Here is a 42269-nt window from a genome sequence, read left to right as displayed (position 1 = left end):
CGCCATCAAAAATCGACCTTTTTTCTACCACATTGATAGAAAAGGCAGCAGCGCCGCTTACGACAGATGGGGTAATTGCAAATAGTCTTCGCTTTGCATCTCCTGCAGCCGGGACAGGCAGCGGCGGTACTCGAACACCAGACGAGTGCCCTGATAAAGCTCAGACATCGGCACCTGCGCCGATATAACCAGCTTCACCCGGCGTTCGTAAAATTCATCGACCAGCGCGAGGAAACGCCGCGCGACATCCTCCTCCGCTTCGCCCATGACCGTGACGTGATGTAGCAACACGCAGTGATAGCGCTGGGACAAGGCGATGTAATCGTTCTGGCTACGCGCATCGGCGCACAGCGTGGCGAAACTGACCGCCAGTACGCCATTGCGGCTGCCGAGCACTGGCATCGCGCGATGGTTTATCTCCAGCGTTTCGGCGTCGGGCGCATGTCCAGACAGATCAATGAACATTTGTCGCATCGCATCATCGGCATGCGCATCCAACGGAGAAAAATACAGATGAGCCTGCCGGAGCGTTCGCTGTCGATAATCAATGCCCGCATCCACATTCACCACGGCACAGTGCTGTTTAATCAGCTCGATAGCCGGTAAAAAACGCGAGCGCTGCAGGCCATTACGATACAGCTCGTCCGGCGGAATATTGGACGTGGCCACCAGCGTTATTCCTCGCGCAAACAACGCGCCGAGCAGCTCGGCCAGCAGCATGGCGTCGGTAATATCGGAGACGAAAAATTCATCGAAGCACAGCACATCGGTCTGCGCTTTAAATTCATCCGCCACCTGCTCCAGAGGGTTTTCCTGTCCCTGCAGGCGATTGAGAGCGTCATGCACTCGCAGCATAAAACGGTGGAAATGCAGACGCAGTTTGCGGTCACCCGGCAGGCTCTGGAAAAACATATCCATCAGCCAGGTTTTACCCCGCCCCACGCCGCCCCACAGATAGAGTCCTTCGACCGGCGCCTGCGCTGGCGGCTTTTTCCTGCCGAGACGCTGAAGCCAGCTTCGCGGCTCGTGGGCCGTCGACGCCTGCTGACGCGCCGTCAACGCACGGTGAATATCCTCAAGCCGCAGCACCGTTTCGTGTTGCACCTCATCCGGCTGGTAATCCTGCGTCGCTAAAGCCTGCTGGTAAAGCGTTATCGGCGTCATATTCTGCATTGCGGCCAGATCCCTTATAAAAGGAGATAATCGGTCTTTTGTCGTTGAAGAACCTCAGTTTAGCGTCTAAATCATAGCAGTTAACGCTTCAACGACCGCTCACCTTCGCCAACTGCTTTATTACATCCTGTTTCAGGACTCCACTCTGGCAAGCTTAGCGGTTATAGTGACTATTATTGAGTGAAAAATACGACGGAACAACGAAGTCAAATAGGAGTCATTATGACCTGGGAGTACGCGCTGATTGGACTTGTTATCGGTGTCATCATCGGTGCGGTAGCGATGCGCTTCGGCAATCGCAAACTGCGCCAGCAGCAGGTACTGCAACATGAGCTGGAGAAAAGCAAAGCCGATCTGGAGCAATATCGTCAGGAGCTTGTGAGCCATTTCGCCCGTAGCGCTGAGCTGCTGGATAATATGGCGGACGACTACCGCAAGCTGTATCAGCATATGGCTAAAAGCTCGAACGACCTGCTGCCAGAAGGGCAGTCACGCGAAAATCCGTTCAACTATCGTCTGACGGAAGCCGAATCAGACAACGATCAGGTGCCGGTGAAGATGCCGCCGCGTGATTACTCGGAAAGCGCCTCCGGGCTGCTGCGCGGCGAAACGCCGCTGCGTAAATAAGTCCACTCATTCCCTACGCGCGGGGCACGCCTTGCCCCGCCCTTCTCTTCCGCAGCGCTGGCTGCTCCTTACATTTCGCGCATAAAACAGCAGTGAACTTTACACGGGAATAGTCGGTCTGACTCTTCACCATAAGATTGAGTTTATATATCATCATTTTACTACTACGCAGGTCGAGAGAGAGTTAACAATCAATGAAAAAGACATCGATGTTATTCAGCGCACTAGCCATTAGTATCGGACTGTCCCTATCTTCGCTGCCTGTCGCCCAAGCCGCTCTGCCTGCGGCAGTCGCCGGTCAATCGCTGCCGAGCCTGGCCCCCATGCTGGAAAAAGTGCTGCCCGCCGTGGTCAGCGTCCATGTGGAAGGCACTCAGGTTCAGAATCAGCGCATCCCGGAAGAATTTAAGTTCTTTTTTGGTCCCAACGCGCCGGCTGAAAAACAGAGCCGTCCGTTTGAGGGCCTTGGCTCCGGCGTCATCATTGATGCCGCCAAGGGTTACGTGCTGACCAATAACCACGTCATCAACAACGCCGACAAAATTCGCGTGCAGCTGAACGACGGTCGTGAATACGATGCCAAACTGATAGGTCGCGACGTGCAGACGGACATCGCCCTGCTGCAGTTGAACGACGCGAAAAACCTGACCGCCGTGAAAATGGCGGATTCCGATCAGCTTCGCGTCGGCGACTTCGCCGTTGCCGTCGGCAACCCCTTCGGTCTAGGCCAAACCGCGACGTCCGGCATCATCTCCGCGCTGGGTCGCAGCGGGCTGAATCTGGAAGGGCTGGAAAACTTCATTCAAACCGATGCCTCCATTAACCGCGGCAACTCCGGCGGCGCGCTGGTCAACCTGAACGGCGAGCTGATCGGGATTAACACCGCGATTCTGGCCCCCGGCGGCGGCAATATCGGCATCGGTTTCGCTATTCCCAGCAACATGGCGCAGAACCTGACGCAGCAGCTGCTGGAATTCGGAGAAGTCAAACGTGGACTGTTAGGCATTAAAGGCAGCGAAATGACCTCTGAAATGGCTAAAGCCTTCAAGGTCGACGCACAGCGCGGCGCTTTCGTCAGCGAAGTTTTGCCGAAATCGGCGGCGGCTAAAGCCGGTATCAAGGCAGGCGATGTTCTGGTCTCTCTGGACGGCAAAACAATCAACAGCTTTGCCGAGCTGCGTGCCAAAGTGGGCACTACAGCACCGGGGAAAACCGTGAAAATCGGCCTGATTCGCGATGGTAAACAGCAAGAAGTTGCGGTTGTTCTGGATAACAGCGCTAACGCATCCACCAACGCGGAAACGCTGTCTCCTGGCCTGCAGGGCGCCACGCTGTCCGACGGTCAGTTGAAGAACGGCACCAAAGGCGTAGCTATCGACAACATCGCCAAAGACAGTGCTGCCGGTAAAATTGGTCTGCAGAAAGGCGACATCATCATCGGCGTTAACCGTGAGCGCGTGGAAAATATCGCCCAGCTCCGCAAGATACTCGAAGCCAAGCCGACCGTGCTGGCGCTGAATATCATCCGCGGAGACGAATCGATTTATCTGCTGTTACGCTAATCCCGCTAAAAACTGGACGCCGCGCCGTGCGGCGTCCTACCATCTTTGTTATTCTGCGATTTATTCTTCTTCAAGTCCCAAACGCTCATGTTAACCAAACTGATACGCTCAGCACTGATTGGTGTCGTCGTGGCCGCGATCCTGTTATTGGCCCTTCCCGCACTGCGCTCCAGCAGCATGCTGCTGAAAGAGGAGGTGTCGACGCAGGATCAAGCCCCCGTCAGCTATTACCAAGGGGTTCGCCGCGCCGCGCCCGCGGTCGTCAACGTCTATAATCGGGCTGGCGGCAAAGATGAGCTCAACGTCCGCACGCTGGGCTCGGGCGTTATCATGAATAACAAGGGCTATATTCTTACCAACAAACACGTCATCACCGACGCCGAACAAATCGTCGTCACCCTGCAGGACGGCCGTCTGTATGAGGCGCTGCTGGTCGGCTCGGATACGCTGACCGACCTGGCCGTGCTTAAAATCGAAGCCACCGGCCTGCCGGCAATCGCTATCAACGATCACCGCACCGCGCACGTCGGCGACGTCGTGATGGCGATTGGCAACCCCTACAACCTGGGGCAGACCATCACGCAGGGCATCATCAGCGCCACAGGGCGAGTCGGACTCAGCTCATCAGGCCGTCAGAATTTCCTCCAGACCGACGCCTCCATTAACCGGGGTAACTCCGGCGGCGCGCTGGTCAATACGCTGGGAGAACTGGTCGGCATCAATACCCTGTCTTTCGATAAGAGCAACGATGGCGGTACCCCGGAAGGGATCGGCTTTGCGATTCCCGTCGCGCTGGCGACCAAAGTGATGGGGAAGCTCATTCGCGACGGTCGGGTCATCCGTGGTTATATAGGTATCAACGGCGCTCAGATTGAACGGGTCGGCAACAAGAATGCCGGGCTGGAACGCTTGCAAGGCATCATCGTCAGCAAGGTCGAACAGGATGGACCGGCGGATAAAGCGGGTATCAAGGAAGACGATCTGCTGTTGAAGGTCAACAACAAGCCAGCGCGGTCGGTTATAGAAACGATGGATCAGGTGGCGGAATTGCGGCCCGGCACGGTAATTCCCGTTGTCATTTTCCGCGACAACAAAGAGCTGACGCTCGATGTGACCATTCAGGAATTCCCGGCGAACTAACGCGTAATATTAATTTTTGCCGGTCGCAGAACGAGAAACGGGACGACAGCCTTAGGCCATCGTCCCGTTTTTTATGGCGGGGGAAACTTACTCCGCGCCAGCGATACGTTCGATATTCGCGCCAAGACCACGCAGTTTATCTTCGATGCGCTCATAGCCGCGATCGATGTGATAAATGCGGTCCACCAGCGTTGCGCCTTCCGCAATGCAGCCCGCCAGCACCAGACTGGCTGACGCCCGCAGATCGGTTGCCATGACCTGTGCGCCTGACAGATTTTCCACGCCGTGGCAGATGACGGTATTGCTCTCAATCTCCGCCTGCGCGCCCATGCGGATCAGCTCAGGAATATGCATGAAGCGGTTTTCGAAGATGGTTTCCGTGATCACGCCCGTGCCTTCCGCCACCAGATTCAGCAGGCTGAACTGCGCCTGCATATCGGTGGGGAATCCCGGATGCGGTGCGGTGCGGAACGTTACGGCTTTAGGACGCTCGCCATGCATATCCAGACTGATCCAGTCTTCGCCGATTTCGATATCGGCACCGGCTTCGCGCAGCTTGGCCAGTACCGCATCCAGCGTATCCGGACGCGTGCTGTGGCATACGACCTTACCGCGGGAAATCGCCCCGGCGACCAGGAAGGTGCCGGTTTCGATGCGGTCAGGCAGCACGCGATAAACGCCGCCGCCCAAGCGAGCGACGCCGTCGATCACGATACGGTCACTGCCCGCGCCGCTGATTTTGGCGCCCAGCGTATTCAAAAAGTGGGCCGTATCGACAATTTCCGGCTCACGGGCCGCATTTTCAATAATCGTCTGACCTTCCGCCAGCGTAGCCGCACTCATGATCGTCACCGTCGCACCCACGCTGACTTTATCCATGACGATATGCGCACCCTGCAAACGCCCGTCAACGTGGGCCTTTACGTACCCTTCTTCCAGGGTAATCTTCGCGCCCAGCTGTTCCAGACCGTTGATATGCAGGTCGACCGGACGCGCGCCGATGGCGCATCCGCCCGGCAGGGAAACCTGTCCCTGACCAAAGCGAGCGACCAACGGTCCTAACGCCCAGATGGACGCACGCATCGTTTTCACCAGCTCGTAAGGCGCGCAAAACACGTTGACTCCGCTAGCGTCGACATGGACGGAACCGTTACGTTCCACACGAGCGCCGAGTTGGCTTAGCAGCTTCATCGTGGTGTCGATGTCCCGCAGTTTCGGGACATTCTGTATTTCTACCGGTTCTTCAGCCAGCAGCGCGGCAAACAGGATAGGCAAGGCCGCATTTTTAGCCCCGGAGATAGTGACTTCACCAGAGAGCCGGGTCGGCCCCTGCACACGAAATTTATCCATAGTGACGATTTCTCAATAATTCAGTTCAATGGCGCCGCGCTATTTAAAAGCCGCTGAGCTTGCGATCGCGCTGCCACTCTTCAGGGGTATAAGCCTTGATTGACAGGGCGTGAATACGGTTGTCCGCGATATATTCCATCAGCGGCGCATAGACCGTCTGCTGCTGCTTAACGCGGCTCATGCCGGCAAAGAGATCGCCGACAACAATCACCTGAAAATGGCTTCCATCGCCGGATGCATGAACTTCCTGAAGTGCCAATGCGCTCATCAGCACGGATTCGATTTCTTTATTTTCCATCGCTCTCGATTCTACGTCTGGGGGGATGATAAACAGGGGGTATCTTAGAGGAATCCGCCGCTATCTTAAACAAAAGAAATCCCCCGTGGCGCAAAAGACAACGGGGGACGAAGGGCCAGAAACGCCGTGCATTAGCGGGTCAATTGCACCGGAATGACGTCGTTCAGGTTATACAGATCGATCAACGTTCTTAGCCGATCGCTCACGCCGATAATCCGCAGGTCGCGGCCCTTTTGCGTCTGCTCATGGTAAAAATGCACCAGCAGGGCCAGACCGGCGGAATCCACACGCTGCAGCTGGCTAACATCCAATCCAACGGACTCCGCCAGTAACGTTTCACGCTGTTGCCAGAGCAGCAGCAACGTTTCACGGTCCAGGTCGCCTTTCAACGTTAGCGTGCCTTCCTGAGATTGCCAGCTTAGCGGCTCAGCCATTTTTCTGGTCCAGCGTAATCGGCTGCTGCGCCGACATTTGCAGCTGACGGGTCAGCCCGTCGACGCCCTGCTGACGCAGTATCGACGCCCATTCGTTCTGCTTGGTCGTAATCATGCTCACCCCTTCGGCGATCATGTCAAACGCCTGCCAATTGCCGGTCTGGCTGTTCTTGCGCCACTGGAAGTCGAGCCGCACCGGCGGACGGCCGCCGTTATCGATGATAGTCACGCGGATAGGCACGATGTTGGCATCGCCCAGCGGCTGCTGTGGCGCGATCTGGTAAGTCTGACCGTGATACAACGCCAGCGCCTGGCCGTAGGCCTGTTCCAGATAAGCGGAAAAGGCCTTGAAGTAGGCGTCGCGCTGAGCTGGCGTCGCGCCCTTGTAATATTGTCCCAGCACCAGCGCGCCCGCGTATTTCACCTGCACATAGGGCAACAGCTCTTCACGCACGATGCTGCGCAGATAATTGGGGTTCTGGCGGATACTCGGCTGTTCATTCTTCAGGCGATCGAAGGTCTTCTGCGCGGCGTCAGCCATCAGGCTGTATGGATTCGTCTGGTCGGCCGCCAGAGCGGCAGGGGCCATGACGATCAGCGCTGCCGCCATGAGTAAACGTTTCAACATGCAGGTATCCTCTTAAGAGTGTGGAGTCACGGGGGAATTCTGGGATTCCGGAGCGGCCGCTGGCGCGCTGCCGTTCTGCTCAGCATGGTCGTTGCTGCCGCCGCTCTTGTACAGGAACTGTCCAATCAGGTCTTCCAGCACCATCGCCGATTTGGTGTCTTGGATCGTGCCGCCGTCCTTCAGGATAGACGTTCCCATCTCGGGATCTTCGAAGCCCATATTCAGCGCCAGATACTGTTCACCCAGCAGGCCTGATGTGCGAATAGCCAGCGAACTGGTGTCCGGAATGCGGTCGTAACGCTTATCGATCTCCATCGTAACCCGCGGCAGATACGTTTTCTGATCCAGGTCGATGCTGTCCACCCGACCAATCACGACACCGCCAATTTTCACCGGCGAACGCGCTTTCAGACCGCCGATATTATCGAATGTCGCCGTCAAACGGTACGTCTGCTGGTGCCCCAGCGTGCTCAAATCGGCCACTTTCAGACAGATAAAGATAATGGCGCCCAGCGCAATCAGCATAAACACGCCGACCCAGATTTCATGTTTCTTCGTTTGCATCACTTAGTTCCCAAACATCAGTGCCGTCAGCAAAAAATCCAATCCCAAAACCGCCAGCGATGAATGCACGACGGTACGCGTCGTTGCACGGCTAATCCCCTCTGACGTCGGGATCGCGTCATAACCGTTAAACAAAGCGATCCAGGTTACGGTAATCGCAAAGGCCACGCTTTTGAGCAGGCAGTTTACGATATCCAGCCGCCACTCGACGGCGCCTTGCAAGGCCGACCAGAAAAAGCCGCTATCGATGCCTTTCCAGTCCACGCCCACCAGCGAGCCGCCCCACACGCCCACGGCGACAAAAATCACCGTCAGCAGCGGCATGCTGATCACCCCGGCCCAGAAACGCGGCGCGACGACGCGACGCAACGGGTCGACCGCCATCATTTCCATGCTGGACAACTGCTCGGTGGCCTTCATCAGGCCGATTTCCGCAGTCAGCGCCGATCCGGCGCGACCCGCGAACAACAAAGCGGTCACCACCGGTCCCAGCTCACGCAGCAACGATAGCGCGACAATCATGCCGAGGCTGGCTTCCGCGCTGTAGGTCGTTAGCACCAGATACCCTTGCAGACCCAGCACCATACCGATAAAGAGACCGGACACCATGATAATCAACAGCGATTGTACGCCCACGCTGTACAGCTGGCGGCGCAGCAGCGGCCATTGTCTGGCGAGCTCCGGTTTTCCCACCAGCGCATTGAACAGCATGAGTCCCGCGCGTCCGAACGACGTGCAAACGTTAATGCCGACGCGTCCAAAAGATGCTAATGCCTGAAATAGCATGAATAAATTAACTCCCTGCTTCCAACAGCTCGCGTGTGTAATCTCCCGCCGGATAGCGGAAAGGCACCGGCCCGTCGGCAATACCGTCCAGGAACTGGCGGACACGCGGGTCGGCGTTCTGCTGCAGATCGTTCGGTGTGCCTTCGGCAATCACGCGCTGATCGGCAATGATGTAGGCATAGTCCGCGATGCTCAACACTTCGGGCACATCGTGCGAGACCACAATACAAGTGACACCGAGCGCGTGATTCAGTTCATCGATCAGTTTGACCAGCACGCCCATCGTAATCGGGTCCTGCCCCACAAACGGTTCGTCAAACATAATCAGCTGCGGGTCGAGCGCGATGGCTCGCGCCAGCGCCGCACGTCGCGCCATCCCGCCGGACAACTCGGACGGCATCAGAGAGGCCGCACCACGCAACCCTACCGCTTCGAGTTTCATCATCACAATGGTGTGCAACAATTCCGGCGGCAGTTGGCTGTGCTCGCGCAGCGGCCAGGCGACGTTATCGAACACGTTCAGGTCGGTAAACAGCGCGCCGGACTGGAACAACATGCTCATCTTTTTACGGGCTTCGTACAGGCCCGAACGGGAAAGCGCAGGAATGTTTTCGCCATCGAACCAGATTTCACCTTGGTCCGGCGGCAGCTGTCCGCCGATGAGGCGCAACAGCGTGGTTTTGCCTATACCGGACGGCCCCATGATGGCCGTCACTTTGCGTTTGGGAACGTTCAGAGAAATATCGGTGAAAATCTGCCGATTTCCCCGGCGAAAACTGAGCCCGCGAACTTCAACCAGGTTAGAGATTTCGGGATTCATCATGTGTTTCCTTTCCGACTGCGCGAGCGGCGCAGTCATCAGCATTAAGACCGTATGTTGAACCGTCCTTCCACGCCGGATGACGCATCGGGCATTCACTGTGACAAACGGCCATCACTAATTCGTGACCAAAGTTGCCATTGGTTTTACTTTTTCACAGTACACAGTCAAAATTAGCGCCAAAGATGAAAAATGACTTTCTTGTTCACTATTCGTCCAAAAAATACTGGTTTGTGCGCCAATAAACCGGTGATTATACCTGAATAAAGGACGCTGCATGCTTTTTGCGACAGTACTCTTGATTGTTGGTTTGATTCTGCTGGTTTATGGTGCCGACCGACTGGTTTACGGTGCCGCCGTGTTGGCCCGCTCCTTCGGCATTCCACCGATGGTGATCGGCATTACGATTGTCGGGCTTGGTACCTCGTTGCCGGAACTGATGGTTTCGGTCACCGCAGCGCTGAATCATCAGATAGATATGGCGGTGGGCAACGTACTCGGCTCCAACATCGCCAACATTCTGCTGATCCTCGGCAGCGCCACATTAATTCGCCCACTGACCTTCCATTCGGTTCTGGTGCGTCGGGAACTGCCGCTGATGTTGATCGTCACGGCGCTGTGCGGCGTCTTGCTGCACGATCATGACCTCAGCCGACTGGATGGTGTGATATTGCTGCTGGCGGCCGCGGTCTCGATCATACTGATACTGCGCATGGCCCGTACCGCCCAACATGCAGGCGTGGATAGCCTGACGCGCGAGCAGATGGATGAGCTGCCGCGCGATAATAACTCGACCGTCGCCTTACTGTGGCTGGTGCTGGGCGTCATTATTCTGCCCATGGCGACTCGCATCGTCGTGGACAACGCCACGGTGATCGCCCGCAGCTTCAATATTAGCGAATTAACCATCGGTCTGACGGTGCTGGCTATCGGCACCAGCCTGCCCGAACTCGCCACCGCGATCGTCGGCACGCTGAAGAAAGAAGACGACATCGCGCTGGGCAATCTGATCGGTTCCAATATTTTTAATATCGGCATTGTGCTGGGCGTGCCGGCGCTGCTTTCCCCCGGTTCGGTGAACCCACTGGCGTTCAGCCGCGACTACTGGGTGATGCTGGGAGCCAGCGTACTGCTGGCGGCACTGTGCCTACGCCAGAAACGGTGCATCGGTCAGGGCGCGGGCGCGCTATTGCTGTGCGCGTTTATCGCTTACCTCGCCGTGCTGTTCTTTTTTTCATAGCCGGGCCTTATCGGCAACGCAGGACGTTTTGAATGTCACACTTTGAGCTACCCTCCAATTTCGATTTCCAGAGCGCAGGGAAACAGGTTTTATCCATCGAGCGCGAAACGCTGGCTCAGTTGGATCAGTATATTGACGACAACTTCACCCGCGTCTGCGAGATGATTTTCCGCTGTGCGGGCAAAGTCGTCGTAATGGGCATGGGGAAATCCGGTCACATCGGCTGCAAGATCGCCGCGACCTTCGCCAGTACCGGCACGCCGTCCTTCTTCGTGCATCCCGGCGAGGCCAGCCACGGCGATCTGGGGATGATTACCGCGCAGGATATCGTAATCGCCATCTCCAACTCCGGCGAATCCCATGAGATTCTGGCCCTGATCCCCGTGCTCAAACGTCTGCACGTCCCGTTGATCTGCATGACCGGCAACCCGGAAAGCACCATGGGAAAGGCCGCCGACCACCATCTCTGCATTCATGTTTCGCAGGAAGCCTGCCCGCTGGGTCTGGCGCCCACCTCCAGCACAACTGCTACGCTGGTAATGGGCGACGCGATTGCGGTGGCGCTGCTGCAGGCTCGCGGATTTACCGCGGAAGATTTCGCCCTGTCTCATCCGGGCGGAGCACTTGGCCGCAAACTGTTATTGCGGGTGAACGATATCATGCACACCGGTGATGAAATCCCCAGCGTGCCCCGCGATGCCTCACTGCGCGATGCGCTGTTGGAGATCACCCGTAAGAACCTGGGAATGACCGCCATCTGCGCGCCCGACGGCACCATCGAAGGGATTTTCACCGATGGCGACCTGCGTCGCATTTTCGATCTGAATATCGATCTGAACAGCGCGCGCATCGTCGACGTCATGACGGGCGGCGGTATTCGCGTGACCTCGCAAATGCTGGCCGTAGACGCGCTGAACCTGATGCAGTCGCGACATGTAACGGCGCTGATGGTCGCCAAAGACGATCGTCTGGTCGGCGTTGTGCATATGCACGACATGCTGCGGGCAGGTGTGGTTTAATCCAGCCACCGCGTCACCTGGCGTTGACCCAACGACTTCAACCCGGCTGTAAACCAAGGACAAGCGTGAAATGAGTAAAACCCCGCCGAACACCGAGACCTGCTACGGCCCCGTCGCCGACGCAGTGATGGGCAAGGCCCGAGATATCCGTCTGCTCATCTGCGATGTGGACGGCGTGCTGTCCGATGGTCTGATCTACATGGGCAATCAGGGCGAAGAGCTGAAAACATTTAACGTCCGGGACGGCTACGGCATCCGCTGCCTGCTGACGTCCGACATCGACGTCGCCATTATTACCGGTCGTTCTGCCAAGCTGCTGGAAGACCGTTGCAGGACCCTGGGGATTTCTCACCTTTATCAGGGACAGTCTGATAAGCTTTTGGCCTTCCGCGAGCTGTTAGATAAACTGGCGCTTGAGGCCCATCAGGTCGCCTATATCGGCGACGATTTGATTGACTGGCCGGTCATGGCGGAAGTCGGACTGAGCGTCGCCGTGGCGGATGCCCATCCGCTGCTGTTGCCCCGCTCGGATTATGTGACGCGCACCGCTGGCGGGCGCGGCGCCGTACGCGAGATTTGCGACCTGATTCTGCAGGCGCAGGACAAGCTGGAGTTGGCTAAAGGGTTGTCGATATGAATAAAACAAAGCGCTGGCTGACCGCCCTGCTGGCACTGATCGCGCTGGTGCTGATCGGCTTGAATCTGACGTCTACCCACGATGACGCGGCACCGGCGGTGTCGGAGAACAACGCGCCGACCTACACCACTCAGCAAAACCTCACCGTGGTGTATGACCCTACGGGGAAACTGGCCTACAAGCTGGTGACTGAAAAAGCCGAATATTACGAAAATGATCAGCTGACCTGGTTCACCCAGCCGGTCGCCACCATGTACAACGAATTAGGCGTCGCGACCTGGTCAGTCCGCTCCGATCGAGCCAAACTGACTAAGGACCGCATGCTGTATCTGTACGGCCATGTCGAGATGAACAGCCTGACGACAGATTCCCAGCTGGAACGGGTCAAAACAGATAATGCCCAGGTAAACCTGATCACCCAGGATGTCTCATCCGATGATGAAGTGACGCTATACGGTGCCAGCTTTACCTCTAATGGTTTAAAAATGCGTGGAAATCTGCGCAACAAGACAGCAGAGTTGATCGAAAAGGTAAAAACCTCCTATGAAATTCCAAAAAATCAATAAAGCACTGCGCCACGCGCTGATCGCCAGCTCGCTGTTTTCCGCCAGCATGCCGGTATTGGCGCTGACCGGCGATACCGATCAGCCGATTCACATCGACTCCGACCAGCAGTCTTTAGACATGCAGGGCAACGTCGTCACGTTTACCGGCAATGTCATCGTCACGCAGGGATCGATCAAGGTCCAGGCGGACAAAGTCGTCGTCACCCGTCCTCAGGGCCAGCAAGGTCGTGAAGTCATCGAAGGGTTCGGGAATCCGGCGACGTTCTACCAGATGCAGGACAACGGCAAACCGGTCAAAGGCCACTCACAGAAAATGCGCTATGAGCTGGATAAAGACAACGTCATCCTGACCGGCAACGCCTATCTGGAACAGCTGGACAGCAACGTCAAAGGCGATCGCATCACCTATCTGGTCAAGCAGCAGCAGATGGAAGCATTCAGCGATAAAGGCAAGCGTGTGACAACGGTTCTGGTTCCGTCCCAGTTGCAGGACAAGAACGGCCAGCGCACCGCACCGGCCAAGTCCCCCAAACCGCAACAGCGAGCGACGCAATAACTCATGGCTACATTAATCGCAGAAAATCTGGCTAAGGCGTATAAAGGCCGCAAGGTCGTGGAAAACGTCAGCCTTAAGGTTAACTCCGGCGAAATCGTCGGCCTGCTGGGTCCGAACGGCGCGGGCAAGACCACCACGTTCTATATGGTCGTCGGCATCGTGCAGCGCGATGAAGGCCGTATCATCATCGACAACGACGATATCAGTCTGCTGCCGCTGCACGATCGCGCACGCCGCGGCATCGGCTACCTGCCGCAGGAAGCATCGATTTTCCGGCGGTTGAGCGTCTACGATAACCTGATGGCCGTGCTGCAAATCCGTAAGGATCTGACGCAGGAACAGCAGGCGGACCGCGCCAATGAGCTGATGGAAGAGTTTCATATTGCTCATTTACGCGATAGTCTGGGACAATCTCTCTCCGGTGGTGAGCGTCGCCGAGTGGAAATCGCCCGAGCGCTTGCAGCCAATCCCAAGTTCATTCTGCTGGATGAACCTTTCGCCGGGGTGGACCCAATTTCGGTGATAGATATCAAGAAAATTATCGAACACCTCCGCGACAGCGGTCTGGGTGTCCTAATCACCGACCATAACGTCCGCGAAACGCTGGACGTCTGTGAACGTGCCTATATCGTCAGCCAGGGCCATCTCATCGCCCACGGATCACCGGCGGATATATTGGCCAATGAACAGGTCAAACGTGTCTATCTGGGCGAAGGCTTCCGACTCTGACGTCATATTTTTGTTCGTATTATCCAAGGGAAGTTAGCGCTATTTATGAAGCAAGGTTTGCAACTCAGGCTTAGCCAGCAACTGGCAATGACGCCACAGTTACAGCAGGCAATCCGCCTGTTGCAGCTGTCCACGCTTGAACTCCAGCAAGAAATTCAACAGGCGCTGGAAAGCAACCCCTTGCTGGAACAAACCGATCCCCACGAGGAGGTCGAGACGCAAGAAAGCAGCAGCAGCGAAGCACTGGATACCCGGGAAGCGCTGGAGCAGAAAGATATGCCCGACGAGCTGCCGCTGGACGCCGCCTGGGATGAGATCTACACGGCGGGCACGCCCTCCGGCACCAGCACCGACTACCGCGATGATGAGCTGCCGGTCTATCAGGGCGAAACGACACAATCGCTGCAAGATTATCTAATGTGGCAGGTGGAGCTGACGCCGTTCTCCGACACCGATGCCGCCATCGCGACCTCCATCGTCGACGCGGTCGACCCCACCGGTTACCTGACCGTTTCACTGGAAGAAATCCGCGACAGCGTCGGTAACGAAGAGCTGACGATGGAAGAAGTGGAAGCGGTCCTGAAACGGGTGCAACGCTTCGATCCGGTGGGCGTGGCTTCGCGCGATCTGCGCGAATGTCTGCTGGTTCAGCTGTCGCAGTTCGACAATAAAATGCCGCGCTGGGAAGAAGCCACGCTGATCGTCAGCGAGTATCTCGACCTGCTGGCGAATCACGATTTCCGCACGCTCATCCGCGCCAGCCGTCTCAAAGAAGACGTGCTGAAAGAAGCTCTGGCGCTGATTCAGTCGCTCGATCCGCGTCCGGGACAGTCCATCAACACCGGGGAATCGGAATACGTGATCCCCGACGTCCTGGTGCGTAAAGTGCAGGATCGCTGGTCCGTCGAACTCAATACTGACAGCGTACCGCGGCTGCAGATCAACCAGCAGTATGCTGCGCTCGGCAACAGCACGCGCAGCGACAGCGACGGCCAGTTTATCCGGAGTCATCTTCAGGAAGCCCGCTGGCTCATCAAAAGTCTGGAGAGCCGCAACGACACGCTGCTGAAGGTCACCCGCTGTATCGTCGAACAGCAGCAGGCTTTCTTCGATCACGGCGAAGAGTACATGAAGCCCATGGTGCTGGCGGATATCGCTCAGGCGGTGGAGATGCATGAGTCCACCATTTCCCGCGTCACGACGCAGAAGTTTCTGCACAGCCCGCGCGGCATCTTCGAACTGAAATATTTTTTCTCCAGCCACGTCAATACCGACAGCGGCGGAGAAGCGTCGTCCACCGCCATCCGGGCGTTGGTCAAAAAATTAATCGCTGCGGAAAATCCCGCCAAACCGCTGAGCGACAGCAAGCTGACCACCCTGCTTTCCGATCAGGGGATCATCGTCGCTAGACGCACCGTTGCCAAATATCGCGAGTCTTTATCCATCCCACCGTCCAACCAGCGTAAACAACTGGTTTGACCTTGAACTGAGAAGGAAGACGCTATGCAGCTGAACATTACCGGACACCATGTCGACATTACCGATGCCCTGCGCGAATTTTTAAACACCAAATTCGCGAAGCTGGAACAGTATTTCGATCGCATTAATCAGGTGTACGTGGTGCTGAAAGTGGAAAAAATTCAGCAAATTGCTGAAGCCACGATCCACGTTAACGGCGGTGAGCTGCATGCCACATCAGAAGCGGGCGAGATGTATGCCGCCATCGATCTTCTCATCGACAAGCTGGCGCGACAGTTAAACAAACATAAGGATAAACTGAAGCAGCACTGATTATTGCCCCGCCTCCAGGCGCAGGGACCGGAACGGCCCGCTCGGTAAGAGCCGCCGTTTCGGTAGCTGGAGGCCCTAGTGTTGTCAGGTGAATATAAAATGAATAACGATTCCATTATGCAACTCAGCGCCGTACTTCGACAGGAGTGCACCCGCAACGCTGTGAACTGCCAGAGTAAAAAGCGCGCTCTGGAAATCATCAGTGAACTGGCGGCGGCACAGCTCAATCTGCCCTCACAGATTATCTTTGAAGCCATTCTGGCGCGGGAACGTATGGGCAGCACCGGTATCGGCAACGGTATTGCCATTCCTCATGGCAAGCTGGAGAACGATGACTCGCTAAGCGCCGTAGGCGTCTTCATCCATCTGGATCACCCCGTCGCCTTCGATGCCATAGATAACCAGCCTGTGGACCTGCTGTTTGCCTTGCTGGTTCCCGCCGAACAATGTAAAACCCATTTGAATACGCTGGCGCTGGTCGCCAGACAGCTGTCGGATAAGGCGCTGTGCCGCCGTTTACGGAGTGCGCAGAGCGACGAAGAGCTGTATCAGATCATGACCGAATCGGATAGCGCCGATCAGCCCTGAACCTAGGGGCGAATCGCATCCAAACAAAGAATATGACAGTACCGGATACCATGCAGACAGCGTCTGCGTCCGGTAAAAATTCCGGCGAAAGCCGGATGACTAACATAAGCTAACGGTGGCAGCGAGACCTACACCATTCCGCTGCCTGGGGGAGTCGTCAGATGGTGCTGATGATTGTCAGTGGTCGTTCAGGCTCGGGCAAATCCGTGGCCCTGCGCGCGCTGGAAGACATGGGTTTCTACTGCGTGGATAACCTGCCTGTAATTCTGTTGCCGGATCTGGCTAATGCCCTGGCGGCGCGGAATATATCGGCGGCGGTCAGCATTGACGTGCGCAACATGCCGGAAACGCCGGAAGTGCTGGAACAGGCGCTGACCCGACTGCCGAGCAGTTTCTCGCCGCAGCTGCTGTTCCTGGACGCCGACCGCAATACGCTGATCCGCCGCTACAGCGATACCCGTCGCCTGCACCCGCTATCCAGCCAGAACCTGTCGCTGGAAAACGCCATCGACGAAGAGAATAATCTGCTGGAGCCGCTGCGCTCCCGCGCCGATTTGATCATCGACACCTCCGAGATGTCAGTGCATGAACTGGCCGAAATGTTGCGCGCCCGCCTGTTGGGCAAGCGCGAACGCGAGCTGACGATGGTGTTTGAATCGTTCGGCTACAAGCACGGTATCCCGATTGACGCCGACTATGTGTTTGACGTTCGCTTCCTGCCGAACCCGCACTGGGATCCGAAGCTGCGACCCATGACCGGGCTGGACAAACCTGTCGCGGCGTTTTTGGATCGCCATACCGAAGTGCATAACTTCATCTATCAAACGCGCAGCTATCTTGAGCTGTGGCTGCCGATGTTGGAAACCAACAATCGCAGCTACCTGACCGTAGCGATTGGCTGCACCGGCGGTAAACATCGTTCGGTGTACGTCGCCGAGCAGTTGGCCGATTACTTCCGCTCCAGAGGCAAAAACGTGCAACTGCGCCACCGTACGCTGGAAAAACGTAAATCATGACCGTAAGACATACCGTAGAAGTCAAAAATCGCCTGGGTATGCACGCCCGTCCGGCGATGAAACTGTTTGAACTGGTACAAAACTTCGATGCCGAAGTCATTCTGCGCAATGAAAGCGGTACTCAGGCGGAAGCCAGCAGCGTCATCGCCATGCTGATGCTGGACTCCGCCAAGGGTCGGCATATTGAGATCGAAGCGACCGGTCCGGACGAAAACGAAGCGCTCGCCGCCGTCGTTGAGCTGTTCAATGCGGGCTTTGACGAAGAGTAGCGCGAGTACCGCTCGTTTTTCCTCTTCATACTTCTCTTTTTCTTCCCCCCTCTTAGGGCGCTGTATTTCCTCGCGCATAAACTATTTCCGCGCTATCCCTTTGCCCTGCAGGAAATAACATCACTGTTCCTATAATGGTCCTATATTTTTTGTTACTTTCGAAAAAGTAATCGTTCACAACTAAGACGGGTAAATAACATTAAGTTATTTTCTTATCTTCATTTTCATAAAGAAGCCTCAAATTTCCCTTAGGCCCAAAAACTGGAAATGGCCTTAAACAATATACGATCATGTTTATTCGCCAGATTAACAAGGTGTTTATCCTATTTCTTTTTAACCAATGCTGCCATTTTTTCTTTTAACTTCATAAAGATATAAATAACTGCAAAAAAAACTCAAAAACCGGATCTGATTTGAAATGAAAGTCATTATTAATAAAATACAAAACACGACCTAGCCCAATTACTCGCTAGCGAGCCGGAATAATCTTATTTCATTCGGGCTGCGTCGAATGACCAACGGATAAGTTTAAGTGATGGAAATACAATAATGAGGATATTAATATGTCTAAAAGCATAGCCAATAAAGGCCAAACGCCTGGTTCTCGTCGTGGCGCATTGAGGGAACTGCTGAATAACAAAAAAGCCATTCGCGTAATGGAAGCTCACAGCCCATTATCCGCCATGCTGATTGAAGAAGCGGAATATACAAAAGGTGACGAGCATTACAATTTTGATGCTTTTTGGTCAAGTTCTCTGACCGATTCTACTTTACGGGGTCAGCCCGATACAGAATTAGTCAATTACAGCCGCCGGTTTAATTCCATCGCGGATATTTTTAATGTCACAAATAGCCCACTCATTTTTGACGGTGATACCGGCGGCCAGATTGAACATCTGGTGTACCACATCCGCGAGGCCGAGAACCTGGGTATCTCCGCCATCATCATCGAGGATAAAACCGGCCTGAAAAAAAATTCGCTATTCGGTAATGAAGTCAAACAAACTCAGGCGGCGGTGGAGGACTTCTGCGCCAAAATCAAAGCGGCCAAACAGGCTCAGTTGACGCCGGAATTCATGCTGATTGCGCGCATTGAAAGCCTGATTTTAGAAACTGGTATGGACGACGCTATCCACCGCGCGCTGCGTTATGTCGAAGCGGGAGCGGACGGCATTATGATCCACAGCCGCCTTAAAACTCCCGATGAGATTCTCGAGTTTGCAAAACTATTTCGTCATCACTACCCGCAGATCCCCTTGATTTGCGTGCCGACCAGTTTCAATGACATTACCTTCGAACACCTGGTCGAGAGTGGTTTTAACATCGTGATTTATGCCAACCATATGTTGCGAGCTTCTTATCCAGCCATGCGCGAAATTCTGCCTCAAATTCTCAAACATGGCCGCACACAAGAAATAGAAGACAAATGTATTTCTATAAAGGAGATCCTCAACTTAATTCCCGGCACAAAGTAATTACTAAAAGCCTAATAATTTAGCAACCTCACCAATCATCAAAGAAGAAGGAACTTATTATGATTAGCCCTGATGAATTTTTGGGTTTTTTACACCATAAAGGTATTAAATTTTATAGTGGCGTCCCTGATTCTTTATTAAAAGAATTGTGTCTGGCTATTGACGGAACAAAAGAAGACATTCATCACCAGTTAGCCTGCAATGAAGGAGCAGCGGCGGGAATGGCCATTGGCTACCATTTGGCTACCGATTCAGTTCCCGTTGTTTATTTACAAAACTCCGGCCTGGGAAATATCGTTAATCCGGTTTGTTCGCTGGCGACGACGGATGTTTACAGTATCCCGGCGCTATTTATTATCGGCTGGCGTGGCGAAACAAAACCAGACGGAACTCAACTGCATGACGAACCACAGCACGTGATGCAGGGTCGGGTCACACTCCCGCAGTTAGATGTACTGAATATTCCTTACCGTATATTGGAAGGCGATCCTCACAGTGATTTCCCGCAGGTAGACCAGCTACTGCAACAGGCAAAAAACGAAAAACGTCCTGTCGCTCTGGTCGTGCGTAAAAATACGTTCTCTCCCTGCAAACAACCTAAGCAACCATCCGCGACGTCAGCCACGCTGCTGCGCGAGGAGATTGTCGCGGAAGTCCTGTCGGCACTCCCGGCCGACGTCCCCATCGTCAGCACCACCGGTATGCTATCGCGCGAGCTGTTCGAGCTACGAGAACAACGAGGCGAAGAACACGATCGCGATTTTCTGACCGTGGGCGGCATGGGGCTCGCCAGCCAGATAGCGCTGGGCATCAGCGAAGGTCTACAGGGCAAGAAAGTCGTCTGCCTGGACGGCGACGGCGCAACGCTCATGCATATGGGCGGGCTGACCAACAGTGCCCTTTCGCCCACGCTTATCCATATTGTCATCAATAACGGCGCTCATGAATCCGTCGGCGGTCAGCCGACGGCCGCGTCGCACCTCCCCTTGGCCCCCATCGCTACCGCCTGCGGCTATCGCCGAGTCACGGCGGTAGGAAGCCGAGAGGCTCTGCAAGCCGCTCTTCGCAAGGCGCTGGCGAGTCAGGGAAGTCAGTTCATCGAAGTGAAATGCCGTATTGGACACCGCGGCAATCTGGGACGGCCCACCACATCGCCCTCTCAGAACCGATCCTGCTTTATGCGGTTTCTGTCACAGTCGGCTCATTCGAACTGATAACACCCCAGCCACCCTTCCCCGAAGCGGTGACGTTGAAAGGATGCTCAATATGACAAAACACATTTCCCTGGTTGGCGTCGGCGTACTAGGAAAGGCGATCGCACTCAGGCTACGCCAGTGCCAATACACCCTCAGCCTTTACAATCGTACGGCAAGTAAAGCTGAAGCACTCACCGGCGGCGGCGCACACGCGGTGAGCTCACTCAGCCAGTTATTGACGCGTAAAGCACAGATCATCCTGATTTGCCTGACCGATGCTCAGGCCACTAAAACGCTTTTTTGCACCCCTGAAATAAAAAATAAACTCGAAGAAAGTCAGCCTCTTATTGTCAATATCAGCACTATCGGTCCCCAAGATAGCCAGCACATGGAGGCATTTTTCCAACGACACGGCGCTCACTACGTAGAAGCCCCCGTTTCCGGGGGGCCCGAAGGCGCGCGCACCGGCAAACTGGCTTGCTGGGTAGGCCCCATCCCGCCGGCCTTTGCCGACGTTTTGCCCCAGTTGCTCTCCTTCCTGAGCAACGACTATGCCGTCATGGACAGCAACCAGGCCGCGCAGGCCATGAAAGTGATCAACAACTACTGCGAAGCCGTCCACCTGCTGGTCGCCGCAGAGTCCATTCTGCTGGCGGAGAAGTCCGGCATCAGCCAGTCCGCTTTGCAGAAAGCGCTACCGCTAGGGCGAGGTCGCTCCACCTATATGGAGGTGATGCTGAATCGCTATCTTCACCCCACTGACCTGGTTTCCGTCCCGTTAGCTATCCGCATCAAGGACCTGGATCTGGCACACGCCCTGTTTCAGGAACGAGCGATCCATAGCGCCTTTTTTGACCGTGTTCAGCGCATCTATCTGAATACCGCCGAAGCCCTCAGGCCGCCCCAGGATCAAACCGCGTGTTTTGCCTATTTGTCGAAGCAGTCACAACAGCAAGAGCCGGAGGCGTAAATGGTGGCGAAGAAAGAGCAACGAGCTTATTGGATGTCCGTGCTGTCACGCAGCCGTGCCGAAGCACTGCTGTCATTTTGGCAACCCCTCAATATTGCCGCGGACTATCAATTACTCAGACCGACGGAAATCGGCCTGATCCAGCTACAAGGGCGCATGGAATCCACAGGGCAGCGTTTTATGGTGGGCGATATGACCGTCACCCGCTCGGCTCTGCAGATTACGGACGGCATTTGCGGCTACGGCTATATCCTCGGCAGAGACAAGACCCATGCCGAGCGCTGTGCCTTGATTGATGCTTTATTACAAACCCAGTCCGCCTTTAACCAGCTGTGGAAAAACGTGGTCTCTCCTCTTGCCAAGCAACAGCAAGCTGAACATGACCGTCAGCGACGAGAAGTCGCCGCCAGTCGAGTCAACTTCTTTACGTTGGTCAGAGGAGAGTAATCATGGACATTTTGAATGGATTCGCTAATCCGGTATTCGGCACTCAGGCCTGCTTCAGGAAAATCGTCAAAGCCATGAGCGAACCCGGGGTCACTGTGACCGTTCCCGGGATTGAGGGACTGGACAATATTTCTTCATCGACCATCGCCGTGCTGTTGACGCTGAGCAGCCACAAAACGCCGCTGTTCATCGACCGAAATATCAGTAATCCACTCCTGCTGAGAACGCTGTGTTTGCACACCAATGTCCCGATTACCTCCAATGCGGCAGAAGCGTATTTCGTCCTGTTGAACGGGAAAACCAACACGTTCGACAGTCGTCCGATCCAACACGATCTGATGTGCTTCCCCTGCGGCAACGAAATCGAGCCGGAAAAGTCGGCCACCATCATTCTGGAGGTTGATGGACTCAACAACGGCAGGTGCCTGAAGCTTAGCGGCCCTGGCGTGAATAACGTCAAAATCATCTCTCCGCATCTTCCCAGCGCGATACGGCGCTATCTCTGCGAGCGGCCACATCCCTTCCCTATGGGACTCGATTTTCTTTTCACCTCTGGCAAGAAGCTGCTCGCTATACCCCGAACCACTCGAGTGGAGGAGTGCTGATGTATGTTGCAGTGAAAGGCGGTGAAAAAGCCATTGAAGCCGCACACCAACTTCAAGCCTGCCGTCGGCGCGGTCAGCCGCATATCCAGGAGCTGAGCTGTGAACAAATTGAACAGCAGCTCGGCCTGGCGGTCGACCGCGTCATGACCGAAGGCAATATCTACGATCGCGAACTGGCTGCGCTGGCGATCAAACAGGCCAGCGGCGATCTCGTCGAAGCGATTTTTCTGCTGCGCGCCTATCGTTCCACCCTGCCACGCTGGGGGGTGAGCGAACCGCTAGATACTGCATCCATGCGCCTGGAAAGGCGTATTTCCGCCATCTTTAAAGATCTCCCGGGCGGGCAACTACTTGGATCGACTTACGACTATACCCACCGGCTGCTGGACTTCAGGCTTCTGGCCGAAGGCGCACAGCCGACAGCTCCGACAGCGCCGGAAACGCAGGAAGAAAGCGAGGACGAAGAGACGATGGCTCATGCGTTCCATTTTCTGACGCAGCAGGGGCTGGTGCCGCCGGTGGAAGACCTCGACGAAGAGCCGGCGGATATCACCCTGCAGCCGCCGAGCTATCCGTGTCCGCGTTCCGCACGTTTGCAGCAGTTGGTCCGCGGCGATGAGGGTTTTTTACTGTCGCTGGGTTACTCCACCCAGCGCGGCTACGGCCGCAATCACCCTTTTGTCGGCGAGATCCGCACCGGTCTGGCCAAGGTGGAGCTGTTCATCCAGGAAGTAGATATGACGGTGGAAATCGGCGACATCCTGTTAACCGAGTGCGAAACCGTCAATGGCTTTATCAAACCCATGGAACAAGCCCCGCACTTTACCCGCGGCTATGGACTGGCCTTTGGCCGCGCCGAACGCAAAGCGATCACCGTGGCACTCGCGGATCGTGCGCTACAGGCCGCCGACTACCACGAAGAAGTCCAGGGTCCGGCTCAGGATGAAGAGTTTGTTCTGTCTCATGTCGACAATGTCGAAGCGGCCGGTTTTGTCTCTCACCTGAAACTCCCACATTACGTCGATTTTCAATCAGAACTGGAACTCCTCAAGCGTCTGCGACAGGAGTATTCATCCACGCAGGAAGACCAACATCATGACGACTAACGCTTCTGAAGATGTAGAACAAACCGCCTATAACTTTGCCTATCTGGATGAAGGCACCAAAGGCATGATCCGTCGCGCCATCCTTAAAGCTATCGCCATTCCCGGCCATCAGGTGCCCTTCGGCAGCCGGGAGATGCCGATGCCTTACGGGTGGGGGACCGGCGGTATTCAGATTACCGCCAGCATCATCGGGCCGGACGACGTTCTCAAAGTCATCGACCAGGGGGCCGATGATACGACCAACGCCGTCTCTATCCGCCATTTCTTCCGCAACGTTGCCAACGTTGAAACAACGGAAAAGACGGCGGAGGCGACCATCGTTCAGACCCGCCACAGAATACCGGAGACGCCGCTGAAGGAAGATCAGATCATCGTCTACCAGGTGCCTATTCCGGAGCCGCTCCGATTTATCGAGCCGAGGGAGACGGAGACCAAGAAAATGCACGCGCTGGAAGAGTACGGTGTCATGCAGGTCAAGTTGTATGAGGACATCGCGCGCTACGGGCACATCGCCACCACGTACGCCTATCCGGTCAAGGTCAATCAGCGCTACGTGATGGACCCTTCTCCTATCCCCAAATTCGATAATCCCAAAATGCATATGATGCCGGCCCTGCAACTGTTCGGCGCCGGACGCGAAAAACGCATTTATGCGGTTCCCCCTTATACCCCCGTCGAAAGCCTTGACTTCGACGATCATCCCTTCACCGTGCAGCAGTGGGACGAGCCCTGCGCTATCTGCGGCTCTCATGACAGCTTTTTGGACGAAGTCGTCATCGATGATGCGGGCAGCCGCATGTTTGTCTGCTCGGACACCGACTATTGCCAGCAGCAACAGGACCATCAGGAGAAAGAGCATGAAAACACGCAATAACCACGGTAAGGACGGCGGTCCGCTGTTGTCCGTCGATACGCTCACCCATCTGTATGCGCCGGGAAAAGGGTTCCAGGATGTCTCGTTCCAGCTATGGCCGGGTGAAGTTTTGGGGATCGTCGGGGAATCCGGGTCGGGTAAAACCACCTTGCTCAACGCGATTTCCGCCCGCCTGACGCCACAGCAAGGCACCGTCACCTACCGGGATAATCAGCAGCAAACGCTGTCGATTTATGACATCAGCGAGCGTCAGCGTCGGGCGCTGATCCGCACCGAATGGGGCATTGTCTGGCAGCATCCTCTGCAGGGACTGCGCCCGGCGGTGTCCGCGGGCGGCAACATCGGCGAACGCCTGATGGCTATCGGCGACCGCCATTACGGCCATATCCGCGAGACGGCGGAGCGCTGGATGAGCAACGTCGAATTGCCCACCGAACGGATGGACGATCTGCCGACCACGTTCTCCGGCGGGATGCAGCAGCGTCTGCAAATCGCCCGCAATTTGGTGACCTCGCCGCGCCTCATTTTTATGGATGAGCCGACTGGCGGACTGGATGTATCGGTCCAGGCCCGCCTGCTTGACCTGCTGCGTACGCTGGTGACGGACATGCAGCTGGCGGTCGTCATCGTCACCCACGATCTGGGCGTAGCGCGCCTGTTATCCCATCGTCTGCTGGTCATGCAGCAAGGGCGAGTCGTCGAACAGGGGCTGACCGACCGCGTGCTGGACGACCCTCATCATCCTTATACCCAACTGCTGGTGTCATCCATCCTCTAGCAGACCAACCCCCCAGGAGGCGCCTTTAATGGATATTCGCCTACGCATTGAACATGTGAGTAAAACTTTCGTACTGCATAACCAGCAGGGCGCTCGTCTGCCGGTTTTCAGAGACATCAATCTCGAGGTGAGAAGCGGTGAGTGCATCGCCCTCCACGGCCATTCCGGCAGCGGAAAATCCACGCTGCTGCGTTCACTCTACGGCAACTATCAGCCGGATCGCGGCCACATTTACGCACGCCACCAGGACGACTGGGTAGACATGGTGTCGGCCGACGCGCGCTACATCCTCGATGTGCGCAGACATACGATCGGCTGGGTCAGCCAGTTCTTACGGGTCATTCCGCGCATCAGCACCCTAAGCGCCGTCATCCAACCGCTGCTGGAGCGGGGTATTTCGCGTCAGGAAAGCGAAATCCGCGCCGGTGAATTGCTGACTCGGCTGAATGTGCCGGAGCGACTGTGGTCGCTGGCGCCAGCCACGTTCTCCGGCGGCGAACAGCAGCGAGTGAATATCGCCCGCGGACTTATCGGCGACTACCCCATTCTGCTGCTGGATGAGCCGACCGCCTCGCTGGATGCGGTCAATCGCGATGCCGTCACGCAGTCCATCATTCAGGCCAAAGCGAGAGGTGCGGCCATCGTCGGTATTTTCCATGACGAAGAGGTTCGCGCACGCGTGTCTGACCGCATCTATGCCATGCCCGTCACCGCGCCTCATGAGGAGGGATCCTATGATCATCAATAATGTACGAATGGTGTTATCGGACGAGGTCATCAACGGATCGTTATCGATTCATCAGGGTGTGATTCAGCACGTCAGCGATGCGCCGAGCCATTTACCCGAAGCGCTGGACGGCGGCGGCGCGTGGCTAATCCCCGGACTGATTGAGCTACATACCGACAACCTCGACAAATTTTTCACCCCGCGTCCCGGCGTCAGCTGGCCGCCGACGTCCGCCATGCGCGCGCACGACGCCGCGATTATCTCCAGCGGGATCACCACCGTGTTGGACGCAATCGCCGTCGGCGATGTCCGGGACGGCGGCCACCGGCTCGACAACCTGCGCAAGATGACCGATACGGTGGTCGAGACGCAGAAAGCGGGCCTGAACCGCGCGGAACATTTACTGCATCTGCGCTGCGAACTGCCGCATAAGGATACGCTGCCGCTATTTGAACAACTGTGCGACCTGCCGCCAGTCACGCTGGCGTCGTTGATGGATCACTCGCCGGGCCAGCGCCAGTTCGCCTCGCGGGAGAAGTACCACGAGTATTACAAAGGCAAATACCACCTCAACGATGAGCAAATGGCGCAGTTTGAAGCGGACCAAATTGAAGGCTCGCAGCGCTGGTCCCTGTCCAACCGTGAAGACATCGTCAGTCTTTGCCGGGCCAAAGGGATCACGATGGCCAGCCACGATGATGCGGCGGAAGAACACGTGATGGACGCCTATCGTCACGGCGTGGCGATCGCCGAATTTCCCACGACGGAGATCGCCGCCCGCGCGGCCCATCAGGTAGGGATGCATGTGCTGATGGGCGCGCCCAATGTGATCTGCGGCGGCTCACACTCGGGCAACGTCGCCGCGCATCAGCTGGCGGAAGCCGGTTTGCTGGATATCCTCTCTTCGGACTACTACCCCGCCAGTCTGCTGGAAGCCGCGTTTCTGATAGCAGAAGACGAGCGCAACGACTACAGCCTGCCTCAGGCTATTGCGCTGGTCAGCCGTAACCCGGCTCAGGCGCTGCGTCTGAATGACCGGGGGCTAATCGCCGAAGGGAAGCGCGCCGATCTGGTTCTGGTCCGTCGTCATGGCCCGCAAATGACGCTGCAACGGGTATGGCGGCAAGGCGAGCAGGTATTCTGATATGAGCAGACTGATCTATTTGATAGGGCCTTCGGGCGCGGGAAAGGACAGTCTGCTGGATGCGATACGCGCCAGCTCGCCGCAACGCCTGCTGGTTGCACACCGCTACATCACCCGGCCTGCCGGTCTGCCCGGAGAAAACCACGTTCCGCTCACGGCCAACGAGTTTGGCCAACGTTGTCGTCACGGCCTGTTCGCTCTGCACTGGCAGGCGCATCATTACCACTACGCCATCGGCATCGAGATCGATCTGTGGCTGGAACGGGATCTGGATGTGGTCGTCAACGGCTCGCGGGCTTACCTGAAACAGGCGCAACAGCGTTACGGCGCGCGGCTGTTTCCGCTTTGTCTGGCGGTATCGCCCCCGATCCTGCGTCAACGGCTGCTGACGCGCGGACGGGAAAATGAGACTCAGATCGAAGCGCGACTATTGCGGGCGCAGGAACAGCAGCGCAATTTGCCGTCAGACTGCGCCTTACTGCATAACGACGGTCCGCTGCCCCAGACGCTGGCGCGATTCTGGCAGTTGCTGTCTTAAACGGAGAGAAAAGAGAATGTCTGATGAGACGCGTCACACGTCGATATTTCATTTTCTGGGCACCGGCGGCGCGCAGCAGGTTCCGGCTTTCGGCTGTGACTGCGTGGTGTGTCAGAGCGCACGCTCGTCTCTGCAACGTCGGCGGCGCGCCTGCTGCTGCGCGCTGATCGACCAGGGGGAAATGACGCTGATCGACGCAGGCTTGCCCGATCTGGACAACCGTTTCAGCGCCGGGGAGATTCATCGCTTTCTGCTCACCCATTACCACATGGACCACGTTCAGGGACTATTCCCGCTGCGCTGGGGCTGCGGCGAAGCGATACCGGTGTTCGGGCCGCCCGATCCCGATGGCTGCGACGATCTGTACAAGCACCCCGGCATGCTGCAATTCCAGCCTCCGCTGACGCCCTTCGACACGGTGCTGTTCGGCCGTGTGGCGACCACGCCGCTGCCGCTGCGCCACTCCAGAATGACCTATGGTTATCTGTTCCAGACGCCGTCCACTTCGCTGGCCTACCTCACGGATACCGTGGGGCTGCCGGAGGACACCGAGCGTTTTCTGGCCGGACGGCCGTTGGATTATCTGGTGCTCGACTGCAGCGAGCCACCGCAGCCCACGCCTCCCAGAAATCACAACGATTTGAACCTCGCGCTGGCGATCTTCGAACGGTTAAAACCGGGAAAAATGTACCTGACGCATATCGGTCATTCACTGGATTGCTGGATGCGGGAGCACCCGTTGCCAAAGCATGTGCATGCGGCGTACGACGGGCTGAGGCTGAAACTGTAGGGGAACACGCGACGCAATCAGCGCCGCGTGTGTCGGGGATTACGCCCCGGCGATCTTCATGGCCGGCAGCAGGACCGAACCGCACTGGATATTACTGCGGGTTTCAATATCGTCGCCTACGGTGACGATATTACGCAGCATGTCTTTCAGGTTGCCCGCGATAGTGATTTCGCTGACGGGGTACTGGATCTGACCGTTCTCCACCCAGAAACCGGCCGCGCCGCGCGAATAGTCGCCCGTCACGCCGCTAACGCCCTGTCCCATCAGTTCGGTCACCAGCAGCCCGGTTCCCATTTCGCGCAGCATGCCGTCGAAGTCCAGACCGCGCCCGGCGATGCGCCAGTTGTGAATGCCGCCCGCGTGACCGGTGCTCTGCATTCCCAGTTTGCGTGCCGCATAGGAGGTCATCAGCCAGGTTTGCAGCACGCCGTCTTTCACAATATCGCGCGCCTGCGTGCGAACCCCTTCGCTGTCGAACGGCGTGGACGCCAGCCCTTTGCGCAAATGCGGCAACTCGCTAATCGTCAGCCACTCGGGCAGGATCTGCTGGCCCAGCTGATCCAGCAGGAAGGTGGATTTGCGATAAACGCTGCTGCCGCTGATGGCACCCACCAGATGACCGAACAGGCCGGTCGCGACCTCCGCGCCGAACATCACCGGCGCCTGCATGGTAGACAGCTTACGCGGCGCCAGTCGGGACAGCGTGCGGCGTGCGCACTCCTGACCGACCCACTCCGGCGTTTTCAGATCGTCCAGCGCGCGTCCGATGGTGTAGGCGTAATCGCGCTGCATGTTGCCGCCTTCGCCGGCGATCACGCAGCTGGACATGGAGTGGCGGCTGGAGCAGTAGCTTTGCAACATTCCGTGGCTATTGCCGAAGACCTTCACGCCGTAGTAGCTGTTGAAGCTGCCGCCTTCCGTATTGGTGATGCGGTCATCCGCCTGCAACGCGCTCTGCTCCGCGCGGGCCGCCAGCTCAATGCCGCGCTCCGCATCCAACTCGGCAGGATGAAACAGATCCAGATCCGGCGCATCAAACGCCAGCAGGGCTTCATCCGCCGGACCGGCGAAGGGATCAACCGAGGTGTATCGCGCGATATCCAGCGCGGCCTGCACGGTACGGGCAATCGCCTCCGGACTGAGGTCCGTCGAGGACGCACTGCCTTTGCGCTGCTGATGGTAGACGGTAATGCCTAACGCGCCGTCGCTATTGAATTCAACGTTTTCCACCTCGCCATAGCGGGTGCTGACGCCGATCCCCGTGGTCTTGGTCACCGCGACTTCCGCGGCATCCGAACCGGCGCGGGCCAACTCCAGCGCCTGCGCCACTGCCTGTTCCAGCGTTTTTCGCTGCTCTGCAACCTGAGTGATAATTGTCATTGATTCGCCATCATGAGTAAGAAAACATCCTGATAATGTAGGCGGTCACGAGGCGCGTCTGCACGCGATTCGTGCCATACCTCTGCGTAATAAAGAGGTAGCGTGATATCCTTGAGTCTAACAGGATCTGCCGACAATTTCGCAGCAAGCCATAACCTGATAGGATCGGCCTCTTTTTGAGGAAACCACGCATGAATAAACACCCCGAAGACTGGCAGGACGACGTCCCGCCTACCAGCCAGGAAGAAGACGACGACGAAATTATCTGGGTCAGCAAAAGCGAAATCAAACGCGATGCTGAAGCCCTGAAAGATCTTGGGGCGGAACTGGTCGCCCTGGGGAAAAATGCCCTCGAACGTATCCCGCTGGATGAAGAGCTGCTGGCCGCCGTCGAGCTGGCTCAGCGCATCAAGAAAGAAGGTCGCCGACGTCAGCTGCAGCTGATCGGCAAAATGCTGCGCGCGCGCGATCCGGAACCGATTCAGCTGGCGCTGGATAAACTGAAGAACCGCCATAACCAACAGGTTGCGTTATTCCATAAGCTGGAGCAACTGCGTGACCGTCTGCTGGCGGAAGGCGACGACGCCATGAGCGACGTGCTGACGCTTTATCCTCAGGCCGATCGCCAACAGCTGCGCTCATTACTGCGTAACGCTCAGAAAGAGAAAGCAGCCAACAAGCCCCCGAAATCATCTCGCCAGCTGTATCAATATCTGCGAGAGCTGGCCGAAGCCCAAGCGTGAAAGTCCTGACCGGCAGCTGGCGTACTCCTCGCCGCCGGTCCGCCCTATCGCTACTTGGCTGATGCCGCCAGCGCCGTACCCGCAAAAATAAACAGTGAACCGGACGCGCGGTTGAACAACCGCAGACGTTTCGGGTGCGCAAACAGGGAAGACACGCGTTTTCCCATGCAGGCGTAACAGAACATGATGCTGCAATCCAACACCGTCCAGGTCAGCGCCAGCAGTGCAAACTGACTTGCCTGCGGCATGCTGGTATCAATGAAGTTGGGAAACAACGCCGCGAAGAACAGCAGATCTTTCGGATTGCTGATGCCCACCGTGAAACCGCGTCTGAACAGCGTGAATGCGCCGGGTTCATCGACCGGCAGCGCGACGCTTTCGGTTTCCGTCACCGGGCCGGTTTTTGCTCGCCACGCCGAAATCCCCAGCCAGATAAGATAAGCCGCGCCCACCACCTTCAGCAGCATAAACGCTGTCGTCGACGCCGCGAGGATCGCCCCCAGTCCGAGCGCAGAGCCGGTCATCAGCAGCAACGCGGCACACGCCCCGCCTGCGATAGTGGCAATCGCACGTCGTTGTCCATAGCGCAGACCATGCGTCATGCTGATGAGCGCAGACGGGCCGGGAATGGCGATCAGCGCCACGATCACGCCGGTGTAAACTAACCAAAGGTGCAAAGTCATAATACGTCGTTACCTGTACGTCAGCTGCGCGTGTCGCCACGCACGTTACGGTGAATGAAGTCAAAAAAAGGGGTGGAGAAATACTACACCGTCCGCCCAAACAGAGATAGCGGGACGATGTGAAGAGGCTTCGGCGGCGTCATTAGCCGATAAACGCATTCTGATTTCGCCGCAGTAAGGCAATCAAGCGGCTGACCGAGGCGATCGTTTTCTCCGCGACCCGATGGTCCAGCAAAGCCTGCTGATACGCATCCATCTCCTCCAGCAGCTGCGTGAAGTAGCGGCTGCGCACCGTATCCTGCTTCGCCTTAATTACCCGTCCCGCCGTCGCCCGCAGCTTCCGGTGGTGAGCTGCCAGCGTTTCGCTGACGGGAATATCCAGTTGCCGCAGCCCCTGATGCGCGATGATCAGCGACAGGGCCAGCCGGTATTTGGCGATATCGCCCGGAAAGCGATTCAGCAGTAGAAACAGGTATTGATAAAGCGCGGGCAGATAGTTGTCCTGCCGTCGATCCTGACGCGTGTTCAACGCCGATACCGCACCGAAAACGAAGCGATTCATCAGCGTCCGCCCCGTCCAGGCCAGGGAGTTATCCCGAATCAGCAGAATAACGAGATAGGCCAGGAAGCAGCCGATGATTTGCCCGATGGCGCTATCCAGAAACTGCGCGAGATCGAAGGTCATCGGATTATCCAGCACCAGAATATTGATGGTGGTGGCTAACGACGCCAGCGATCCCAGCCGTCGCTTCTGCACTTCGATACCAATAAAAAAGGCCATGAGGCCGAGGCTCAGACACAGCAGCAGTTGACTCTGCTGAGTGGCGGGCAGCACCAGCATAAACATGAACGATCCCAGCGGCAGCGCGAACAGCGTTCCGACCAGAAAATCCTTTGCCATCATTTTCGGATTGGGCAAACGCATCGCCAGCGCGGTCACCACGGCGAGCATCACCATACAAACGCTGCCGGAGTTCCATCCCGTCGCCAGCCAGAACAGGCACCCTAACGTCGTGGCCGCCCACGTGCGCACGCCGTTGATCATCGCGTGATGGGTCTCTGCGGACGTGGCTTTCACCGCCACATCCGCCGTCAGCGCCTCCGCCTCAATACGGTTGATGCGTCCGTTGCTCTGTACGCCTCGCATCAGGAGATGGTAACGCGTCGCCGTCGCGACCCAGCCGACAAGCGACGGCGGCAGGCTGGCGCCGTTGACGGCCACCAGATAACGCAGCTGGCGTAAGCGCTGACGACCTTCCTCTGGCGTCTTGACGGGCTGCTCCAGAAGCACAGACAACGCGCCGTCGATCGGCGCTTTGCTGTCTTGCAGAATCAGGTAGGTTTCGCAGGCTTGGGTGATCATCAGCCAGGACTGGGTCACCATACTTTTAAGGCGCAGGTTGCTGGGCTGCCAGCGGGACGACTCGACGCTCAGCTGGCTGCGCATGCCGTTCAGCGACTGGGTGTTGCGCACCAGCGCGTGCCAGTGAGCATCCAGTTCCTCTTTCGAAGCCCCGAATACGCAGCGTTGCAACAGCTGGAACTGATCCAACAGCAGCGCTTTCATTGCACGATCGATGTCTTGTTTGATGGATCGCGGAGAGAACAGCAGATCGGCCAAGATCGCGCACATGATGCCGAGCACAATCTCGCTGCAGCGCTCGACGGCGAACTGCGGCGCCTGCAGAGGCGTGCTCTGGGTCGTGACGACGATAATCAGCGCGGTATAACCCGCCAGCCCAAAGGCGTAGGAGTTTTCCACCCGTACCAGCGATGAGATCCACACGCAGGCGCCCGCCCACAGGCAGCTCAGCATCAGCATCACGACCGGCGCACGCGCCGTGTTGACGATGATGACCAGCGCCCCGATACAGCCGATAAACGTCCCAATAATACGCAGCAGCCCACGATAGCGGATGGCGCCCGAAAACGGCTCCCCGCCCGCGACGAAAGCGGGTCCGGCGGCCACGATCGCGGCGGTTAGCACCGCCCAACGCGGGGTTTCCAGCTGCATATAGAATCCGAGCATGAGCGACAGCAAGATCGCGAAACTCAGCTTGAAGGCAAATCGCAGCCGGATAAATCCGGGGAAATTGAACATGGCGATGCCTTACCCGAACTCGCGCAGCCGGTGCATCAGTTTCAACATCGGCGACATTGATTTCGTATGCTCCGTTTTTTCCCCTGTGACCACAACCGTCGCGGTGGTGCCTGCCGGATAGAGATTACCCATCTGCTGGTCCAACCGAATTTTTACCGGCACCCGTTGCGCCAACCGGACCCACTCCAGATTGGAGTCGACCGTCGCCAAGCCGCTGCTGTCGGTGGTGATATTGCTGTTGGTGACCGCCGAGGCCACGCTATCCACCGTGCCGTACAAAATTCGGTTGCTGCCGAGCGGCGTGATTTCCACCCGCAAGCCGGGACGAACGCCGCCCAGCTTGGTCTCTTCCATGTACGCCCACAGGTAATAGGAATCTTTTTTCACGAGCGCGACCACGGTCGCGCCGCGAGTGATGAATTCACCGACCTGCAGATTCAGGTTGGTCACCCAGCCATCCGACGGCGCGCGGACGACGGTACGATCCAGATCGAGCCGGGCCAGTTCGAGCGAGGCCTGCGCCTGCGCCAGCTGATGCTGCGTTGTCTCCAGCGTATTGCCGTACTGTTCGATCTCTTCCCGCGACAGCGCCTGCGTCCCCAATTTCAGGCGGCGGCCCGCTTCCCGTTTTTTCTCAACCACCAGCGATTGGTAGTAGTCGACGTTCGCCTGCGCTTCAGCCAGCGCCTGCTGATAGCGAGGCCTGTCGACTTCAAACAGGATGTCGCCCTTCTTCACCAGTTGGTTATCGTGGACGTTGACGGTGGTCAGCAATCCGCTGACATCGGGCGCGATAGCGATGATATCGGCGGTGAATCGCGCGTCTCGGGTCCAGGGCGATTCGGTGTAGAAAGCCCATACGCGCACGATCGCCACCAGAGCCAGTAAGGCCAGGGCGAGCGTGATCGCGATACGAGCGAATTTTTTCAAATAGATTGTCAGCGCGGATGTATTCACAACGACCTCAAAGACCGAAACGGAACAGCAGATAAAACAGACAGCAGAACAGCGCGGTGTTGAACAACGCGGGATGCCAAACGACATCGTAGATCCCGGTCGGCTGTAGCAGACGGATACAGATATAAAACAGCGCCAGCGATACCAGCAGGACAAAAAATACCGGTGGGAACGAGAGGCCGAACAGGACCATGACCGGAAGCGAATTCATCTTTTTCTTATCTCTCTCACTCTGATGCGCAATACACCCTGTAAGCAGCATAGCAAATAACCAAAAAAAACCTCCGCCCGCAGTCATTGACCGCCAGCGGGGGAAGACACAGCAAGACTGATAACAATAATGAAGAACATACGTAACGAATGATCGGTATGATGAAGCGCTTACTTTTTCATTCATAGAGGTAACAAAGACAGAAGCACAGCGAGGGGAACACCGCGCTTCCTGTTTAGACACGCCTCATTATGGATGTTTATTATGACCTTATCTACCCAGTGTGATCTAAATCACTTTTAAGCCAGGCTTAATAATGGAACGACTAAAAAGCATGACCGTCTTCGCCAAAGTGGTGGAGTTCGGTTCATTTACCGCCGCCGCCCGGCAGCTGAAAATGAGCGTCTCCGCCGTCAGCCAAACGGTGACCAAGCTGGAAAATGCGTTACAGGTGAAACTGCTGAACCGCAGTACGCGCAGCATCGGGCTGACCGAAGCCGGGAAAATCTATTACCACGGCTGCCGTCGCATGCTGGTCGAAGCGCATGAAGTCCACGATCAGCTGTATGCGTTTACCAACACGCCGATCGGCACGCTGCGTATCGGCAGCACTTCCACCATGGCTCAGAACGTACTGGCGACGATGACGGCGGAAATGCTGAAGGAGTATCCGGGGCTGTCCGTCAATCTGGTCAGCGGCATCCCCGCGCCGGACCTGATCGCCGACGGTCTGGATATCGTGATCCGCGTGGGAGCGCTGCAGGACTCAAGCCTGTTTTCCACCCGCCTGGGGTCGATGCCGATGGTGGTGTGCGCCGCCAAAAGCTACCTGTCACAGAACGGCGCGCCGGAGAAACTGTCCGACATCGACAACTTTTCCTGGTTGGAATACAGCGTGCGGCCTGATAGCGAATTCGAGCTAATCTCGCCGGAAGGATTAACGACACGGCTGAAGCCGCAGGGGCGCTTCGTCACCAATGATTCCCAGACGCTGATCCGCTGGCTCAAGCACGGCGCGGGAATTTCACATGTGCCGCTGATGTGGGTTTTTGAGGAGATTAAGCGCGGTGAAGTGGAAATTTTGTTTGCCCACTACCATTCCGATCCACGTCCGGTCTATGCCTTGTATACGCGCAAAGACCATCTGCCGCTAAAGGTGCAGGTGTGCATCAATTATCTGACGGAGTACTTCAAAAAGGTGGCGCTGACCTATCAGGGGTATCGCCAGGAGAATCCTCCGCCGTCGGCGCCCTGATAGGACGTCACGACGACGGAGAAGAACGGTGGGGAATTAAGCCGTGCCGCCCACCGTCAGGCTGTCTAGTTTCAGCGTGGGCTGGCCGACGCCGACCGGCAGGCTCTGGCCTTCTTTACCGCAGACCCCGACGCCCATATCCAGCGACAGATCGTTGCCCACCATCGAGATTTGCTGCATGGCTTCGATACCGGAGCCAATCAGCGTCGCGCCTTTGACAGGCTTGGTGATGCGACCCTTTTCGATCAGATAGGCCTCCGACGTGGAGAACACAAACTTGCCGGAGGTGATATCCACCTGACCGCCGCCGAAGTTCGGCGCATACAGGCCGTAGTCCACGCTGGCGATGATCTCTTCCGGCGTTGATTTCCCATCCAGCATGTAGGTGTTGGTCATGCGCGGCATCGGCAGATGCGCATAGGACTCACGACGACCGTTGCCGGTGGGCGCGACGCCCATCAGACGGGCGTTGAGCTTGTCCTGCATATAACCCTTCAGCACGCCGTTCTCGATCAGCACGTTGTACTGACCCGGTACGCCTTCATCGTCCATCGCCAACGAGCCGCGACGGCCTTCCATCGTCCCGTCGTCCACGACAGTACACAGCTCGGACGCCACCAGTTTGCCCATCTGACCGCTGAATACCGACGTGCCGCGACGGTTGAAGTCGCCTTCCAGACCGTGACCGACCGCTTCGTGCAGCAGCACGCCCGGCCAGCCAGCACCCAGCACGACAGGCATTGAACCCGCAGGCGCCGCGACCGCGGAGAGATTGATCAGCGCCATACGAACGGCTTCTTTTGCCCAGGCTTCCGCTCGCGCTTCGCCTTCCACCAACTGCCAGAAGTAGTCGTAACCGGTACGCGCGCCGCCGCCGCTTGAGCCACGTTCACGCTTGCCGTCCTGTTCCACCAGCACGCTCACGGACAAACGTACCAGCGGGCGAATATCCGCGGCCAGCGTGCCATCCGTGGCCGCCACCAGCACCAGCTCATACACGCCGGTCAGGCTGGCGCTGACTTCCTGCACGCGGGCGTCTTCCGCACGGGCCGTCGCATCCACGCGCTGCAGCAGGGCGATTTTCTCTTCCCGCGTCAGGCTATCCAACGGATTTTGGCTCGGATACAGCGCGCGATGCGCCGACTCGCCCAACGCATGCACCGCGCCGTTACCCTGTTCTCTCACGATACTGCGGGCCGCCTGCGCGCTCTGGTGCAGCGCATTTAACGTAATCTGGTCGGCATAGGCGAAACCGGTCTTTTCGCCGCTGACGGCACGGATCCCCACACCCTGATCGATGTGGTAGGAACCGTCTTTGATGATGCGATCTTCCAATACCCAGGACTCATGGTAGCTGGATTGGAAATAGAGATCGGCATAGTCCAGACGACGCTCGTTCAGCGTCTCCAGAATCGTATTTAAATCGTTCAGGCTCAGCTTGTTGGCTGTGAGTAATTGCTCACTGACTAACGTCAGACTCATAGGATGTCACTCTTCATGTCAAGGTAATCAGATAAACATGCCGCCCTTACTGGCCGGATGTCGCCGCGCGGGCTTTCTGCTTTTCGCGCAGAACTTCCTGAATCTTCGGTTGATCCACACTACCGGAAATATGGTAACGAATCAGGGAAAATTTATTCCACAACGGCGCCAACACTTTGCTGGCGGCGAATACCGCCGCGCCAACGACCGGGTTCACCACAAAGGCCGCAGCCACCCCGACCGTACCGGAAAGCTCCGGCGCGACCGTCGCTTCCATGTTGATCTGCCGTTTCACCAGATCGACATCGCCGCTCATGGCGATGTCCGCCTCCAGTCCATCGACCAGCAGATTGTCCGTATGCAGCACGCCAGACTTGATCCACGCCGAGCTGCGGATACTGTCGAAATAAAAGCCTTTATTAAAGGTATCGCTGAAATCGAACTGCATTTTGCGCAGTAACGCATCGAAGCTGATCAGGCGAAGCAACTGCCCGGCGGAGCCGCTGCTCGCGCTGGTGATTTCCCCTTTCCCGAGGCGGGTCTGCAAGATGCCGCTCAGCGTGGGCAGGTCCGGAGACCACGGTTCGCCGTGCCAATAGAGATCATAATCGATGTTGAAGGACTCACCCCGCAGCGGCGTGGAAATGCCCAGCCACTCGGCGCTTTCCGTCAGGCTATCGCCCGACAGAACGCCTTTCAGCGAGGTGCGGCTTCCGCCCTCAGCCTGTTGCCAGGTGCCGTTGAGGGTCAAACGCGCCTTGCCGTCATCCACCAGCCCGCCACGAATCGAAATCTTGTTTCTCTCCGGTACGACTAACGCCTGAATCCGGCCCAGATTCTGTCCCATCGCCCAACATTCGTTGCAATTCAGCTGTAGCGTAGGCCACCCGGCAAAGGTCTCGTTGGTGAGGGTAAAGGGCGCTGCGGCTTTGCCCGACGTGGAAGGCGACGTGCTCCCGGACCATTGAGGATTGTAGTAAAGATAGCGAATGTCGCTTCGCCACACGCCGGTACGCGGGATCTCCAGGCGTCCGTCGATCTCGCGGCCGCGCGCCGTCACCGCAGTGCCGCCCGTCGTCGGGTACGCGCTCAGTTCCAGGTCGCGCCACTGCTGGCCCGCCAGCGTCAACTGCGGCGTCGTCACGGTGATGCGCTCTGGCAACGAGAATCCACTTCTCCCCGTCCCCATCGCGGATTTCGCACCGGACAGCAGCCCCAGCCAGCGTTCGCCGTCGAGCGCAGGCAGATTTAGCGTAGCGCCGTCTTCGCCGGTCAACGCAGGGGCACTCTTACCGCCGTCCCGCCAGACCGCCTGAGCCAAGGCCACCGAGTGTCTTTTCAGCAACCAGCGGCTGTTGAACCGCTGACTCTTAGCCAGCACGCCCTGTACGGTAAAGCCGCGCAAGTCGCCTTTGGCGCTCAGCTGAACCGGCAGCGCTTTGCCGGACGCTTTATTGAGTGGAGAAGGTAAGTGACTGCTTACTTCTTTTAAGTCGGCCTGAGCATTCACGTCATAAGTTGCGCCGCCCTTGTGCGGCAACGTGACGCCCACCTGGGTTTTCCAGGACGCGTTGCCGCCCAGCGCGCTGACGACGTCGGCAGGCAAACCGGGCAGTCGAGCTGGCTGTACGTTGCCCTGCAGGTCCACGTTAACCTTAAATGCGTTCTCCTGCTCTTCCGTGGTGAAACTGGCGGTCAGCGGTTGCCCGAATACGGTGGCCTGCAACGGTTCACTCTTCAAATTGCCGTTGTCGTAGCTAAAGCGGCCGGTGAGCTGGCGCAACGTGACACCCAGCGGTTTGATGAACAGGCTGTTATCGTTCATCGTGACCTCGCCGCTCGCCCGTACCAGCTTACCGTTCAGCGGGATGGACAGATGCAGTGTGCTGGCCACGTTGCCGCCGACCTGCAGCTGCTGGAGCGCGGTCCCCAGCGTGGATTTCAGCGGCGTTTGCATGAAGTAATCACTCACATCTTTGCCGCTGCCGCTCAGGTCGCCGTCGATCAGCAACAGCTCCTGCTGATAGTTGGGGATCGCGGCATCAATGTTGCGGCCTTCAACGTTGCCGAGCCGCGCCTGCGGGGCATTCATCCACAGCCCGTTATTCAGGAAGTTCAGGGTAATATTTTCACTGTTTAGCGCGGGCCAACCGGGTTGGAAGCCGAATTTGGCGTTTTTCAGCGGCACCCACACCTGAAATTGTCCGTCATGATGCGTAAAGGGGAAGTTCGAGGGATTACCCGCAAAAATCAGGGTGCCGTTGTCTACCGAGCCCCCCTGCACCGCCTGGCTGAGGTAATTGACCAGTCTTTTTCCCATAAAGTGTTCGGGATAGTAGCGCCATGCCTCCGCGCCATCGTGCAAACGCAGCCCGGCGAGGATATTCAACTGCGGCTCGCCCTTGGCGGGATGGCGATAGTCAAAATCACCGTTGACCCACAGCGATTTGGCCTGCACGTCCAAGCCTTTCGACCACAGCGACCACCCTTGATCGTCGCTGCGCCAGTGCAGGTTCCCTTCCACTTTTTCCATTTCCAGCGGCGCGCGGAACATGCCCGGATAGGGCAACGTGCTCTGGTTCAGTTGAAGATGTACCTCACCGCTACCCACGCTCCCGCTGACCGTACCGGAAAAATGGTCAATGCCCGGCAACATCTGCCAGGGCTGCCAGCTGACATCCTGCCAACCGACCTGAAAACGGCTGTCCTGCGGCGTCGCCAGCGGAATATCCAGCGCCAGCGTCGTCAACTGCCCCTTCGGCTGCAACGCCTGCCAGCGTGTTTTCAGTTCAGGCATGGCGGAGGACAGCAAGGGCAGCAGCGGCGTAAAGCGCTCCAGCGCCAGATTGCCGCTGCGCACGCGCAGTTCACCCTGTAGCGCTTCTCCGTCAACCGGCTTATCGGCCGGCAACCACTGCGCAGAGATCGCCGCCTGCGGCCAGGCCTGACCGTCCGTCTCGACCTTCAACGCCGGGATAGTCAGCTGCCAGCCGTTATCCTGCCGATTGGCCTGTAGCATCATGTTGTCGACGCTGATGCGGTGAGTCTCTTTGCCATCGCGCCAGCCCGCCGTGCCTTCATTGAGCAGAATATCGCCCCCGGCGATCTCGCCGTTACGCACATGCAGCCAGGTCGCCAGACTGAAGTCCGCGTTCTCCAGACCGGTGTTGTTGCGCAACCAGCGGCTCAGCCACGGCTTCATATCGATATCATCGGCCTGCAGATAAAGGGTGCCGTCATTCAGCCATCCCTGATCGTCCTGCAAGTCCATGCGCATCTGCACTACGCCGTGCTGTCCGTTAAAACTCGACAGGCTGATTTGGCCTTCGGCGCGATGACGATTGTGGCCGTTCAGCCAGGTCAGCTGGGGAATAAACAGTTCGGCGCGCGGGCCGGAGGGCGTCAGAAAGGTAATACGACTGTCGCGCAGATCGAAGTGATCGAGCTGACGCAGAAACAGGTCGGTCACCTGGCTCGCCTGCCAGCCGCTGTCGTTGTTTTTTTGCGAAAATTGCAGGGGATGTTTGATGTCCAGCTGCATCTGATAGAAGGTAAGATCGCGGAACTGCCAGCGCAGGTGAAGCAACGATTGCCATACATCCAGCGCCAGCGTGACGCGTTCCGACTGCCAGTCGGCATCCGGATGCTGAATGCGGATGTGGTCAATTTCCAGCGTAGGGCCGAACGGCTCCCAACTGCCGTTGAGGCTCGCGACCTCTATCGGAATCCCGGAGACAGACTGCGCCCAGGCCACCAGCCGTGGTCTGAATTCGTCCAGATGCGGCATGACGAGCCTCAGCCCACTGACCGCCAGCGCAACCAGTACAATAAGGGTGGCTCCCGTCGCAAGTACTATTCCGGGCAGTCGCCTCACGCATGTCTCCTTGTTTTTCGTCACCGGCTGCAGAGCTGGCGGAAGCGCCATATCCACATCACATCGACTATCCGTTTTCTGCTATCGCTTGCCGCCGGCATCCACACGCCGTCTGTATTACATCATCACCACGTCGAACTGCTCCTGACTGTACAGGGGTTCGATCTGGACTTTGACCTGTTTCGCGACAAAGACTTCCACTTCGGCCAGCGCGTGGGACTCTTCGCCTTTCAGCGCTTCGCCGACGCGCGGCGAGGCATAAACCAGGAAGCGGTCTGAATCGTAAGCGTGATGAACGCGCACAATTTCGCGTAGAATTTCGTAGCAGACGGTCTCAACCGTTTTCACCGTACCGCGACCATGGCAGGTAGGACAGCCGCTGCACAATACGTGCTCAATACTCTCACGGGTACGTTTACGGGTCATCTCCACTAATCCTAGTTGAGAGAAGCCGCTAATACTGGTTTTTACCCGATCTTTACTGAGCGCCTGCTCCAGCGAATGCAGCACGCGCCGACGGTGGTCTTCGTTGCTCATATCGATGAAGTCGATGATGATGATGCCGCCCAGATTACGCAGTCGCAGCTGGCGGGCAATCGCCTGCGTCGCTTCGATATTGGTATTAAAGATGGTTTCATCCAGATTGCGATGCCCGACGAAAGCGCCGGTGTTGATATCAATCGTCGTCATCGCCTCAGTCTGATCGATGATCAGATAGCCGCCCGACTTCAGTTCCACCTTACGATCCAGCGCGCGTTGAATTTCGTTTTCCACGTCGTACAGATCGAAAATCGGCTGTTTACCCGCGTGAAGCTCCAGCTTGCTGGCCATCTCGGGGATGTATTCGGAGGTGAACTCCACCAGCGAGTCAAAGGTCAGCTTGGAGTCAACGCGAATGCGATCCAGCGCCGCGCCGGCGAAATCCCGCAGGATACGCTGGGCCAACGCCAGTTCGCCATACAGCTGGCAGCGGGTTTTGTTGCGTTTCTTACGCTCCATCACCTTGGCCCACAGGCGCTTCAGGAACGCCGCATCTTCCGTCAGCTCCTGTTCGCCCACGCCTTCGGCGGCGGTACGAATGATGAAGCCGCCCTGTTCGTCGCAGTAAGCGGACACGATGTGCTTGAGGCGCTCGCGCTC

General features: G+C 57.1%; 44 protein-coding genes. 28 read left to right on the top strand and 16 right to left on the bottom strand.

Annotation, left to right across the window (positions count from 1 at the left end; translation table 11 throughout):
• Positions 1-57 precede the first annotated feature (57 nt).
• Entirely contained in the window at positions 58-1173 is a 1116-nt protein-coding gene (zapE, locus tag Q7O77_RS00925) for a cell division protein ZapE (RefSeq protein WP_304162486.1), read from the bottom strand.
• A gap of 222 nt (positions 1174-1395) precedes the next feature.
• Between zapE and zapG the strand changes: the two genes are divergently transcribed.
• From zapG to degS, 3 genes are all read left to right on the top strand, one after another.
• Entirely contained in the window at positions 1396-1800 is a 405-nt protein-coding gene (gene zapG / locus Q7O77_RS00920) for a Z-ring associated protein ZapG (RefSeq protein WP_304162483.1), read from the top strand.
• 194 nt (positions 1801-1994) lie between these two features.
• On the top strand, positions 1995-3362 hold the full coding sequence (gene degQ / locus Q7O77_RS00915; protein WP_304162480.1) for a serine endoprotease DegQ: 1368 nt from the start codon (positions 1995-1997) through the stop codon (positions 3360-3362).
• 87 nt (positions 3363-3449) lie between these two features.
• Positions 3450-4502: an outer membrane-stress sensor serine endopeptidase DegS gene (gene degS / locus Q7O77_RS00910; protein WP_304162479.1), complete on the top strand. Its 1053-nt coding sequence runs from the start codon at positions 3450-3452 to the stop codon at positions 4500-4502.
• Positions 4503-4589: 87 nt separating this feature from the next.
• On the opposite strand, the gene murA is transcribed toward degS, so the two are convergent.
• From murA to mlaF, 7 genes are all read right to left on the bottom strand, one after another.
• On the bottom strand, positions 4590-5852 hold the full coding sequence (murA, locus tag Q7O77_RS00905; protein WP_304162476.1) for a UDP-N-acetylglucosamine 1-carboxyvinyltransferase: 1263 nt from the start codon (positions 5850-5852) through the stop codon (positions 4590-4592).
• A 43-nt stretch (positions 5853-5895) separates the two neighbouring features.
• A complete protein-coding gene (gene ibaG / locus Q7O77_RS00900; protein ID WP_026740703.1) occupies positions 5896-6150 on the bottom strand; it encodes a BolA family iron metabolism protein IbaG in 255 nt (84 codons plus the stop codon).
• A gap of 131 nt (positions 6151-6281) precedes the next feature.
• The gene (mlaB, locus tag Q7O77_RS00895) at positions 6282-6584 is read right to left on the bottom strand and encodes a lipid asymmetry maintenance protein MlaB (RefSeq protein WP_304162469.1); all 303 of its coding nucleotides are present in this window, start codon (positions 6582-6584) and stop codon (positions 6282-6284) included.
• Entirely contained in the window at positions 6577-7212 is a 636-nt protein-coding gene (gene mlaC, locus Q7O77_RS00890) for a phospholipid-binding protein MlaC (protein ID WP_304162466.1), read from the bottom strand. The genes mlaB and mlaC overlap by 8 nt, the downstream gene beginning before the upstream one ends.
• Positions 7213-7224: 12 nt before the next feature.
• Entirely contained in the window at positions 7225-7776 is a 552-nt protein-coding gene (gene mlaD / locus Q7O77_RS00885) for an outer membrane lipid asymmetry maintenance protein MlaD (protein WP_304162464.1), read from the bottom strand.
• Between the two features lie 3 nt (positions 7777-7779).
• A complete protein-coding gene (gene mlaE, locus Q7O77_RS00880; RefSeq protein WP_304162462.1) occupies positions 7780-8562 on the bottom strand; it encodes a lipid asymmetry maintenance ABC transporter permease subunit MlaE in 783 nt (260 codons plus the stop codon).
• A 7-nt stretch (positions 8563-8569) separates the two neighbouring features.
• A complete protein-coding gene (gene mlaF / locus Q7O77_RS00875; RefSeq protein WP_304162491.1) occupies positions 8570-9382 on the bottom strand; it encodes a phospholipid ABC transporter ATP-binding protein MlaF in 813 nt (270 codons plus the stop codon).
• A 277-nt stretch (positions 9383-9659) separates the two neighbouring features.
• On the opposite strand from mlaF, the gene Q7O77_RS00870 reads away from it, so the two are divergent.
• From Q7O77_RS00870 to phnP, 23 genes are all read left to right on the top strand, one after another.
• Entirely contained in the window at positions 9660-10622 is a 963-nt protein-coding gene (locus tag Q7O77_RS00870) for a calcium/sodium antiporter (RefSeq protein WP_304162460.1), read from the top strand.
• Between the two features lie 32 nt (positions 10623-10654).
• Positions 10655-11641 (top strand): arabinose-5-phosphate isomerase KdsD, encoded by a 987-nt coding sequence (gene kdsD, locus Q7O77_RS00865; protein ID WP_304162458.1) that lies wholly within the window; start codon positions 10655-10657, stop codon positions 11639-11641.
• 70 nt (positions 11642-11711) lie between these two features.
• On the top strand, positions 11712-12278 hold the full coding sequence (gene kdsC, locus Q7O77_RS00860) for a 3-deoxy-manno-octulosonate-8-phosphatase KdsC (RefSeq protein ID WP_085651060.1): 567 nt from the start codon (positions 11712-11714) through the stop codon (positions 12276-12278).
• Entirely contained in the window at positions 12275-12844 is a 570-nt protein-coding gene (gene lptC, locus Q7O77_RS00855; protein ID WP_304162452.1) for an LPS export ABC transporter periplasmic protein LptC, read from the top strand. Before kdsC ends, lptC begins: the two co-directional genes overlap by 4 nt.
• Positions 12822-13400, top strand: a complete 579-nt coding sequence (lptA, locus tag Q7O77_RS00850; RefSeq protein ID WP_304162449.1) for a lipopolysaccharide ABC transporter substrate-binding protein LptA — start codon at positions 12822-12824, stop codon at positions 13398-13400. Before lptC ends, lptA begins: the two co-directional genes overlap by 23 nt.
• Positions 13401-13403: 3 nt before the next feature.
• Positions 13404-14129 (top strand): LPS export ABC transporter ATP-binding protein, encoded by a 726-nt coding sequence (gene lptB / locus Q7O77_RS00845; RefSeq protein ID WP_085651063.1) that lies wholly within the window; start codon positions 13404-13406, stop codon positions 14127-14129.
• A 45-nt stretch (positions 14130-14174) separates the two neighbouring features.
• Complete coding sequence (gene rpoN, locus Q7O77_RS00840) at positions 14175-15608, top strand: RNA polymerase factor sigma-54 (RefSeq protein WP_304162445.1); 1434 nt, start codon at positions 14175-14177, stop codon at positions 15606-15608.
• Between the two features lie 24 nt (positions 15609-15632).
• Positions 15633-15920: a ribosome hibernation promoting factor gene (hpf, locus tag Q7O77_RS00835; RefSeq protein WP_085651065.1), complete on the top strand. Its 288-nt coding sequence runs from the start codon at positions 15633-15635 to the stop codon at positions 15918-15920.
• 99 nt (positions 15921-16019) lie between these two features.
• The gene (ptsN, locus tag Q7O77_RS00830) at positions 16020-16508 is read left to right on the top strand and encodes a PTS IIA-like nitrogen regulatory protein PtsN (RefSeq protein WP_304162441.1); all 489 of its coding nucleotides are present in this window, start codon (positions 16020-16022) and stop codon (positions 16506-16508) included.
• A 161-nt stretch (positions 16509-16669) separates the two neighbouring features.
• Positions 16670-17524 (top strand): RNase adapter RapZ, encoded by an 855-nt coding sequence (gene rapZ, locus Q7O77_RS00825; protein ID WP_085651067.1) that lies wholly within the window; start codon positions 16670-16672, stop codon positions 17522-17524.
• Positions 17521-17793 (top strand): PTS phosphocarrier protein NPr, encoded by a 273-nt coding sequence (gene npr / locus Q7O77_RS00820; protein WP_304162437.1) that lies wholly within the window; start codon positions 17521-17523, stop codon positions 17791-17793. Before rapZ ends, npr begins: the two co-directional genes overlap by 4 nt.
• 563 nt (positions 17794-18356) lie before the next feature.
• Positions 18357-19268 (top strand): phosphoenolpyruvate mutase, encoded by a 912-nt coding sequence (gene aepX, locus Q7O77_RS00815; protein ID WP_304162434.1) that lies wholly within the window; start codon positions 18357-18359, stop codon positions 19266-19268.
• A 59-nt stretch (positions 19269-19327) separates the two neighbouring features.
• The gene (gene aepY, locus Q7O77_RS00810; protein ID WP_304162431.1) at positions 19328-20482 is read left to right on the top strand and encodes a phosphonopyruvate decarboxylase; all 1155 of its coding nucleotides are present in this window, start codon (positions 19328-19330) and stop codon (positions 20480-20482) included.
• Positions 20483-20534: 52 nt separating this feature from the next.
• The gene (locus Q7O77_RS00805; protein ID WP_304162427.1) at positions 20535-21434 is read left to right on the top strand and encodes an NAD(P)-dependent oxidoreductase; all 900 of its coding nucleotides are present in this window, start codon (positions 20535-20537) and stop codon (positions 21432-21434) included.
• Positions 21435-21437: 3 nt separating this feature from the next.
• Positions 21438-21881 (top strand): phosphonate C-P lyase system protein PhnG, encoded by a 444-nt coding sequence (gene phnG / locus Q7O77_RS00800; protein ID WP_304162489.1) that lies wholly within the window; start codon positions 21438-21440, stop codon positions 21879-21881.
• Positions 21882-21883: 2 nt separating this feature from the next.
• A complete protein-coding gene (phnH, locus tag Q7O77_RS00795) occupies positions 21884-22486 on the top strand; it encodes a phosphonate C-P lyase system protein PhnH (protein WP_085651073.1) in 603 nt (200 codons plus the stop codon).
• Positions 22486-23592: a carbon-phosphorus lyase complex subunit PhnI gene (locus tag Q7O77_RS00790; protein WP_085651074.1), complete on the top strand. Its 1107-nt coding sequence runs from the start codon at positions 22486-22488 to the stop codon at positions 23590-23592. Before phnH ends, Q7O77_RS00790 begins: the two co-directional genes overlap by 1 nt.
• Complete coding sequence (locus Q7O77_RS00785) at positions 23582-24466, top strand: alpha-D-ribose 1-methylphosphonate 5-phosphate C-P-lyase PhnJ (RefSeq protein ID WP_085651075.1); 885 nt, start codon at positions 23582-23584, stop codon at positions 24464-24466. Before Q7O77_RS00790 ends, Q7O77_RS00785 begins: the two co-directional genes overlap by 11 nt.
• Entirely contained in the window at positions 24450-25244 is a 795-nt protein-coding gene (phnK, locus tag Q7O77_RS00780) for a phosphonate C-P lyase system protein PhnK (protein WP_085651076.1), read from the top strand. Before Q7O77_RS00785 ends, phnK begins: the two co-directional genes overlap by 17 nt.
• Before the next feature lie 28 nt (positions 25245-25272).
• The gene (phnL, locus tag Q7O77_RS00775; protein WP_304162416.1) at positions 25273-25992 is read left to right on the top strand and encodes a phosphonate C-P lyase system protein PhnL; all 720 of its coding nucleotides are present in this window, start codon (positions 25273-25275) and stop codon (positions 25990-25992) included.
• On the top strand, positions 25979-27115 hold the full coding sequence (phnM, locus tag Q7O77_RS00770) for an alpha-D-ribose 1-methylphosphonate 5-triphosphate diphosphatase (RefSeq protein ID WP_304162415.1): 1137 nt from the start codon (positions 25979-25981) through the stop codon (positions 27113-27115). The genes phnL and phnM overlap by 14 nt, the downstream gene beginning before the upstream one ends.
• 1 nt (position 27116) lies before the next feature.
• On the top strand, positions 27117-27653 hold the full coding sequence (gene phnN, locus Q7O77_RS00765) for a ribose 1,5-bisphosphokinase (RefSeq protein ID WP_304162412.1): 537 nt from the start codon (positions 27117-27119) through the stop codon (positions 27651-27653).
• 16 nt (positions 27654-27669) lie between these two features.
• The gene (gene phnP, locus Q7O77_RS00760; RefSeq protein WP_304162409.1) at positions 27670-28443 is read left to right on the top strand and encodes a phosphonate metabolism protein PhnP; all 774 of its coding nucleotides are present in this window, start codon (positions 27670-27672) and stop codon (positions 28441-28443) included.
• A gap of 39 nt (positions 28444-28482) precedes the next feature.
• Here the strand turns inward: phnP and pmbA are convergent, their stop codons facing one another.
• Positions 28483-29823: a metalloprotease PmbA gene (gene pmbA, locus Q7O77_RS00755; RefSeq protein WP_304162406.1), complete on the bottom strand. Its 1341-nt coding sequence runs from the start codon at positions 29821-29823 to the stop codon at positions 28483-28485.
• A gap of 191 nt (positions 29824-30014) precedes the next feature.
• Here pmbA and yjgA point away from each other — a divergent pair, with 191 nt between their 5' ends.
• The gene (gene yjgA / locus Q7O77_RS00750; protein WP_304162404.1) at positions 30015-30566 is read left to right on the top strand and encodes a ribosome biogenesis factor YjgA; all 552 of its coding nucleotides are present in this window, start codon (positions 30015-30017) and stop codon (positions 30564-30566) included.
• A gap of 50 nt (positions 30567-30616) precedes the next feature.
• Here yjgA and Q7O77_RS00745 read toward each other — a convergent pair whose 3' ends face one another.
• From Q7O77_RS00745 to aaeX, 4 genes are all read right to left on the bottom strand, one after another.
• Positions 30617-31249 (bottom strand): LysE family translocator, encoded by a 633-nt coding sequence (locus Q7O77_RS00745; protein WP_304162401.1) that lies wholly within the window; start codon positions 31247-31249, stop codon positions 30617-30619.
• Between the two features lie 142 nt (positions 31250-31391).
• Positions 31392-33350: a p-hydroxybenzoic acid efflux pump subunit AaeB gene (gene aaeB / locus Q7O77_RS00740; protein ID WP_304162398.1), complete on the bottom strand. Its 1959-nt coding sequence runs from the start codon at positions 33348-33350 to the stop codon at positions 31392-31394.
• Positions 33351-33359: 9 nt separating this feature from the next.
• Positions 33360-34307 (bottom strand): p-hydroxybenzoic acid efflux pump subunit AaeA, encoded by a 948-nt coding sequence (gene aaeA, locus Q7O77_RS00735; RefSeq protein WP_304162395.1) that lies wholly within the window; start codon positions 34305-34307, stop codon positions 33360-33362.
• 7 nt (positions 34308-34314) lie between these two features.
• Entirely contained in the window at positions 34315-34518 is a 204-nt protein-coding gene (aaeX, locus tag Q7O77_RS00730; RefSeq protein WP_085651086.1) for a p-hydroxybenzoic acid efflux pump operon protein AaeX, read from the bottom strand.
• Positions 34519-34834: 316 nt separating this feature from the next.
• On the opposite strand from aaeX, the gene aaeR reads away from it, so the two are divergent.
• Positions 34835-35773: an HTH-type transcriptional activator AaeR gene (aaeR, locus tag Q7O77_RS00725; protein ID WP_304162391.1), complete on the top strand. Its 939-nt coding sequence runs from the start codon at positions 34835-34837 to the stop codon at positions 35771-35773.
• A 36-nt stretch (positions 35774-35809) separates the two neighbouring features.
• Here the strand turns inward: aaeR and tldD are convergent, their stop codons facing one another.
• The 3 genes from tldD to rng all read right to left on the bottom strand — a co-directional run.
• A complete protein-coding gene (tldD, locus tag Q7O77_RS00720) occupies positions 35810-37255 on the bottom strand; it encodes a metalloprotease TldD (RefSeq protein WP_304162387.1) in 1446 nt (481 codons plus the stop codon).
• Positions 37256-37301: 46 nt separating this feature from the next.
• A complete protein-coding gene (gene yhdP, locus Q7O77_RS00715) occupies positions 37302-41129 on the bottom strand; it encodes an AsmA2 domain-containing protein YhdP (RefSeq protein WP_304162384.1) in 3828 nt (1275 codons plus the stop codon).
• Positions 41130-41246: 117 nt separating this feature from the next.
• The coding region (rng, locus tag Q7O77_RS00710) for a ribonuclease G (protein ID WP_304162381.1) at positions 41247-42269 on the bottom strand (1023 nt) is incomplete at its 5' end.

This window comes from Lonsdalea britannica (assembly GCF_946477055.1).
GTDB classification, from domain to species: domain Bacteria; phylum Pseudomonadota; class Gammaproteobacteria; order Enterobacterales; family Enterobacteriaceae; genus Lonsdalea; species Lonsdalea britannica_A.
The sequence above is the reverse complement of the archived record's forward strand: the minus strand, read 5'-3'. Positions and strand labels throughout refer to the sequence as shown.

Coding starts and splice junctions, on each gene's coding strand:
- zapE (WP_304162486.1), bottom strand. CDS start 1,173: ATGCAGAATATGACGCCGATAACGCTTTACCAGCAGGCTTTAGCGACG.
- zapG (WP_304162483.1), top strand. CDS start 1,396: ATGACCTGGGAGTACGCGCTGATTGGACTTGTTATCGGTGTCATCATC.
- degQ (WP_304162480.1), top strand. CDS start 1,995: ATGAAAAAGACATCGATGTTATTCAGCGCACTAGCCATTAGTATCGGA.
- degS (WP_304162479.1), top strand. CDS start 3,450: ATGTTAACCAAACTGATACGCTCAGCACTGATTGGTGTCGTCGTGGCC.
- murA (WP_304162476.1), bottom strand. CDS start 5,852: ATGGATAAATTTCGTGTGCAGGGGCCGACCCGGCTCTCTGGTGAAGTC.
- ibaG (WP_026740703.1), bottom strand. CDS start 6,150: ATGGAAAATAAAGAAATCGAATCCGTGCTGATGAGCGCATTGGCACTT.
- mlaB (WP_304162469.1), bottom strand. CDS start 6,584: ATGGCTGAGCCGCTAAGCTGGCAATCTCAGGAAGGCACGCTAACGTTG.
- mlaC (WP_304162466.1), bottom strand. CDS start 7,212: ATGTTGAAACGTTTACTCATGGCGGCAGCGCTGATCGTCATGGCCCCT.
- mlaD (WP_304162464.1), bottom strand. CDS start 7,776: ATGCAAACGAAGAAACATGAAATCTGGGTCGGCGTGTTTATGCTGATT.
- mlaE (WP_304162462.1), bottom strand. CDS start 8,562: ATGCTATTTCAGGCATTAGCATCTTTTGGACGCGTCGGCATTAACGTT.
- mlaF (WP_304162491.1), bottom strand. CDS start 9,382: ATGAATCCCGAAATCTCTAACCTGGTTGAAGTTCGCGGGCTCAGTTTT.
- Q7O77_RS00870 (WP_304162460.1), top strand. CDS start 9,660: ATGCTTTTTGCGACAGTACTCTTGATTGTTGGTTTGATTCTGCTGGTT.
- kdsD (WP_304162458.1), top strand. CDS start 10,655: ATGTCACACTTTGAGCTACCCTCCAATTTCGATTTCCAGAGCGCAGGG.
- kdsC (WP_085651060.1), top strand. CDS start 11,712: ATGAGTAAAACCCCGCCGAACACCGAGACCTGCTACGGCCCCGTCGCC.
- lptC (WP_304162452.1), top strand. CDS start 12,275: ATGAATAAAACAAAGCGCTGGCTGACCGCCCTGCTGGCACTGATCGCG.
- lptA (WP_304162449.1), top strand. CDS start 12,822: ATGAAATTCCAAAAAATCAATAAAGCACTGCGCCACGCGCTGATCGCC.
- lptB (WP_085651063.1), top strand. CDS start 13,404: ATGGCTACATTAATCGCAGAAAATCTGGCTAAGGCGTATAAAGGCCGC.
- rpoN (WP_304162445.1), top strand. CDS start 14,175: ATGAAGCAAGGTTTGCAACTCAGGCTTAGCCAGCAACTGGCAATGACG.
- hpf (WP_085651065.1), top strand. CDS start 15,633: ATGCAGCTGAACATTACCGGACACCATGTCGACATTACCGATGCCCTG.
- ptsN (WP_304162441.1), top strand. CDS start 16,020: ATGAATAACGATTCCATTATGCAACTCAGCGCCGTACTTCGACAGGAG.
- rapZ (WP_085651067.1), top strand. CDS start 16,670: ATGGTGCTGATGATTGTCAGTGGTCGTTCAGGCTCGGGCAAATCCGTG.
- npr (WP_304162437.1), top strand. CDS start 17,521: ATGACCGTAAGACATACCGTAGAAGTCAAAAATCGCCTGGGTATGCAC.
- aepX (WP_304162434.1), top strand. CDS start 18,357: ATGTCTAAAAGCATAGCCAATAAAGGCCAAACGCCTGGTTCTCGTCGT.
- aepY (WP_304162431.1), top strand. CDS start 19,328: ATGATTAGCCCTGATGAATTTTTGGGTTTTTTACACCATAAAGGTATT.
- Q7O77_RS00805 (WP_304162427.1), top strand. CDS start 20,535: ATGACAAAACACATTTCCCTGGTTGGCGTCGGCGTACTAGGAAAGGCG.
- phnH (WP_085651073.1), top strand. CDS start 21,884: ATGGACATTTTGAATGGATTCGCTAATCCGGTATTCGGCACTCAGGCC.
- Q7O77_RS00790 (WP_085651074.1), top strand. CDS start 22,486: ATGTATGTTGCAGTGAAAGGCGGTGAAAAAGCCATTGAAGCCGCACAC.
- Q7O77_RS00785 (WP_085651075.1), top strand. CDS start 23,582: ATGACGACTAACGCTTCTGAAGATGTAGAACAAACCGCCTATAACTTT.
- phnK (WP_085651076.1), top strand. CDS start 24,450: ATGAAAACACGCAATAACCACGGTAAGGACGGCGGTCCGCTGTTGTCC.
- phnL (WP_304162416.1), top strand. CDS start 25,273: ATGGATATTCGCCTACGCATTGAACATGTGAGTAAAACTTTCGTACTG.
- phnM (WP_304162415.1), top strand. CDS start 25,979: ATGATCATCAATAATGTACGAATGGTGTTATCGGACGAGGTCATCAAC.
- phnN (WP_304162412.1), top strand. CDS start 27,117: ATGAGCAGACTGATCTATTTGATAGGGCCTTCGGGCGCGGGAAAGGAC.
- phnP (WP_304162409.1), top strand. CDS start 27,670: ATGTCTGATGAGACGCGTCACACGTCGATATTTCATTTTCTGGGCACC.
- pmbA (WP_304162406.1), bottom strand. CDS start 29,823: ATGACAATTATCACTCAGGTTGCAGAGCAGCGAAAAACGCTGGAACAG.
- yjgA (WP_304162404.1), top strand. CDS start 30,015: ATGAATAAACACCCCGAAGACTGGCAGGACGACGTCCCGCCTACCAGC.
- Q7O77_RS00745 (WP_304162401.1), bottom strand. CDS start 31,249: ATGACTTTGCACCTTTGGTTAGTTTACACCGGCGTGATCGTGGCGCTG.
- aaeB (WP_304162398.1), bottom strand. CDS start 33,350: ATGTTCAATTTCCCCGGATTTATCCGGCTGCGATTTGCCTTCAAGCTG.
- aaeX (WP_085651086.1), bottom strand. CDS start 34,518: ATGAATTCGCTTCCGGTCATGGTCCTGTTCGGCCTCTCGTTCCCACCG.
- aaeR (WP_304162391.1), top strand. CDS start 34,835: ATGGAACGACTAAAAAGCATGACCGTCTTCGCCAAAGTGGTGGAGTTC.
- tldD (WP_304162387.1), bottom strand. CDS start 37,255: ATGAGTCTGACGTTAGTCAGTGAGCAATTACTCACAGCCAACAAGCTG.